Source organism: Duncaniella sp. (genome assembly GCF_029056165.1).
GTDB lineage: Bacteria > Bacteroidota > Bacteroidia > Bacteroidales > Muribaculaceae > Duncaniella.
Genome location: NZ_JAIDBW010000039.1, coordinates 57672 through 115342 on the forward strand (window position 1 = coordinate 57672; position 57671 = coordinate 115342).

Sequence of the window (57671 nt, forward strand, 5' to 3'; positions counted from 1 at the left end):
CGAGCATGGTAGGAGAGGCAATGCCCAATTTTCTGACAAGAGCTTCGATCTGACGGGTGTATTCTTCCACACCCCAGACGTCTGCCGGCTCTTCCGAATCGCCGAAGCCGGGGAAATCCACGTTGATCACGCGGTAGCCGCATGAGAGAGCCACACGCTCGACCGACGCGAGAGTGCTGTGGTTGCATCCCCAGCCGTGCATCAGGATTATGACCTTTTCGCCATTCTCCGAATCAGTATAGTGAAGTTTCAGCCCTTCAAGCTGTGTATCTTTGTCCATATATTCAATTTGACCTACAAAATTATGAAAAAGCGATGAATAATCCTCTCCGCAACTTTAAAAAGTTTGTGTCGCTCGGATTTGTTTGCTACTTTTGTACTCGGTACGGATAGGGAACTTCGGAGTTTGCAATAAGGTTGCAAGTGAAACGCCTTACCTTTGTGACACTAAATAATCTCCGGAGGCAACTCTGCGGGTTAATGACACTGTTGATCTAACCGTGTAATACCCGGTCGGTGCTTTCCACTTAAATTTAATCAGCAAATAATCTGTAATTAATTTATGTCGCGTTTATTTCCATCCTTAGTCCTCTGCACACTTCCCTTTTTCGGTTTGATGACGCTGCCGTCATGTTCCGGCAATCATGAGACCCACGAGCATCATGACCATGACCACGAGGGTCACGACCACGAACATGAGGATCATGACCATGAGCATGATTCCCATACTGAGATCAAGGATCATGGAGCTGAAGCCTCACATGATCATCATGATGATATCGTAATGTCGCCCGCTGATGCCGCCCGTTTCGGCGTGAAGGCGGAAGCTGCTGTCAAAGATCCGTTCAGCGAGGTCGTGAAAGTTTTCGGAAATGTACTTCCGGCTGCGACTGATCGCACGGTTGTCTCTGCTACGACATCAGGAATTGTCCGTCTTGCTCCCGGCATGGAAGCCGGTAAGGCCGTGAAGGCAGGAGAGGGTATAGCCTCAATATCTGCTGCAAACATCTCCGGCGGTGATGCTAACCGTACTGCAAAGGCTACTCTTGATGCTGCCAAGCGTGAGCTTGACCGTGTGACACCTTTGTTGAAGGATGGTCTTATAACAAAAAAGGAATATAATGAAGCTTTGCAGGCTTACGAGGAAGCGAAGAGTTCCTATAGTCCCGGTGCGGCTTCCGGTCGTGCTTCGAGCTCAATAGCCGGAGTCGTTTCCGAACTTCTGGTAAAAGATGGCGAATATGTTGAGGCCGGTCAGCCTATTGCATCCGTCGCCCGCAGTCAGCGACTGACCCTCCGCGCGCTTCTTCCGGCAAAGAATGTTGACTTGCTTCCACGAATTACTACTGCCAATTTCCGCCCCTCACATTCGACTGGCGCATCCATCTCTTTGGCTGAAAGGGGAGGAAAACTCCTCTCGTCATCAGCTTCGGCTTCGGATAATACTCCGGGTTACGTAGCTGTATATTTCACGTTTGATAATCATGGTGACGTTGTTCCCGGTACTCCTGCCGAGGTCTATCTCATAGGATCGGAACGTCAGGGTGTGATTTCAGTCCCCGTAACGAGTGTTTCCGAACAGCAGGGCGAAAACTTCGTCTATGTGAAGCTCGATGATCATGCCTATGCCAAACGCCCTGTGACTCTCGGACACAATGACGGCCGTCGCGTCGAGATCATCGACGGGCTTGCCGAAGGTGATTCGGTTGTTTCAGTCGGCACTACTTTCGTGCGTTTGGCCGAGACATCAACAGTGGTTCCCGAAGGTCATTCCCATTCTCATTGATAGTGTGAAATTTTATTATTTCAGAAATTATGCTCAACAGAATAATAAAGTTTTCGCTTGACAACAGGATTGCGATAATTGTCATGTCGGTGATCCTGCTGATTTATGGAATGATCGTTTTGCTTCGGACGGAGGTCGATATCTTTCCTGATCTCAACGCTCCGACAGTGGTCGTGATGACTGAAGCTCCCGGCATGGCTCCGGAGGAGATCGAGAAGGTCATAACCTATCCGGTTGAGACTGCGGTCAATGGAGCGAGCGGTGTACGCCGTGTCCGTTCTGCCTCTGCAACCGGTCTATCATCCGTATGGGTGGAATTTGACTGGGGTACGGATGTCTATCTTGCCCGTCAGATTGTATCTGAAAAACTTTCCGAGATAGAAAGCGATCTTCCTCCCGGCGTCGGAAAGCCTACTCTTGGTCCGCAATCCTCAATCCTTGGCGAGATCCTTATAATCGGTCTTACATCCGATTCGGTGACAACTCAGGAAGAACTGCGCACTATAGCTGACCGGCAGATCCGTCCCCGCCTGCTTTCGTTGTCGGGTGTGGCATCGGTAAGTGTGATCGGAGGCGATGCCAAGGAATATCAGATCCTGCTTCATCCGTCGGCCATGCAGATGTATGGAGTGAGCCTGCAGGAGGTGCGCGATGCCGTTGCGGAGATGAATGCCAATGCTTCCGGCGGTGTGATCTACGAGCACGGTAATGAATATATAATAAAAGGTGACATCTCGACCAACGATGTCGATGCGCTTGCAAATTCCCTCGTCCGGACTACGGCAGGAAATACGGTGCGTCTTGATGACATAGCAACCATAAAAGTCGGTGCGGCCGAGCCTCGTCTGGGAACGGCTTCGCTCAATGCCGTTCCAGCCGTCCTTGTCACTGTGACGAAGCAGCCTGCTGTTGGTACGATAGAACTGACGGACGAGATTCAGAAAAGTCTTGCTAAAATCAAGGCTACGTTATCCCATGACGTCAATATCAATACCGATATTTTCCGTCAGTCCGACTTCATTGCCACGTCAATCGGTAATCTTCAGGAATCACTCTTCATCGGAGCGGTATTTGTTATCGTGATTCTGTTCTTCTTCCTGATGAATCTGCGCACCACGCTTATCTCGCTTGTCGCGCTCCCGCTTTCGATAATTGTAACAGTCCTTGTATTGCATTTCCTCGGCCTTACCATCAACACCATGAGTCTCGGTGGTATAGCTATCGCGATCGGCTCACTGGTGGATGATGCGATAGTCGATGTTGAGAATGTCTATAAACGTCTGCGTGAACGTCATCGTTCGGGAGAGTCCGTCATCTCGATTGTCTATGATGCGTCCAAGGAAGTTCGACTGCCTATCTTCAATTCCTCTCTTATCATCATGGCAAGCTTCCTTCCTCTCTTCTTCCTTGACGGAATGGAAGGCAAGATGCTTAAACCCTTAGGCATATCATTTATCGTGGCCCTGATTGCTTCGACTATTGTAGCCCTCACCGTCACTCCGGTGCTCTGCTCATATCTGCTCGGAAGCAAGAAAGCCATGCAGGCTCTTGATAAGGAGCCTAAATTCGCGCGAATGCTCCGTATGGGCTACGAACATGCTCTATCAGGAGCTATGAATCATGCGCGTCCCTTGTTCATCGCTACAGCTATCCTCTTCGCAATAGCCGTCGGCATATTCTTTACTCTTGGCCGTGGTTTCCTCCCGTCGTTCAACGAAGGGTCACTGACAATCAACGTGAGCACTCTTCCCGGCATATCGCTTGAGGAGAGTGACCGACTCGGCAGGGAAGCGGAGAAGATCATCCTTTCGATGCCTGAAATCTCCCTAACCGCACGAAAGACCGGCCGCGCCGAGCTTGATGAACACTCTCTTGGGGTCAATGTCTCGGAAATCGAGGCTCCTTATAAGCTTGACAAGGGGCGTAAACGTAGCGAACTCCTTGCAGATCTCCGCAGCCGTCTCGCTCATCTCCCCGGTGTGAATGTCGAGATCGGTCAGCCCATTTCCCACCGTATCGATGCCATGCTTTCGGGAACGGAAGCTCAGATCGCTATCAAGCTTTTCGGCGATGATCTTGCACAGCTCTTCAATATAGGCAACCGAATCAAGCAGAGTATATCAGATGTACCCGGCGTGGTTGATGTGAATATCGAGCAGCAGGTGGAGCGTCCGCAACTCGACATCCGTCCCCGACGCGATATGCTTGCATATTACGGGGTAACTATGGGTGAATTTGCCGACCTTATCAACGTAGCTCTTGCCGGTGAGAAGGTATCGCAGGTCTATGAAAACGGTTTCCCTTATGACCTTACCCTCCGTATGGCACCTGATTCTCGCGGAACGATCGAGGATATATCCAATCTCACCATTGATACTGAAAAAGGGAAAGTGCCGCTGTCAGAAGTGGCCGAGATAGTTTCCACGACCGGACCGAACACGATTAATCGTGAAAACGTCAGCCGTCGCATCGTCATTTCCGCCAATGTCGCTGATCGTGATCTCCGTGGTACAGTCAACGACATTCAGGCCGCTATTGAGTCCGAGATCACACTTCCTGAGGGCTATTTCATCAACTACGGCGGTCAGTTCGAGAACGAGGCAAAGGCTTCCGCCACACTTGCTTTGGTGTCGCTTGTCGCTCTTGTGATAATCTTCCTTCTCCTTTATGGCCAGTATCACAGTGTCAGTCAATCACTCGTAATCCTCCTCAACATGCCGCTTGCCATAATCGGTGGCGTCGTGCTCCTGCGCATAACCGGTGGCGAACTCAATATTCCCGCTATCATTGGTTTCATCTCCTTGCTCGGAATCACTACCCGCAACGGAATGCTTCTCATGTCACGTTACGATCAGCTGCGTGCCGAGGGAGTAGGTCTGAAAGAACGCATCATGCATGGTTCTGCCGACCGTCTTAATCCTATCCTTATGACGGCTCTCAGCTCAGCCCTTGCCCTGATACCTCTTGCAGTCAACGGTGACAAGCCCGGCAACGAGATTCAGTCGCCGCTTGCCATTGTGATCCTTGGTGGCCTTCTGACATCGACGGTGCTTAATATCTTTATTGTGCCGCTCGTCTATCGCTATATCAATCGTCATGAAGCTGTCAAATGATCAATAGATTAATTCAGAAATAAATTAAGAAAGAAGATAATACAGTATGTTTCGAAAAATCACCATCCTTTTCCTCTCTCTTGTGCCGGGAGCTATGTTTGCCTCGGATTTTGATGATGTCCTTAACACGGTCTTGTCAAACAATCTTTCGCTTAAATACACAGAGGCTGAAAATTCAGCCTCAATAGCAGAACTGAAGGCTGAAAACACTCTTGAAGCTCCGGAAGTTTCGTTTGAAAGTCTCTGGGGCGGTACGGAAGAGGCCGGTGATAAACGAAACTTTTCCATCTCGCAGTCGTTTGACTGGCCCGGCGTCTATGCAGCACGCCGTGATGCCATAAAAAAGACATCGGCAGCAATGCAGTATCTCCGTGAGGCTTCCATGATCGAGACACGTACCGAAATCCGTGTTGCTCTTATCGACATCATAAATGTCCGTCAGCGCATAGCCACTACGGAGAAGATCTGTGAAGGCTTCAGGACTATGGTTGAATACTTCGCCAAAGCTGTTGAAACCGGACAGGAAACACGTCTTGATTATAACAAAGCTGTCATTGAGCGGATCAATTCCGAGCGCGAATTGAAATCGCTTAAGAGCGAGGAAAGCATATTGCTTGCAACCCTGCAGGCTCTCAACGGTGGTAAGCCTGTTGATGATATAGTTAATAGACTTGGTGATCGTTATCCGCGTGCCGATGTCAGTACTTTGCGGCCTGACCGTGAGACTCTCCGTATGAAAGATCCTGCTATTGCAGCTTCGCGTGCATCACTTGAGGCTCAGAAATCACTCGTAAAAGCTGAAAAGAGGGCTTTGCTGCCCGGTTTTTCTGTCGGTTATCTCCATGAATGGGAGGCAGGTGAGACATTCAATGGTTTTTCAGTGTCTGTAACTCTTCCGTTCCTCACACAGCGTCGTAAGGCTAAAGCTGCCGCTATCCGTCTGGAGGCGCAGGATCTCGAACAGGAAATGTCGCTCATAAAACTCGCTTCCGAACTTCAGGGTGAATATGAGACTGCACTCGGCTATCAGGAATTGCTCCGTGAATATCGTGGTGTCATGGATGATGACAGCAATTTCGAACTGCTGAAAAAGGCTCTCGATGCAGGACAGATCAACTTCCTGACATACATGCAGGAACTGAACTACTTCCTTGCCGCCCGCAGAGATTTCCTTGACATTCATTATCGCTATCATCTTGCATTGGCCCGACTCCAACGATATGAGTAAGAAGTATTTTGTCTATAAATCAGATTGGATAATGTCTTTTCACCATAATTTCTTCATGGCTGCTATGTGTGCGGCCATGTTTTCTATTCCGCAGTGTCTTTCGGCACAAAAATCGAGGGTGGCTGCCCCTATGGAGGATCGTAATAATGTCGTAGATAATACGCTCGATAGTCTTAACAAGGCCCGTTTCGCACGCCCCGTTCCCGGTTCATCCCGAAAGGGTGATAATCCTGTCCTGTTTCTTATAGGTAATTCGACTATGCGCACGGGCACTCTGGGCAATGGCAATAACGGTCAGTGGGGCTGGGGCTGTTTCATGCATGAATACTTTGATCCTGAAAAGATCACGGTTGAGAATCATGCTCTCGGAGGTATGAGCAGCCGTACATTCTATGATAAACTCTGGCCTGAAGTGTTGCCCGGTATCCGTAAAGGTGACTGGGTTATAATAGAGCTTGGCCACAATGACAATGGTCCGTATGATAGCGGGCGTGCTCGTGCGTCCATCCCCGGTATCGGTAAGGATACCCTTCATGTCACCATAAAGGAAACCGGTGAGAAGCAGATTGTCTATACTTACGGCGGTTACATGCGTAAATTCATCGATGATGTGAAAGCCCGCGGTGCTCATCCGGTATTGATGTCGCTTACTCCCCGTAATGCTTGGGCTGATGCTGACAGCACGGTTATCGAACGCGTAGATACGACGTTTGGCCTGTGGGCACGTCAGGTGGCACGAAAGGCTAAAGTTCCTTTCATAGATTTGAACGAAATTTCGGCACGCAAATTTGAACGTTTCGGGAAGGAAAAGGTCAAGACAATGTTTTATCTGGACAGGATTCATACGAGTGAGTTTGGTGCGCGTGTAAATGTCGAGTCTGCCGTGGAAGGTATCCGCTCTGCAAAAGGACTCCCATTGTCTTCCTGTCTTCTCCCGGAAGTACGGGATACGGTGACCGGTATTTCACGAAAGACCGGCAGACCTGTAGTATTTACTATCGGCGACAGCACAGTCAAGAACGAGGACTCAGACCCCGACGGAATGTGGGGCTGGGGTAGTGTGCTCTCTGAATTCCTTGATACCAATCGTGTGAGTGTGGAGAATCATGCCATGCCCGGACGTAGTGCCCGTACATTTCTTTACGAGGGTAGATGGAATAAGGTCTATGATGCACTTCATCCCGGCGATATAGTCCTGATTCAGTTCGGACATAATGATGCAGGACCTGTCAACACAGGAAAAGAACGTGCTGAATTACGAGGCGCGGGACCAGAAAGCAAGGTATTCAAGATGGCAAGTGATGGTCGGTATAAGGTCGTCTATACTTATGGATGGTATCTGCGTAAATTCATAATGGATGCGCGCGAGAAAGGTGCAATTCCGGTAGTTATAAGCCACAGCCCGCGTAATAAATTTGATAACGGCTTAATAGAAAGTAATGCTGACAGTTTCGGAGCGTGGACACGTGAAGTAGCCGAATCGACCGGTGTGACTTTTATAGATCTCAATGCTATTGCCGGACAGGAATTGCAGCGGATGGCTGATGACGAAGGTCTGAAAAAGGTGAATGCACATTTCAAACGCGACCACACACATTCGTCACTCCTTGGCGCGCGTCTGAATGCCTCAATAATCGCTGATGCACTTAATAGAGAAGTTTTGAAACATTAGCAGTATAATCTTCCATATACGACAATGACGGGAGCACGCCATAACGTGCTCCCGTCATTGTCGTATATGGTGTATGGAATCTACCTGTTGACTTTACAATGCGATTCCCTGATTTTTAAGAAACTCTTTATAAACGCGTGAAAACTGCTCATTTGCTGAACGTGGATACCGGACTTCGGCAAATACTTGCGCAAGATTATCTTTGCCGTTATCCTTGACAAACTGTTTCGAGCTTTCCAGTCCGTCTTTTTCTGCATAGATACCGACAAGCTCCTCATCGATCGGATTGTGGTAATGGCCATGATGTACGATTGCTCCGACAGGGAGACGTTCGGTAAGCTCCGGGGTTTCGGCAGGGTAACCGACCGTCACGGTTATGACCGGCACAACATCTGACGGCAGATGAAGAGTCTCGGCAATAGGTTCGGCATTATATGTGGTCGTTCCGAGATAACATGTTCCAAGACCGTTCATTTCTGCGATGGTGACAAACTGCTGGGCGAAAAGAGAGGTATCGATCACTCCCCACGTAAAGCCCTGAAGATTGTTCAATCCGGGATCTGCATGATTGATCCTGCACCAGCGGTTGAACCGGTTAAAATCTATGCAGAAAGTAAGCACGGCTTTCGCTCCCGTTATTGCAGGCTGATTGAAGTGTGCCGGTGCAAGCTTGGCAATCTCTTCCGGTTCGGTGGTAACTATGACCGAGTAAGTCTGCATATTACCTGTATTGGCCGCGCGTGCTGCTTCTTCCAGCATACGGTCGATCATTGCCGGATCAATTTCGCGGGATTGATCGTACTTACGGATTGTGCGGCGTGTGGAAAAATAGTCAGTTGTATTCATGGAATAAAAATTTTTAATTGATGGATATTTGTCTGTCGGAGTGTGACAGCGAAAGATGACTGCAAGTTACGATTTTATTGTCGGATGTAAATAACTTCGGGCTGAAAATTTTGCAGGATAGGAAATAATTGACCATCTTTGCACCCTCAAAAGACCAAGATTATCACTATAACCAATGGAAAGAGCCAAATACACTTTTGACGAGGCTTACGAGGCATCCGTCAAATATTTCGGTGGCGATGAACTCGCTGCAAGAGTGTGGGTGAGCAAATATGCGCTGAAGGATTCAGATGGCAACATCTATGAGCGGACTCCGGCCGATATGCATCACCGTCTTGCCTCCGAACTGTCAAGAATTGAAGCTAAATATCCTAATCCTCTCAGCGAGGATGAGATTTATGGATTGCTTGATGGTTTTGACTATATTGTCCCTCAGGGCAGTCCTATGGCCGGCATCGGTAATGATTTCCAGATTGGTTCACTCTCCAACTGTTTTGTCATAGGTCTTGACGGCCATCCAGATTCCTACGGAAGCATTATAAAGATTGACGAGGAACAGGTCCAGCTGATGAAACGTCGTGGCGGTGTAGGTCATGATATGAGTGATCTGCGTCCGAAAGGGACTCCAGTCAAGAATTCGGCACTGACCTCAACCGGTCTTGTCCCGTTTATGGAGCGTTATTCTAACTCTACACGTGAGGTCGCACAGGATGGACGACGTGGGGCATTGATGCTTACCGTAGCCATCAAACATCCCGATTCGGAACGTTTTATTGATGCCAAACTCGAACAGGGCAAGATCACCGGTGCAAACGTATCCGTGAAGATCGACGATGATTTCATGCGTAGCGTGCAGGCCGGAACTCCTTACACATGTCAATTCCCCGTCGATAGTTCAGATCCGGAAGTAAAGAAGGATATCGATGCAAAAGGTCTGTGGAACAAGATTGTCTATAACGCATGGAAGTCGGCCGAACCCGGAGTGCTTTTCTGGGATACCATAATCCGAGAGTCGCTACCTGATTGCTATGCCGATCTCGGATTCCAGACAGTATCTACCAACCCTTGCGGTGAAATACCTCTCTGTCCATACGACAGCTGCCGCCTGCTTGCCGTCAATCTCTACTCCTACGTCAAGAATCCTTTCACTCCTGAAGCGTACTTTGACTTTGATCTTTTCCGTGATCATATCGGAAAGGCTCAGCGACTGATGGATGATATCATTGATCTTGAGATGGAGAAAATTGAAGCCATCATCAAAAAGATCAAGGCCGATCCGGAAAATGATGAAGTGAAGAATACTGAGCTTAACCTGTGGGAGAAGATCCGTGCCAAGACTCTTAAGGGACGTCGTACAGGACTCGGCACGACAGGTGAGGGTGACATGATTGCTGCTCTCGGTCTGCGCTACGGCACGCCCGAAGCCACTGCTAAATCCGTCGAAGTGCATCGCGCGCTTGCTCTTGCTGCATTCGCTTCATCTGTACAGATGGCCAAGGAGCGTGGAGCGTTTGAAGTATATGATGCGGAGCGTGAACGTAATAATCCTTACATCTCACGTCTGCGTGAGGCTGATCCCGATCTCATAGCTGATATGGAAAAGCATGGTCGCCGAAACATAGCGTGTCTGACCATCGCCCCGACCGGTACCACTTCGCTCATGACTCGCACGTCGTCAGGCATCGAACCGGTATTCATGCCGGTCTATAAGCGTCGCCGTAAGGTCAACGCAAATGACGTTGAAGTCCACATTGATTTTGTGGATGAATCAGGGGACGCATTTGAGGAATTTATCGTCTATCATCCCAAATTCCTTGAATGGATGCGCATCAACGGCATCGAATCGCGACGTAATTTTACACAGGCAGAGCTTGATGAACTCGTAGCCCGATCTCCGTATCACAAAGCGACCGCCAACGATATTGACTGGCTTGAAAAGGTCAAAATGCAGGGTGCCGTTCAGAAGTGGGTTGACCATTCAATCTCGGTCACCATCAATCTTCCGGCAGATACCTCGGTTGAGCTTGTTGACAGGCTCTATATGGAAGCTTGGAAAGTCGGATGCAAGGGTTGCACAATCTATCGTGACGGCTGTCGTTCGGGAGTCCTTATCTCCGTGGATGAGAATAAGAAGAAGGATCGAGAGAAAGGTATCCAGACGGAAACTCCTGCAAAAGAGAAGTCGGCCACAGACAATGCAACCGGCACAGATAATACTCCCGCGCTTCCTCTCAAAAAACGCCCGAACGAACTTGAGGCAGATGTGGTCCGCTTCCAGAACAACAAGGAGAAATGGATTGCTTTCGTTGGCCTGAAGGATGGTCGTCCTTACGAAATCTTTACGGGTCTGGCTGATGATGAAGTCGGCATCTTCTGCCCGAAATCAGTATCGAAAGGCAAGATCATCAAGGCTACGGATGAAAAGGGAAACAAACGTTATGACTTCCAGTTCATCAATAAGCGCGGTCACAAGACTACTATCGAGGGACTTTCAGATAAATTCAACCCTGAATACTGGAACTATGCCAAACTGATCTCCGGTGTGCTCCGCTACGGTATGCCCATCGATCAGGTGATAAAGCTTGTCAATGGTCTCGAACTTGATTCGCAGTCAATCAATACGTGGAAGATGGGTGTGGAACGTGCACTGAAGAAGTATATTCCGTCAGGTACATTGGCCGGAGGTCAGAAATGTCCCAACTGCGGTCAGGAGACACTCATTTATCAGGAAGGATGCCTGATCTGTACTTCCTGCGGATCTTCGCGCTGCGGTTAAGAACTGTCAATAGTCTTTACAGGATAAAAGAAAGACCTGTAGGTCAGCAATGTTAACGTTGCACCTACAGGTTCTTCTTTTTTGCGTATGATGTCGTGACGGAATTGTTTTTCAGAAAGCTTCGTTAATGCCGAAAAGGAAACCCGATGAGTGCTTTCCAAAGCCGAAGTCAATCCTTATATTTGAATTCTTTTTGAATTCCCACCTATAGCCGATTCCGGCTTCTGGAAGGATACGTTTGATTGAGATGTCAGAGAGTTTATGATATATGGTGCTTGCGCCACCCCATACAGCCATCCCCGACCGGCCGTATATATGCTGTCGAAGTTCAAAATAGATATCCGTCTCACATTTGTCGCGGTAACGGCCTCTGTAATATGCCCGGATTGCTTCACCATCGATACTTGGCAGATCGCCCCACGGTGTGTGTCCGATAGTCCATTCTCCATGTACGCGCGATGCGAGGGTTGCCCCGCGCCAGAGTGGAGTGTAACGGTTGTAGCAGAGTTCGGTGCTTGAAAACGCATGATTTCCATTCCCGAAAAATCGCGGAGAGAAAAGCTGAGTAAATTCAAAGAAATGTCCTCGCTTAGGCGCAGTGAGATTATCGCGTGTATCGGACTGGAGCAGGAGTCCTGCCGAGACAGTCCAGTATCTCAGATCTTCACCGCTCCAAGGTATATAATTCTTGATACCGTGTGCATTCGTATATCCAACCTCCATTGCAGGGCCTAAAAAGAGATTGTTTCCCAGTCTCCATACATAATCGGCTTCCATGATGAGATTGAATAATTGATATTTGGTCTTGTTTGCATTGTCGTTGCCTGAACCATATCCTATGCCCCAAAAGTATGTGCCGAACGAAACGAAATCAATCATGTAGTTGATACGGCGCGTATCCTTTGGAAATACGTGCGTTCCGGTAAGACCTACGGAAAAGTATTTGTTCGTCGCAAGGCTGCCGGCAAGAGATATGTTTGAGGTAGGTAGTAACGTGTCTTCCGGACAAGTGGAATAATCGCCGGCAACAACGATCCCTAAACCGAAACCTTTCTCGCTTGTGTAATACGGACCACCGAGAAGAGAGAAGTTAGGCCGGGTTGTCAGCCTGTTTTTATTAGATTGATTGATGTAATCAACGACGCGCGACACGATCTCATTGTTCAGCACGCCAGTAGGATCAGCATTGGATGTTCCTTCCGCCGGTTTTTCCCCTGCATTCACATTCAGGGAAAAAACCGCGAGAAGCGTTATGATAAATAAATAGTTGATGTGATGACGCATACTTGAAAGATATGTATTTTCTGTAAAACAATGCTAACCGCAAATATGTTTCAGGCGAGTTGCGTGATTGCAAGCGAATAAAGGCTGATACGTGTGGAGGGACAAGATTTCTTGACGGCTTCAATACAGCTCAGGAGGGTAGCTCCGGTGGTGATCACATCATCTACAAGCAGGATATGGAGACCGTCAATCGCTGAGGGATCGGCGACATGATAGGCATTCCGGGCGTTGAGCAGACGTTGGTGTGCCGACATACGTGTCTGTGTGCGGTGATAAGAGGCCGATAGGGCATTTATGACGGGAAGAGATGTTGCCGAGCTAAGTCCGCGGGCTATTTCTTCCGCTTGATTATAGCCCCTGCGGAATCTTTTGAAGAAATGGAGTGGTACGGGCACGATAGCATCTATACCGTCGAAAAATCCGGTTTGAAGTAACTCCGTTGCATGTTCGAGAGCAAGTGTTCTGCCGACGATCGGCCGTCCGCGATATTTTGTATCATGGATGAGACGTGCATAGTTATTTTCACGAAAATAATGAAAGAGTGAGGTCGCACGTTCTATGGGGTGGCCTATTGAGAATAGCCTTTCATGGATGGCATTTGGTTGTAGCCGATGTAGGTTTGTGCGCGGAAGCCCCATTCGGCACTCGAGACATATTATGTGCTCTCCGGTGACAAGTCTGTTTCGGCAGACAGTACATAGGTCAGGGAATATGAGGTCAACCAGACTCTTGCCCCATAGCCTTATGGTTTTTACAGTGTCCTTTTGTCCCATGACCTTCAGGCATCAGGATCATCATGGAGAAGATCCGTCTGATTTCGCATAATGCTGACAATGAGAGGATATTCAAACCCTCGTGACATGGCGAATTTGATCACCTTCAGTTTGGCCTCACGACTCATGGGCCATTCTTTCAATTGACGAACCTTCGCTTTCATGACACGCAAAGCTATCGCACGGTAGGCTTCGGATTCGTCTTCATTATCGAAATCCTCACATGCTTGCTCAATAATGGAGGTTGAAAGACGTTTCACCCACAAACCTTGCTGGATCTTGCGCCGCCCCCAACCGCTGAAGTGAAGTTTATCGTGAGCGTATGCCTTTGCAAAACGCAGATCATCGAGAAATTTAAGCTCTTCCAGCCGTTTTATGACCCTTTGTGACTCTGAATGCGACACTCCCCAAGCTGCAAGTTTTTTCAATATGTCGGGAGAGCACTGTTCGCATTTGGCGCAGAGTCCGGCCGCACGCGAGAGTGCGTTTTCATAAGTCAATGGGGCGCGTCGTTTAAGCATATTCGATTTAATAAAAAGGTGGGGGTGTGGCTATTTTCGTGCTGTCAGAAAGCGGATACGTGTGTGCATGTCGGGTAGGAGTTGCACGTCATTCCAACCTTGTTTGCGCATATTGTCAGCAAGGGTATCAGCCGTCAGAGGATTCAATTCAAAATAGATCCGGCCGTTATCCTTCAGCGCATTTATAGCGAAGTCAGCGATGGCAGTATAAAATTTCAAAGGATCTGAATCAGGAACGAAGAGCGCGATATGAGGTTCGTGGTCAAGCACATTCTTATCCATGCCTTTCTTCTCACTTTCCATGACGTATGGCGGATTTGAAACGATAATGTCATACTCATCCTTTAAATCAGGAAGAGCAAGGGCATCTGTTTTACGGAGGTCAATCTTCACCTTCTGTATGGACGCATTTTCTGAAGCTATTTTCAGGGCTGCCTCCGAAATATCTATTGCACTTACTTCCGGAAATTTAAGCGTTTTGGCAAGAGCTACAGCAATGCATCCGCTCCCCGTGCAGACATCGAGCACATGGAGATCGCTCTGTGGATTGTCCTTGACGATAAGATCTACGAGTTCTTCAGTTTCAGGTCGCGGTATAAGTACGTTGGGAGTGACTTTGAGTTGCATACCATACCAGTAGGTATCACCGTAGATATACTGAACCGGTTCACCGGCTACAAGGCGATCGACGGCTTCGTTTACACGCTCAATGGTAAAATCAGATACCTCCTTATCAGCTCTGAGAACGAGTTCGACACGATCCCAGCCCTTGACGTGTTCCATCACTGTCCGCAACAGCCATTCAGTTTCACCAGCTCCATAGATGGATGTGAGGCGTTCGCGGGAATTATTTAGTAGTTGTCGAAGAGTGGTCATATCGGTTAGTTTTTAGTTTGGCTTATGGCTTCCTATTAATTTAACGATTAATATGGTGTATTTGCTCATGCATCGTGCTTCTCTGCAAGTGGAAGTTCGATTGCAAAAGTCGTTCCTACGCCGATTTCCGATTTTTTTACATAGATCAGACCTCCGTGATATTCTTCGATAATACGTTTTGTGAGTGTGAGTCCAAGTCCCCATCCACGGCTCTTTGTGGTAAAGCCGGGATTAAAGATCGCCTTCTGATTCTTACGGGCAATGCCTTTTCCGGTATCCGAGACTTCGATCATGGCCTTGTTCTTTTCAGGGCGTATGGTGATGGTGATAGATCCGCTTCCTTCCATTGCATCGACGGCATTTTTTATAAGATTTTCCATAACCCATTCCGTCAGAGGTGGTGAGAGTGTGGCGATTAACGGTGATTCCCATGGATTGACCGTCAGTGAGATCCGGCGCGATATGCGTGTAGCCATATAATCTGCAGCATGTTCAACAATGTCATTGACATTGTAAAGTTCCATCGACGGACGTGAACCGATTTTTGAAAAGCGGGAAGCTATGGTGGATAGACGCTTCACATCCTTATTCATTTCAGCAACCGTTTCAGGGCTGACTCCTGACTCTTCAAGCAGTTCCATCCATGCCATAAGCGATGAGATGGGTGTGCCGAGTTGATGGGCCGTCTCTTTTGAAAGACCTACCCATACCTTGTTCTGTTCCGCGCGTTTTGTGGATGATACGGCGTAATAGACTATCAACACGAAAGCCAGCAGCAGAAGGACTTGAACATAAGGATAGAAGCTGAGACTTTTAAGCACTTTCGAGTCCTCATAGTAAAGCCACTGTTTTCCGGCATCGCCCATGTCGATCTCGATTACATTAGGGCTATTGCGCAAGGCTTCGAGTTTTCCTGTAAGGAAGCTGATATTGGCATCGCTGAGGGTGAAAAGCGAGAGTGAGTCAGAGGGATCAGGCAACGAGAAATTTCGCTGCATGATTATCTGACCGGCATCATCTGTGAGCAGGACAGGAATAGTGCGGTTACGTTCGATGATCGAAAGCAGGAAATCGACATTTCCGCTCCCGTGGCTGTCGGGGTTGGTGGGATTGACAAGTTCACGTGTGGCATCTGCCCAGATCTGCATTCTTGCCCGCTCCTGTTCCGACAGGTCTTTGACAAGGTAGTCCGAGTAGAGCAGAAATAGGCTTACTACTACTATAGAAAGCAGTAGGAAACCGATGACGCCACGGCGGCGTATGTCATAGATATTTATGCTCAATGTGAAAAGGCTGCGTTTGAAAAAGGACTAACGGACAGGAAGACTAAATATCTTCGGGCCGTTAGTCCTATGAATTGTATTCAGCAAATTTGTAGTGTCACACTATCAGGAAATCAGATATTCACGGATAGATAGCTGCCATATAAATTTTGCCGGATAAGCGGGATCAATGTTTGTCGTCAACGATCGGACATCCGGAGCAACGGTTGGAGATCTCAGTAAAGAAATCGTTGCCCTTATCATCTACGAGGATGAATGCGGGGAAATCCTCGACCTCGATCTTCCAGATTGCTTCCATGCCGAGTTCAGGATATTCGAGGAGCTCGACTTTCTTGATGCTGTTCTGTGCGAGGATAGCGGCAGGACCACCGATAGATCCGAGGTAGAAACCGCCATGTTTCTGACATGCGTCGGTCACCTGCTTGCTGCGGTTACCCTTGGCGATCATCACCATTGAGCCGCCTGCGTCTTGGAACTGATCGACGTACGAGTCCATACGTCCGGCTGTCGTGGGGCCGAATGAGCCTGAGGGCATTCCTTCGGGAGTTTTGGCAGGACCGGCGTAATAAATGGGGTGATCTTTAAGGTACTGGGGCATAGGTTCACCCTTGTCAAGACGCTCTTTGATCTTGGCATGTGCGATATCGCGACCGACGATAATCGTTCCGTTGAGAGAGAGACGGGTAGCGACAGGGTATTTTGTTAGCTCGGCAAGGATTTCGGACATGGGACGGTTAAGATCGATCTTAACTACGTTGCCTTCGCCCTGCTTGCGGTATTCCTCCGGGATGAGTTCGCCGGGATTGTTGTCAAGTTTCTCAATCCAAAGACCTTCACGGTTGATCTTGGCCTTGATGTTTCGGTCAGCTGAGCATGAAACACCGAGACCTACGGGACATGATGCACCGTGACGGGGGAGACGGATCACACGGATATCGTGAGCGAAATATTTGCCACCGAACTGCGCACCGAGACCGAGACGTTCGGCTTCTTTCTTCAGGACTGCTTCAAGTTCGCGGTCACGGAATGCATGACCATATTCGTTACCGTGGTCGGGAAGATTATCGTAGTATTTTACAGATGCTTTCTTGACTGTCTCAAGATTCTTTTCAGCAGATGTGCCACCGATGACAAATGCGATGTGGTAGGGAGGACATGCAGCAGTGCCGAGGCTCTTCATTTTCTCCACGAGGAAGGGTACGAGAGTCTTGGGATTAAGAATTGCTTTGGTCTCCTGATAGAGATATGTCTTGTTGGCAGAACCACCACCTTTAGCTACGAAGAGGAATTTATATTCATCGCCTTCACCTGCATGAATGTCGATCTGCGCGGGGAGGTTACAGCCGGTGTTCACCTCGTCATACATGGTGAGAGGTGCGTTCTGCGAGTAGCGGAGGTTGTCTGTTGTATAAGTCAGATATACGCCTTTGCTCAACATTTCCTCGTCATCGCAACCGGTATAGACGTTCTGGCCTTTTTCACCGTGAACGATGGCTGTACCGGTGTCCTGACAGAAGGGGAGAGCTCCCTTGGCTGCCACTTCAGCATTGCGGAGCATGGTGAGGGCTACGAACTTGTCGTTCTCAGAAGCTTCGGGATCTGAAAGGATCTTTGCCACCATCTCGTTGTGTTCGCGGCGGAGCATGAAAGCGTTGTCATGCGTGCAGGCACGTGCGAGTACAGTGAGGGCTTCGGGATCAATTACAAGAAATTCGTGACCGCCCCAATTCTCAACCTTCACATAATCGGAAGTGAGCTTATAGTATTCGGTCGTATCCGGCCCAAGGGGAAACATGGGCTGATAGTGGAAAGGTTTGGTTGCCATTATCAATTGAAATTTGATGATTTTAACTTGGATGTTTTCTTTGAGGACAAATTTACAAACTAAATTTCAAACGGCAAGCGAATTTTTAAAAGTTTAGTGTTTAAGGTGTGTGGAGGCAGCCACTATACGACTTATTTTAAATTCACGACCGTTATGCCTGCGCCGCCGAAACGGACATCCTCATCGTGGAATGACTCAATGCCGGGGGTTGTGGCGAGAAGGGAGCGGACTGCCTGACGCAAAGCTCCGGTACCCGTCCCGTGCAGGATACGCACACGTGATATGCTGAAACGGATGGCATCGTCAATAAAATATGTGACAGCCTGTATGGCCTCATCCGCACGCATTCCACGGAGGTCTATTTCCTGCTTGAAGTTGAGTTGACGTTCGTAGCCGGAATCAATGGTCTGCATAGAGACGGTGGATTTTGCGGCAGATTTTGGCTGGGCGTTGGTTACGGTCAAGCGGTCGATCTTTACATTGGTCTTGAGATGGCCGAAAGCCACGATCGCGTTCTTGCCCGACACCTCAAGCACTGTGCCGACCGTACCTGCACCGTCGAGACGCACGTTGACACCCGGAGTTATCTCTACTTTCGGCTGAGCTGGTTGTGTAGCCTGTGTGCCACCCTTATTCTTTTTCTTTTTGGGAGCTTTTGAAAGGATGGCATTGTTGTCGTGGTGGTTGCGCGCATCTTTCTCCAGAGCAAGTCGTTCTTCCTTGAGGCGGCGACGTGCTTCAAGTGTGCGTTCGCGTTCGGCATTCGCTTCCTTTATATCGGCAATAGTGCGCTCGATCACCGCATTGGATGAGTCGAGAATCTTACGTGCCTCTGTGCGAGCCTCCTCAATGATGTCGCGGCGTTTGCTGCGAAGCTGATCGGCATCCTCGGAATACTGCGCAATCATCTGTTCGAGTTTCTTTTCCTTCTGGCGTATAGAAGTACGCTTATTTTCCCAATACCGCTTGTCGCGGGTGATGTCAAGGAGATAATTGTCGAGATTCATATATTCCTTGCCGACGATCTCCTCAGCGGCCGAAATGATCTCGGACGGCAGTCCGATCTTGCGCGCGATCTCGACGGCAAACGAAGAGCCGGGGTTGCCGAGCGAAAGCTTGAACATCGGCTGCATCAGATGACGGTCATAGAGCATAGAGCCGTTGATCAGTCCGGGGGTATCCTCGGCGAACTGTTTCAGGATCTGATAGTGGGTGGTCACTATACCCCACATCTCTTTGGAATTCATCTGTTCGAGGATCGCACGGGCCAACGCACCACCTATCTGCGGCTCAGTGCCCGAACCCATCTCGTCGATCAGGAAGAGCGAGCCTTTACGTCCGCGCTGGAGCATGAATTTCATACTGCGCAGGTGGCTGCTATAGGTCGATAGGTCATCCTCGAACGATTGGTCGTCACCGATATCCACAAACATATCCTTGAACACTCCGAAGTGAGAATTGTCATAAACCGGGGGAAGGATACCGCACTGAAGCATGTACTGGAGCGTGCCGACGGTTTTAAGGCAGACGGATTTTCCGCCCGCGTTCGGACCGGAGATCACGAGTATCCTCTGCGATTTGTCGAGACGGATGTCGATCGGGACTATCTCGCGGTGCTGACGTTCGAGTGAGAGTTTAAGCACGGGATGACATGCGTGATACCATTCCATTTCCTCACCGTCGTGCAGATTGGGCATCATGCCGCCGACAGCATCAGCGTAGAGGGCTTTTGCATGAATGAAATCGAGATGATAGATGATGGCCGCTCCGGTAAGCATTTCCGGTATATGCGGGCGGAGTTGGTCAGCTATCGAGGTGAGAATGCGGATGATCTCGCGGTGTTCTTCCAACTGAAGCTCACGTGTGAGATTATTGGCCTCGACAACCTCAGCGGGCTCGATGAACAGTGTCTTTCCTGAAGCTGATTCGTCGTGGACTATACCTTGGATTTTACGCTTGTTCATCGGAGGGACGGGGATGACGAGACGACCGTCGCGCACGGCAGGTGTAGTGTCAGGTTCGAGCCATCCCTGCGATATGGCTGAACTCAGCACACGGCGCAGAATGGAATTGACACGTCCTGACATACCTCTCAAGCGTGAGCGTATCTCGGCCAGTGCGGGCGATGCATTATCCTTGATGAGTCCGGAGGTAGAATCAACGGCATGATCTATGAGCATTCCGAGCGAAGGAGGGATGTAGGCCAGCTCCTCGGCTATTTCCGATAGCACGGGGTAGGGAGTGTGGCCGGTACTTCTGTAGCGTTGGAAGAAAGAGGCCACCGCACCGAAACAGTCGAGCATACGGCGCACCTTCACGAGATCTTTGATCTCAAGGAATGTTCCGGGTATCTTGATGAGCGAGAGATTACTGTCTATATCGTTAACCCCTTCGAGGGGGACGGTTTCATCGCTGTGGTTGGCAGCTGACATTTCGCTGACAGCCAGCAGGGATTCACGAATGGCTTTGAAATCAGTGAGAAAAGCCATGTCGGTGCAACGTTGGCGAGAGCCGTCGCAGTGACAGCGCGATGCAATCTCGGCTCGCACACCGCTGAAACCGATTTTTTCTTCAATTCTTTCAGGATAAATCATGATGCAAAATTACACAAAATATTCTGCAATTCAATGCAAGGTGATGATATCGTCCCAGCGTGTGGTGGGACAAGGCGAACGGTGTTCGTGGCGCATTATGTCCGAAGCGGATTTGCACGAAGTGGGCGCCGGATAGATCTGTGCTCCAAGGGTCACTGTCCCGCGACCGTTCACGCGGTTAAGTTTGTCAAGAGCCTCGTCGAGACGTCGCCTGCGTTCAGCCTTTTCGGGATCATAGTCGAATAGGTCATGCTGTGTCCCTTCCGGCTCGGATATTCCCATGAGTATGACGCCTGCTTTCTTGTAGGCATAACCTTCGCGGAATATGTGGTCAAGAGCCCTGACCGCCCCCTCGACAATATCAATGGTGGCGGCGGACGGATTGGCCAGACGGAAGTCAATCATCTGGCCGTACTGCGGGAGATCCTCCCGGTGACGGTTTGTCACGATAAAGACACCAACAGTAGAGGCTACGGAATTCTGACGGCGTAACTTTTCAGCACACTTAGCTGCAAAATTGGCGACGTGGGTGCGGAGCGTCGGCAAGTCGCTCACCATCGAGGCAAAGCTACGGCTGCGGGTGATGGATTTTCTCGGTGCCATCTCCTCATCAGGGATACAATCCTCGCCACGCAGTTCACGCCACGTCCGTTCAGCGCTTATATTTACCTGAGCCTTGATCCACTCGGCTGGACGCGATGCGAAGTCAAGGGCTGAGATTACATTCTGACGAGAGAGTCGCGCGCCAAGTTTGCGCCCTATTCCCCAGATGTCGCCAATGTCTGTCAGGGCGAGAGCCTTGAGTCGCTTTTCATCCGAATCTATTACGCAGCAGTGACGGTAGCCGGGATAATTTTTTGCAAAGTGGACCGCCATTTTTGCAAGCGTCTTGTTGCGAGCTATCCCTATGCTCAACGGCATCCCTGTCGCTCTCCCTATCCATGCTGACAGCCGTTCACCCCAAGCTTTTACCTCCTCATAGTCCATTTCCGGAAGTATGCAGAAAGCTTCGTCTATGGAGTAGCGGAAAAATGAGGGTGCGAATTTTCTGATAAGGCTCATGACGCGGGCTGTCATGTCGGTGTAGAGTTCATGGTTGGATGAAAAAGCCATGACCTGACTTTCCGAGAATTGACGGCGCATCTGATAGAACGGCATTCCCATCTTCACTCCGAGAGCCTTGGCCTCACGACTGCGGGCAACGACACAGCCGTCGTTGTTGGAAAGCACGACCACAGCTCGTCCTTCGAGATCGGGACGAAACACACGCTCGCAGCTTACAAAACAGTTGTCACAGTCACAGATGGCGTAGAACATAGATGGAATTTAAACACTGATATGATTCCGTTCAGGATTTCCATTTCTTGATGGTCCACACCACCACACCCCACACACGGAAATCATCTGTACGCGATATCCTTATGGGGCTGAATGCCGGATTGGCAGGACGCAGTTCGATGTAGCCCTGATGGCGATGGGAGAGGTCAAGGTATTTTATGGTAAATTCATTGTTGACGTATGCGACTATTATGTCGCCGTCATTGGCTTCGACCGAACGGTCAATCACTGCGATATCGCCGTCGCAGATTCCGGCATCAATCATGGAGTCGCCATAGACGCGGCCATAGAACGTGGCTTCGGGATGACGGATAAGATCACGGTTAAAATCAATGGAATCCTGTTCGCAGCCGTCGGCAGTGCTCGGAAAACCGGCCTTTATCGCACTTGCAAATGGAAGTGCGCACGTGTCCTCAAATGATGAATCTATTATCTTGATATATGACATTAGATTAGTCCAGAATTTGATGTGGTCAAGTGGGTCTTACTACCCGTTTCGTGTGAAATGTGAATAGGAGTTAACTCCTTGATGTACAATTAAACTTTTGTTGTAAAAGGGCTGTTGTTTATAATATAAATGCAAAGATAACAAAAAATTTAGAGTTATGAAATTAAAAAGTCTCATATCCGGTGTAGCCTCCTTGGCCATACTTTTCGGAACGGCTAATGCTGTTGCGCAAGTCCCTGTTATCGGTGGTGGTGCACCCGGTATTGCTGTTGCTGGATCATCTGATTATTCACAATTGCCAGATAAGGCCAAGAAGTTTATTGACAAGCATTTCAAAAATACAGGTGTGCAGAAGTGCGAGAAATATTTCGCTAAAGGTAAGTATGAAGTGGAACTCCGCAACGGTGTCGATCTTGAATTCAATACCAAAGGTGAACTCGTGGAGATCGATGCCCCCGGCAATACTGTTCTTCCCGCTACGGTTGTGAAGGATTTCCTTCCGCACAAGGCATACGAACGCCTTGAAAAGGATGGTTATGCAGGTTCTGTCGAATCGATCGAACTTAACCGTGGCAAGGCTTATGAGGTGGAGCTGAATATAGCTGGCCCTGACACATACGTCTTTGATCTCGGCGGTGTGTTTCTCGCAATAGAGGACTGATAACCGTCTGACAATATTTTATGATACTCCGATGAGTCCCGTCCGTAAGCGATGGGACTCGTTGTGTTTATGGGCTCATTTATGTTCCGTTTTATTATGTATTAACTTTTCTACATGTCTTTTACATATAAATAGCCGTTTATTGTAGCTGTTTTGTCGTACATTTGCCGTGTCTAACCATCAATGATGTCTATGCTTCGGTGTCTCTTTTTGATCATAGTAATGCTCCTCTCCTGCGAAACGATGGAGGGACACATAATTGTGGTGGATTCGCTGACCCGACTACCGTTGCCGGGTGCATCTATATTTGATCAAAAGGGGAAAGCTATCGGTATCACCGACGGAAAAGGGAGACTTCCACATCTTTCTGCAGACAAATTTCCCGTCACTATCAGTTATCTCGGTTTTGAGGACAAAAGACTTATGTCCATCACATCCGATACAATTTTTCTTCAGGAAAATATTTCCGAATTGCCTGAGGTGGTGTTTGAATCACGTAACCGCAAGGTGTTACACATACTTGCATATGTCCGTGAATACTCCACTTTGACAACATTTAGGGATACTGTATATCTTTTCAGGGAAAAGATGGTGGATTATATGCTGACTCCGGATCAGAAATCTAAATTCAGGGGATGGTCAATACCGAGGGTGCTTACGAGTAAATCATATTACAGGTTTACGGATAACATGGGGCGCGACAGTGTGAGCGATAGAAGCATTCATCATTTCTCATGGTCTGATTGGATCGGTGTCGGCCCGGTGATGGATTTACCTGAGGCGTTGAGCTCCGACAAGGACGCTTCGGTAAAATCAGGAGGTAAATATGATCCTGCCGAGGTCTGGAATAAAAAGGGAAACCGGATCACTGTCAATGTGGATGTATTGGCTGATACGACAAGTCGAAAGTGGGTCTCGGATTTATCCGTTTTCTTTCGGAAAAATATTGAATTCGAGCAGTTCAAAATGCGGTTTGATTATGAGGATGTCACGAATAATCTGATTTCGCCAATTGATCTGAACGGCTATTCGTTTACTATCAGTTCCAAGGGAAGGGGACACGATATGTTCAGGTTCAATAAACGTGACGAACCATTTTTCGTCGATACGTCTGCGGAGGTTTACATATTGGATAAGGAATATATTACTGTTAAGGAAGCTAAGAAATGGGCCGATCATAAATTTGATCCCTCCGTAATCGGTATGCTCAGACCATCGGATGCTCCGGAATTACAACCGGAAATCCTGACGTTGATAGAGCGTGTCAATACTCTTGACCGAGACAGTATCCGGCTTGATGTGGAGCCGGATGTAAGGCTTGTCAGCCCTCATTTCGGAAAACACAATAATCACATAGGCAGACGTGCGTTGACCTTACTTAAACAGGTCACAGGAATCACTTATTATAAATCGCATCGTAATTTCAATGATCGTTGGAATAAATTCAAGAAGACTCAGATACTTGAAAACAGTAGGACAGATAAAAAAGAATGATTAGCTGCTGAAAAGAGAGCGAGAATGAGTTTTGACGTTTTTTGGGAATTTGTTCTGCCAGTTTTTAGAGAAATTAACCGGAGGAGGCCATCAATCAACCCTGTCTCAAGTGTTTTAATAGCAGACACCTCTCTTAGTCAATACTCACTAAACGCTATTCATTATGAAAAACCACAAAGACTATCAGGAAAGGTTGCCGGAGCATCCGGAACCTCTTGAACTGACCGCTCACGAAGAGGAGACTGTAGCAGCCGCACCTCTCGCGGATGAGACTGAGCCGGTAGCCGCTACTGCCGCCGTTTCAGGGGGACATGGTTACGGATCATTGGGATGGGCCGGACTTGCCGCGCTTGTTATAGCCGTCCTTATCGGTTCGATATATTTCTTTTCCTATCGTGCACAGCATGATCCAACTGAGATCGGACCATTGCGGGCAGATAATGTACCGACAGCCCAACTTAAATACAAACGCCCCGGTACATTAAAGGCCATGGCCGCTACTCCTGTTGTAAAAGTAGTCAGAGTTGCTGAATCAGCCGACGCTCTTCCCGCTGATCTGGTCTATCTTTTCCCGCTTAACGGATCTGAGATAATTGATGATGCCGCACTGGACGAATTCGCGGATAAGGCAGCGGATAGCGGAGCTTATGTCGCAGTCGTTGCATACACCGACGAAAGTGGTAATGCCGCCTATAATCAGCGATTGAGTGAACGCCGCGCGAAGAAGGTCGGTGATTATCTCGTGGCTCACGGTGTACCTGCCAGTCATGTCAAGACCACCGGTAAGGGTCAGACGCACGCATATCCCACGGCTGCGCAGGATCGACGCGCCGAGCTTCATGCTACACTACAGAATTAACGACCTCTGTTATTCTGATTTCAATATTCATATCGCCCGATTGCCGAATGACGGTCTCATCCGTCGGAAGCAGTCGGGCGACATCATATATATAATAGTTGATGAGAATATTATTATTTTCACCTGTCTTCATTGTGCATTCTTAATGTAAAGAGCGGGACAGGGAGTGCGGGGAATTTGATTGATGCGTCATTTCCTTTTGACGACCGGATAGTTTTCAAGCAGAGCTGTATAGGCTATTGATGCAGCAGCGGCTGCTGCTTCAGGGTCGATATTGCGTTTACGCTCTACGTGTAGCAATGCAGCTGCATAGTCTCTGCGATGTTCGGCATTGAGCTTTGTCCAGTTGATATCGGAAAACTCGCTGGCTATCTCTTCTGCGTAGGGGAGACGTCCGAGTTTCATCATAACGGCAATGACGGGATAGCCCGGATAACCCTGCCAGAAAGTGGCGTTGTCGGTTGATGTGAATATCTTTCCGCCGTCACGCCAAGTGACGGCGTAGATCTTTGCATGATCCGATGATTCTACTTCCGCACATCCTGAATCCTCGGTGCTGTCGGTCATGATCTTCACACGTCCGTCGGCAACGGCTGTCCAAGCTTCATATATCTTCTCGATAGGAGTCTGTTTTTTCATTTGAATAGGTTTTTGATTAAAGTTTAAACCCTTACAGAGTTATTATTGTTTATTTTCTGTAAAATATAATCATCACATAACTATCATAAATTATGAAAGTACTCATCATAAACGGCAGTCCACATCTCCACGGATGTAGCTCTCGTGCGCTCAGCGAAGTTGAATCCACTCTGCAAGATGCAGGTATTGAGACTGTAAGAATGGATATCGGTAATAAGGACATTCGTGGCTGCATATCCTGCCAGTTTTGCCGTAAACATGGCGAATGTGTGTTTCATGACGAGGTTAATGAGGCGGCAGCCATTTTTGCTGAAGCCGATGGTATAGTTGTCGGATCTCCGACATATTATGCAGGTTCCAACGGTCAAGTCCTCGCGTTCCTTGACAGACTTTATTACTCGACCTCAGGAACGTTTGACAAGACGATGAAGGTCGGTGCGGCTGTCATCTCTTCACGCAGAGGCGGTTCGACATCGGCATTCGATGAGATCAACAAGTACTTCACCATGACTTCCATGCCCGTGGTTTCAAGCACTTACTGGAATGAGGTTCACGGTTTCACGGCAGAAGATGTCGAAAAGGATCTTGAAGGACTTCAGACCATGCGCAATCTTGGTCGCAATATGGCATTCCTCATCAAAGCTATTGCAGCTCAAAAACAGGTTTCCGGTATTCCAGAACAGGAACGCCGTTATTTCACAAGCTTCCCGGACGGTAAATAAGTAAGGCTTATAGCACAATCTGTTTAATCCTAATAAATATCGAGTACCCGATGTAATCATAATTGTATCATCATCGGGTACTCGATATTCTGTTTCGGAGAATAAATTTTTAGACAATATCAATTCTCAAAGTGCAAAAATGACATTTTGAGGTTATTTTTGTTGGTTTTGGCGAAATTTGAAAATAAAATCATAACTTTGCAATTCAATTTCCAAGAAAAGACAAAAATATGTTAAGAATTGCCATACAGGCCAAGGGGCGATTGAATGAAAAGACTGTAGCCCTGCTTGCTGATGCCGGAATTTCGGCTTCAATAGGTAGCCGTTCACTGATAGCCCATGCCAAGGGTTTTCCGGTAGATCTGCTTCTCCTTCGTGATGATGATATCCCTCAGGCGGTTGCCATGGGTACTGCAGACATCGGTATTGTCGGGCTCAACGAGGTTATGGAGAAGGATGCAGATGTGGTTCGTGTGCTTGATCTTGGTTTCGGTGGGTGCAGGCTTAGTCTTGCAGTCCCGCGTGAGGCTGATTACAAGGATCTCGGATGGTTTGAAGGTAAGCGCATCGCAACTTCCTATCCTGCCATACTCTCACGTTTCCTTAAAGAGAAAAATATAAACGCCAAGATCCATACCATTACAGGTTCCGTAGAGATTGCTCCTGCTGTCGGTATGGCTGATTCGATCTTCGATATTGTATCTTCCGGAGGTACGTTGATCCAGAACGGTCTTGTGGAGGTTGCATCCGTTGTTGAATCTCAGGCAGTACTTATTGCCACTCCCGGACTGCCGACTGATAAGCAGGAGGAACTTGATAAGCTCTGTTTCCGTTTCCGCTCCATAATTGAGAGTCGTGGAATGAAATATGTGCTCATGAATCTACCGAAGGTGTCGCTTGACGAGGCTATCAAGGTGCTCCCCGGCATGAAAAGTCCGACTATTCTTCCCCTCGCTGATTCTGACTGGGTCTCAGTACATGCTGTGATTCCTGAATCACAGTTGTGGGAACGCATTGAGAAACTTAAAGCTATCGGAGCGGAGGACATTCTGGTTCTTGTCCTCGAAAATATCGTAAAATAAAACTGAATTAACAAGAACAGGTAATGCAGACATTCATTGAACCTCCTGTTGCCGAATGGGACGCTCTCACCGAACGCAATATTCCAGATGATCCTGCCGTAGAGCGGGCTGTCAAAGCTATCATTGAAGATGTTCGTGACAGGGGAGACGTGGCTTTGCGCGAGATGGCTCTGAAATTCGACGGCATGACCGTGACAGCTCTTGAAGTGTCCGAAGCAGAAATTGCGGAGGCATGCGCAAAGGTGAGCGACGAAGTTAAGGCTGCTATAGCTATCGCTAAGGAAAACATATCGAAATTCCATGAGGCGCAGCGTCCTGCTTCAGTTGATGTCCAGACTGTGCCCGGTGTCAGATGTGTTCAGCGTGCTGTCCCGATTGATAAGGTAGGTCTTTATATACCCGGCGGGCAAGCTCCGCTATTTTCTACCGTGCTTATGCTCGCCTGTCCGGCAAGGATAGCCGGTTGTCGGGAAATAGTGTTATGTACTCCGCAGGGTCACGGTCAGCCAATTGCAGCTGAGATACTTTATGCCGCATCGGTCTGCGGTATAGACCGTATATATCGTATCGGTGGCGCACAAGCTATAGCTGCAATGGCCTTGAGGACAGAGAGCATACCTCGTGTCGATAAGATATTCGGACCGGGCAACCGCTACGTCACCAAAGCTAAGCAGCAGTTAAGCTCTGTAGTAGCTATAGACATGCCTGCCGGTCCAAGCGAAGTGCTCGTAATGGCTGATTCGAGTGCTGACCCTACATTCATCGCGGCTGATCTTCTTTCGCAGGCCGAACATGGGCCTGACAGTCAGGCGATCCTTGTATGTGATTCTCAAGATATAGCTACGGCCGTTGATGCGGAAGTGAAACGTCTCACCATGCAGTTGAGCCGTGTAAATTCAGTGGAAGCTTCTCTATCCCATAGTCGTATGATTGTATTCGGTAATCATGATACTATGCTTGATTTTGTCAATGCTTATGCTCCGGAACACCTGATCATTTCTATGCGTGATCCATGGACGATTGCATCAAAAGTACGTGCAGCCGGCAGTGTGTTCATTGGCAATTATTCTCCTGAGAGTGCCGGAGACTATGCATCGGGAACAAATCATACGCTTCCCACAGGTGCATGGGCACGCTCGTACAGCGGAGTAAATCTCGACAGCTTTATGCGTAAGATAACCTATCAGGAACTTACTTCCGCCGGGCTCACAGCGATCGCTCCTGCAATAATCACCATGGCCGGTGCAGAAGGTCTCGATGCCCATGCACTTGCAGTCAAGGTCAGAATGATGAATAAAGATCTTTGATCATTCCTGTCATAAACCGAATATCACCAACTACTACCGCTTTTGAAACGATGGACAAAAAGATAAATCCACTCGACTTCGTACGTCCCAACATTCTTGCACTCGAACCATATTCGACTGCACGCGATGAATTCAAGGGGGGCGACATTTCAGTGTGGCTCGATGCGAATGAAAATCCTTATCCTAACGGACTGAACCGTTACCCCGATCCTCATCAGAAGAAGCTTAAACATGCCATTGCTGCCCTGAAAGGAGTTCGGGAGGAGCAGATCTTTATCGGAGGGGCAGGAAGCGACGAGGCAATTGATCTGGTCTATCGTATATTCTGCCGACCGGGTATAGATAATGTCATATCCATTGCTCCGACCTATGGTGTCTATGAAGTGAGTGCCGAGATTAATGATATCGCGCTCCGTAAGGTACCTCTTGGCGATGACTACTCTCTTCCTGTTGATGCTCTTCTGGATGCTGCTGACTCCAACAGTAAGATTATGTGGATCTGTTCGCCTAATAACCCTACCGGAAATGCCTTCCATCCGGAAGAAATAATCCGTCTGCTGGAAAGCTTCAACGGTATGGTCGTGGTCGATGAGGCATATATTGATTTCTCTCCCTATCCATCGCTGCTCGGAGTTCTCGACAAGTATCCCAACCTGATTGTGATGCAGACATTCTCAAAGGCATGGGGTATGGCTTCACTCCGGATGGGCATGGCGTTTGCTTCGCCTGAAATAGCTGAACTTTTCGCCCGCGTGAAATATCCATATAATGTCAACGGACCTACGCAGGAGGAACTTTTACGCAGAATTGAATCAACGGACATCCGTAACGCGGTAAATGAAATCATCAGTGAGCGCAGTAGGCTGGCTGACACATTACAGCAGCTGGCTATGGTTCATAAAGTCCATCATTCCGATGCAAATTTCCTACTTGTCGAGGTTGATGATCCCGACGGTGTTTATGACGGACTTATAGCCGACGGTGTGATAGTCCGTAATCGAAACCGTGTCACCGGATGTAAGGGTTGTCTGCGGTTTACGGTCGGTACTCCTGCCGAAAATGACCGTGTGATCACGCTTATGAAAGAAATGGATCGGAAATAATTAATCCTCATTCCCAATGCTAAAGAAAGCAATATTTATTGACCGTGACGGAACAATCATAAAAGAACCGGCTGACGAACAGATCGATTCTCTTGAAAAGCTTGAATTTCTCCCCGGTGCCATTTCAGGACTCCGTGCCCTTATGAACCGAGGATATGAACTTGTGATGGTGTCCAATCAGGATGGCCTCGGAACAGACTCTTTCCCTGAAGATACATTCTGGCCGGCTCACAACCGCATGCTCTCCACTCTTGAAGGTGAAGGCGTGAAGTTTGATGCGGCCTATATAGACCGTTCGTTTCCTGCGGACAATGCTCCGACCCGTAAACCGCGGACAGGTATGCTGACCTCCTATATGGACGGCGGTTATGATCTCGCGGAATCGTTTGTTATAGGCGACAGACTCACCGATGTGCAGCTTGCTAAGAATCTTGGCGCAAAGGGTATATTGATTGCTCCCGCCGGTGGTGAAATTCCTGAAGGCTGTGTACTTATGACTGATGACTGGCAGGAGATCGCACGCCATATTTTATCGTCAGACAGAAAAGTAACCGTCGAGCGCAACACGTCGGAGACACGTATCTCCATCACGCTTGACCTTGATGGAAAAGGTGAGTCGGCAATTGACAGCGGACTGAAATTTTTTGACCACATGCTCTGGCAGATTCCTCATCATGCCGGAATATCCCTGCAACTGAAATGTGAGGGAGATCTGGAAGTGGATGAGCACCACAGCATGGAGGATGTAGCCATAGCCCTTGGTCAGGCAATCGATATGGCTCTCGGCTCAAAGCGTGGAATTGACCGTTACGGTTTCGTACTTCCGATGGATGAGTGTCAGGCAATGGTGCTGATTGATTTCGGCGGTAGGGCTGATTTTGTCTGGGATGTCGAATTTACACGTGAATACGTCGGTGATACACCGACCGAGATGTATCGCCACTTCTTTAAATCACTCTGTGTGGCTATGCGCTGCAACCTTCATATTTCAGCCAAGGGTGAAAATAACCATCATCTCATCGAGGGTGTGTTCAAGGCTTTTGCTCGTGCGCTTCGGATGGCTGTCCGCCGCGATGTGTTCAGTTATTCACTTCCATCAAGTAAAGGAGTATTATGATCGCTATCATAGATTATGAAATGGGCAATCTGCGTTCCGTGGGTAATGCCCTTGACCGCCTCGGTGCGGAATGGAAACTCACTTCCGATCCTGAAGAGATCCGCCGTGCCTCGCGGGTTCTGCTTCCCGGAGTAGGCAACGATGCAGAGGCAATGATGCGTCTGCGTGAACGCGGGTTGTGTGAGGTCATTCGTGATCTCCGTCGGCCTGTCCTTGGTATTTGCGTCGGTATGCAGGTAATGTGTCGTCATTCTGAAGAAGGAGATGTGGATTGTCTTGGAATTTTTGATGCCAAGGTGCGCCATTTTCCTGATGAAGAGGGGCTGAAGATTCCTCATGTCGGCTGGAACTCCATAAATAATCTTGAATCAAAACTTTTCAAAGGTATAGAACGTGGGGCATACGTCTATTACGTGCATTCATATTATGCCCCTCTATGCCCCGACACGATTGCAACTACGCATTACGGTTCGACAATGTTCAGCGCGGCTCTGAAATATGAGAATTTCTATGGCACGCAGTTTCATCCTGAAAAGAGTGGTGACGTTGGCGAACAGATCCTCAAACGTTTCCTTGAGCTGTAATCACGACTTTTTGTAAATTTTCAATCTACTTATCCATTCCATTTCCTCTATTATGATAGAAGTAATTCCTGCGATCGATCTAATTGACGGTAAGTGTGTGCGTCTGAGTCAGGGCGACTATGACCGTTGTACGGACTATGGCGCATCGCCTGTCGATATGGCAAAAATGTTTCTTGACAATGGTCTCCGTCGGATTCATCTCGTGGATCTTGATGGAGCAAAAGCGAGTGAACCGCGCAATCTCAGGACTCTCGAACAGATAGCCCGGCTTAACGGAGTGGAAGTCGAGTGGGGCGGTGGCATAAAGACTGACCGCAGTCTTAAAGATGTGTTCAATGCCGGTGGAATGTATGCGATCATCGGAAGTGTGGCCGCACGCAATCCGGAACTTATGGCAGGATGGCTCGACACTTATGGTGGCGACCGGTTGGTGCTCGGTGCGGATGTGCGTGACGGAAAAGTCGCTGTAAGCGGATGGATGGAGGAGACATCGGATACGATTGATGATCTGATAAACCGTTTTACTCCTCACGGTCTTTCGCAAGCCATCTGTACGGATATTTCAAAGGATGGAATGCTTACAGGACCGGCCTACGGACTATATGAAAAATTATCGGAGACGTTTCCCGACATAATTTTTACCGTCTCAGGTGGGATCAGCTCTTTGAATGACATCCTTCGTCTTAACGATATGGGAATGAAACGTGTTATAACCGGTAAAGCTCTTTATGAAAACCGTATTTCTCTTGCAGATCTCAGACAGTTTGCAAGATAATTGAAATAATATCCCTGAATTTTTAATTCTGCCATCTCCTCAAAATAGAAGTAGATTGATTATTTTACCGGTCAAAGCATCCGGACGAATTTTTTGTTTTTAATAGGTTTATAGTCGGAGATCGAAAGATTATTACTACTTTTGTAATAGTCATTAATTCTGATCCGGATATGTTCCGGAAGTATAAATTTCCGATAAGGTATGGAATTCAGAACAGTAGTCCCGGCTGTCGAGGGAAGAAGAGGGCTTGTCAGACATGGCGAGCCACTTCTGCTTGTCGGTTCATGTTTTTCAGACAATATCGGGGCATGTCTGAGTTCTGATCTTTTCGAAGCTGACGTGAATCCATTCGGACCTCTCTACAATCCGGCTTCTATCATAAATGCTTTCAGAATACTGAAAGATGAACGAAAGGTTGCCTCCGAGACAATGCTTGAAAGAGATGGAATGTGGGTAAGCACACTTTTTCACTCAAGGATTTCCGCCGGTGACAGGCAGACTGCTGAGGAGAGGATGAACAACCATATCCATGCAAGTGCATCGACACTGCGTGATGCATCCGTAATAATAATCACATTAGGAACGACCCGGATTTTTTCTCTCCGGGAGAGCGGTCAGGTAGTGGCCAACTGTCATAAGCTTCCGGGGACAGCTTTTGACGTTCGCTATCTATCGCTTAATGAGACCATCGTGGCATTGCGTGATACCGTATCCCTGATCCATGAGGTCAATAAGAATGCCCATATTATTTTTACGGTAAGTCCTCTCCGTTATAATGAGCAGGGTGCCCACGGAAATCAGGTCGCAAAATCGACTCTTATGCTCGCTGTCGATCAGATAATCAGAGAAAGTGAAGATGAGACAGTCAGCTATTTCCCTGCCTACGAAATAATGATGGATGATCTGCGTGATTACCGTTTCTATGCAGAGGATATGAAACATCCGAGTGCGCAGGCCGTCAGATATATCTATGACATTTTCCGGAAATCATACTTTGATGATGATACAATCCGACTTGCAGAAGAGGCCATGAAATTTACACGTCGTATGGCTCACCGGCCACTCGACGGAGCATCTTCCGCATCACGGGAATCAACTATTGAAAAATTAAAGCTTACAGAATGTTTTACGACACGTTTCCCAAAACTCAAACGTGCCTGTGAGCGTTATTTAGATAACATACCAACGTAAATGAAATATAGCATTTCCGATATATCCCGCATAATCGGTACGGACAATCTGTTGAAACAGCCCGAATCGAAAATAGAGCGACTGCTCACCGACAGTCGTTCGCTCACATATCCTGACGAGACTCTTTTCTTTGCCATCAAGACCCCATCAGGCGACGGACATAAGTATGTCCGCGAGTTGTACGATGCCGGAGTCAGGAATTTTGTCGTCAGTCATATTCCTGCTGAAATGAAGGATGTCGATGATGCAAACTTTATTCAGGTGGCCTCTGTAATTGATGCTCTCCATCGGCTTGCAAGTCACCATAGGGCTAAATTTTCAATCCCTGTGATAGCCATTACGGGCAGTTACGGTAAAACGACTGTAAAAGAGTGGTTGAATCAGCTCTTACAGGATGATTTGGTCATCACACGCAGTCCGCGCAGTTACAATTCGCAGATTGGCGTACCACTCTCCGTTTGGAATCTCGATCCTTCCACGCAACTCGGAATTTTCGAGGCCGGTATCTCCCTGCCGGGTGAGATGAAAAGGCTCAAGGATATATTGAAACCGGAAATCGGAATATTCACCAATATAGGAACAGCTCACAGTTCTGGATTTGAATCCGTAGAGGAGAAATGCCGTGAAAAAGCATCGTTGCTTGACGGTTGCCGCTGTGTGATTTTCAATGCCGACAATGAGATGATAAGATCGGCTGTCCCGTCAGCTCCTGACACTTTGGGATGGTCATTTACGGATTCCAATGCGCCACTTTTCATAAGCGATATGACTGTTGGGGAGACTGAGACATCGATTAGCTATGTCTATAAAGGTGGAGTCAGGCAGGCTCTGCGCATTCCCATGACGGCTCGATATGATGTTGAGAATGTGATCCACTGTCTTGCGGTGATGCTTTATCTTGGGTTTGCCCCCGAAGTTATCAGCAGCAGGATAGAAAAGCTTACCCCCGTTGGAACTCGTCTGGAAGTTATTGAAGGCGTGAACGGATGTCTGCTTGTCCATGACAGTTACACGAGTGATTTCAACTCGTTGCTTCCGGCTCTCGATTTTATGCGTCGTCGGGCCACGGATGAACGTTCATCGACAGCGATTGTAAGTGATCTGATGGACGGAAGCATTGATCCGGAAAAGACTTACCGTATGATGGCCGATCTGCTTGTCCGTGCAGGTGTGAAGCGCATGATCGGCATAGGACCGGAACTGAAACGTCATGCCGGGTGCTTTACAATCGACACCCAGTTTTACGACTCTACGGATGACTTTCTCGCCAAAGCGTCACCACGTGATTTCAACAAGGAGCTAATACTCGTGAAAGGTGCTCCGTCGTTTGGATTCGGACGTATATGCGAAATGCTTGAGGCACGTCAGCACGAAACAGTCCTTGAAATAAATCTGAGTGCCGTGGTTGACAATTTCAACGCTATCCGCTCACGCATCCGTCCTACGACCGGCATTGCCTGCATGATCAAGGCTTCAGGCTATGGTGCGGGTTCACATGAACTTGCCCGCACACTTCAGGCTCAGGGTGCTACTTATCTTGCCGTAGCCGTGCACGATGAAGGTGCCGAACTACGTCGTGCGGGAATAACAATGCCGATATTGGTACTCAATCCAATAGTCGAGAATTTTCATGCCATATTCGCTGATAATCTTGAACCGGAGATCAACAATATAGATTTTCTCCGCACACTCATAGCCGAGGCCGAGAGATATGATGTCCGTGAATTTCCCGTCCACATCAAAATTGATTCAGGGATGCATCGCCTCGGTTTCCGTAAGGAGGATCTTCCGGAAGTGATTGAAGTGCTGAAGAGTACGGACCGTGTCGTGCCGCGCTCGATATTCTCACATCTCTGTGCGGCTGACGATCCGATGGAGGATGATTATACACAGATGCAGTTTGACTACTTCGACTCCTGTTGCCGAGAACTCCTTGCAGCCTTTCCGGAGAGAAAGATTCTGCGCCATATACTGAACTCAACCGGTATCACCCGCTTTCCGGAACATCAGCTTGACATGGTGCGCCTCGGAATCGGGCTTTACGGTATAAAGACTATGCATGACGGATCGCAGGACGATCTGCGTCCGGTGTCCTCACTCCATACCGTCATCATTTCACTCAAAAAGTGGCCGGCAGGGACAACGATCGGTTACAATCGACGAGGAGTCCTTAAACGCGATTCCGTGATAGCCACTATTCCCGTTGGATATGCCGACGGTATAAACCGTCATCTCGGTTATGGTAACGCATGTATGATTGTCAGAGGTTCTAAATGTCCGACAGTCGGAACGATATGTATGGATGCATGCATGATCGATGTGACGGATGTCCCTGATGTAAGGGTCGGTGACAGGGTAGAGGTCTTCGGGGAGACTATCCCGGTAGAGACTCTTGCCGAAACGCTCGAAACAATCCCATACGAGGTTCTTACCTCCATTTCGCAGCGTGTCAAGCGCGTCTATTACAGAGAATAGGGGACTTAACCGGAAACTTAGCCTCGATATTATAAGAATACACACCGTCAGCTTGCTGACAAAAAACACTTTTTAATTATGAAATCGCCCAATTTATACATCATCGCAGGTTGTAACGGAGCAGGCAAAACGACTGCATCGTTCACTATATTGCCTGACGTCCTCGAATGTCAGCAGTTTGTCAATGCCGATGAAATTGCCAAGGGCCTTTCACCTTTCCATCCGGAAAGTGTGTCGATGGAAGCAGGACGAATAATGCTTCACCGTATTGAGGAGCTTCTGCACAAGGGTATGACTTTCGCTATCGAGACGACCCTTGCCACCAGAAGCTACCATGCTCTCGTGGCCAAGGCCCACAGTCTGGGTTACTTGGTGCATCTCTTGTATATATGGCTTTCGTCGCCACAGCTCGCTATCAAGCGTGTGGCACAACGTGTCAGCGAAGGCGGCCATAATATTCCGACTGACGTGATCATCCGCCGATACCACCATGGTATCAGTAACCTCTTTAATCTTTTTATGCCGATTGTCGATAGCTGGACTATTATCGACAATACGCGCTGCCATCCGAAGGTGGTAGCAAACGACTCTTTGACTTTAGCCCCAGAATTGTATGACCGAATTAAAAAAGATGGAGAAACTCAAATTGACTGACAATATATCTGACAAATTAGCAAGAGGCATGGAGATTGCCGTTGAGAAATGTCTGCTTGACAAGATGGTCAAGGGGCAGACGGTGGTCTATGCCCACGACGATGGTTCGATTTACACCATGTCCGCCAAGGAAGCTCTTGACCATTTTCTTGCCGAAGCGGCTCAAGAGGCCATATTGTAGGCTCAATAGGATGATTGGTAACAATCCTCTATCCTCGATCAGGCTGATCAGAAGATGTCCTGCATGTATTCCCGAATAAATAAAACGATATCCGGACCGGAGAACCCACTTCTCGGTTCGGATATCGTTTTATCGTTGGGAAAGTGTTACACGTTGATCCCCAACTTGATAATTTACGGTGTGGTAATAGACTTCAACTTATCATTTTATACATGTCCATGGGATATGCTACCTCAAGCTTAGCTTATTAATCAGACCATTAATAGGAGAGGGCATATCAGAATTTAATTCTGATATGCCCTCCTTAACGGTTGTGTATAGATTGATAGTAGTAAGATCAATAGTTATCGGCCTTACGTTCGAAGTAGCCTTGCTCTTTGCCACATACGGGGCAACGTTTAGGTGCTGACTTGCCCTTGTGAACGTAGCCACAGTGCATACACTGCCACTCTTCTTCTTCCTCGCCTGAGAATTCCTGATCGTTTGTGAGACGGTCGAGCAGACGGAGATAACGCTGTTCGTGTTCGGTCTCGACCTTGGCTACCATCTTGAACATAGCAGCAATATCCTTGAATCCTTCTTCCTCAGCGGTGCTTGCAAATGAAGAGTAGAGATCGCTCCATTCCTCGCGTTCACCGGCGGCTGCTTCGCGGAGATTTGTAATGGTATCGGCAACCACGCCTGCGGGATAACCTGCATGGATTTCGACCACACCGCCTTCAAGACGTGAGAAGAAGAGCTCTGCATGGCTGAGTTCCTGCTCGGCAGTGATAAGGAATACTTTGGCGATCTGCTCGTAACCCTCTTCACGTGCTTTCTTTGCAAACAGAGTGTAGCGTGAACGTGCCTGACTTTCACCGGCGAATGCTGCGAGGAGATTATGTTCGGTCTTTGTACCTTTGATCGATTTCTTATCCATAAGATTTTCTGGGGGGGATTAAAGTTGCTTAAAATAGTTTTCATTATTTAAACACTTCCACATCGCGAATGGTTCAGCGATGTTTCAAAAAATTTATTGACTCCCCGAAATAATTATCTTGATGGATAATTTCGATATGGACTATTGCTGCTATAGAGTAGCCTCTCAAAGATAAGGATTGAAATACTGACCTTTGTTGCGGGTGACTTTGCCATACATGACGGCATGACGAGGACAGATATGGTAGCAGGCAAGACAGCCTGCGCAAGCCGATCCCCATACGGGATGGCGACGTGAACGTCCGGATGAATCCGCACTTGAATCAGACTTCATCGTGATATTGTCAACCGGACAGGCAGTGGCACATTTACCGCAGGATATGCAGTCCGGAGTCCAATGGAATGGCTTCGGCGACATGGCATGACGCACGAACCACGGATAGATAACCTTGGTCTTTATCCATGCGAAGCTACCGCGGACAACATCATCTTTCACAGCATCACCCTCCGAAAAATTCCGCAGTTCGTCAGCAATAGTCTCTATCCGCGAGGGGGCGGCCGCCAGTTTCTCACCTTCGAGCTTTTTGGAATCTACATCGAAGCCCGACATACAGACATAGTTGTTGGGCATGATGACGGAATAGGTATTTCCTGCCGACCATCCCCTCTGTCCAATCTCCTTACGCCACATTTCAGGAGCGAGTCCGCAGTCATCGCCACAGGTCACTACAAGATGGTGTGTGAGTGGAGCAGTAAGGGCAGCGGACTGAAACGAGATCTGACGGATGATTGAACGGACGTAGGGCGGTACTCCCCACGAGTATATGGGGAAGACCCAGATAACCGATGTATCCCCATCCGGAATGGAGATCGGCATAGAGGTGACACCGGGACGTAACTCGACCATGCTCCGGCCGAGGAGTTCGGCTAAGCGTCCCGCCACATAGCGGGAATTTCCTGTGCCTGAAAACCAAAGAATCATATAGTCACCTGTGTTGCACCGAATCCAAATTCACGGAAGGACGCATCCTGCACGTCGTGTCCCTTGTAACGATGATTGAGTTCCTTCATGAGCGCGGCACGGAGCACACCTTCTCCCTTGCCGTGGATGAACACGATTTTCTGTCCCTTATTCTTGAGATTGGCATCCATTACCTTACGGAATTCATCAATCTGCAGGTTCAGTATATCGGCCGGCGACATTCCGGCCGTCGTATCTACGAGTTCGTTTATGTGCAGATCCACTTCAATGCGATCACCACGGCGCGACTGCGTCTGCTTTTTGACAGGACGCTTGAGCGGACGGTCGATCGCTTTCTTGGCCTTGATACCCTTCTCAAGTTGAGAAGAATCGAGCACCATACGCTGACGGGGAACATCGTTAGTCACGATGTCAATTGCGATTACTTCCTTGTCGAAATAAGGATTGGACCGGAAACAATGCAGTTTGAAAAATTTAGTGGTGTCGAGAGCTGTCTCAATCGCTATAGGTGATTTCAGCTTAAATTCGCGGTCAGACTTGAAGGCGATCATCTGGAGGGCGATACGGTCCATCGAAGGAAGGTCCGCCCCGGCGATTTCTTCAAGGAACACCTGTATGTTTGGCTCGACAACGCCTGCATAGCGGGTGGTCCAGCCATTGGCTTCGTCAGAACGCGAAAGATAAGTGAAATAGAGGTAGTAATTGGAATCGTTTACCAGATATGTGTCGAAGGTTGATGTGTTGAGATGCTTAATATCATTTGGCTCATAGGCCAATACCACGTTCAATTTCTCTCCTTCGGGCGTTTCTTCAATGGGCAGGTCGGAAGTAGCTGCTGCAGGAGAAGGTTTTGAGGATACCGACGGCGTTTTGACCGTCGGTTTGATATCGTCCTGAGTCAGGGCAACTTTCTTTTCTGTGACTTCAGGGGAAGCCACGACCACACATTCACGCAACAGTGTGGGTGTTTCGAAACCGTCGTCATCGACGTAAGCTATATTTCCTTCGATTCTTCTGATTATACCGCCGCCGACAGAGTTGAGGAAGCGGACGCGGTCACCTATTTTTGCCATGATGATTATTTTTTCCTGAATGAATTACTGTTAAAGTTTCTCTTTAAGGAAATGACCTGTGTAGGATTCCTTGCAGGCCACTATTTCCTCCGGTGTGCCGGTTGCAACAAGACGGCCTCCGGCATCGCCTCCCTCCGGGCCGATATCGATGACGTGATCAGCACATTTGATCACATCCATATTGTGCTCGATGATGAGTACCGTATGGCCGAGTGAAATTAATCGATCAAACGATTTCATGAGAGTGGCTATGTCGTGGAAGTGCAGACCGGTCGTTGGTTCGTCGAATATATATAAGGTGGGGTCGGCTTTTTCATCAGCGAAAAATGACGCGAGTTTCACGCGCTGATTCTCACCGCCTGAAAGAGATGAAGAATTCTGTCCGACCTTGATGTATCCGAGACCGACGTCGCTCAGCGGTTGCAGACGCTTGACGATACGCTTCTCCTGTGTTCCTCCTGCCTCGCTGAAAAATTCGATGGCCTGATCAATGGTCATTTCAAGAATGTCATAGATATTCTTGCCACGGTATTCTATCTCAAGTATCTCTTTCTGATAACGCTTTCCGTGACAGGATTCGCATGGGACGGTGATATCGGCCATGAATTGCATTTCGATGGTGATGTAGCCATCGCCCTTACACTCTTCACAACGGCCGCCGTCAGAGTTGAATGAGAAATCTGAGGCAGAGTAGCCCATCTGTTTCGCTCCTTGAGTCGAGGCGAAAAGCTTACGGATTTCATCGAAAGCTTTCAGATAGGTTGCAGGATTGGAACGCGTGGATTTGCCGATAGGGTTCTGATCCACAAATTCGACGTTGCTTATGCGGCTGAGATCACCACCGAGACTGCGGAACGAGCCGGGTGCATCGCCGGGATTGCCGAGATGACGCGTAAGCGCACGATAGAGAATATCACGCACGAGTGTGGATTTACCTGAACCACTGACACCAGTGACGACTGTCATGACACCGAGGGGGAATTCCACATCAATATCTTTCAGATTGTGTTCCATCGCACCTTTTACCTTGATGGAATCACGCCATTTGCGTCTCTGCTTCGGAACGGGAATGGAAAGTTCGCCGGTCAGGTAACGGGCCGTGTAACTTCCGCCGGTCTCCACTTCGGACTGCGAAGGGATGAGTTGAGCAGGTTCGCCCTGAAAGATAATCTTACCGCCGAGGCGTCCGGCATCCGGACCGACATCTATCAGATAATCTGACGCACGCATGATCTCCTCGTCGTGCTCCACGACAACAACAGTGTTGCCGAGATCACGAAGCTTTTTCAGAACGGATATCAGACGGTCAGTGTCACGAGAGTGCAGTCCGATAGAGGGTTCGTCAAGTATATACAGTGAACCGACGAGACTACTGCCGAGCGATGTCGCAAGATTGATGCGCTGACTCTCACCACCCGAAAGTGAAGAGGATAGACGGTCGAGCGTCAGATAGCCGAGACCTACTTCTTCAAGATAGGAGATTCGGTTGTTGATTTCACGCAGGAGGCGTCCGGCAATCTTTGCATCGTTTTCATCAAGCTGAAGCGAACGGAAAAATTCGAGTAGGTTGCTGACAGGCATGCTGACAAGCTCACCGATGGTCTTTCCTCCGACTTTCACGTAGGACGCTGTCTTTTTCAGACGTGATCCGTGACATTCAGGGCAGATAGTCTTTCCCTGATAACGTGCCTTCATGACGCGATACTGTATCTTGTACTGATTCTCGTCGAGCATCTTGAAAAAGTTGTCGATCGAAGGAAATTCGCCATACGTCATCTTAACGCCGGCGAGATTTTTCGGACCATGCCAAAGAAGATCCTTTTCCTCGCGTGTGAGGTCAAGATAGGGCTTATGGATCGGGAAATTGAATTGAGCTGCATCGGCAATGAACACCCTTTTCCACTCGCTCATTTTGTCGCCACGCCAACAGGCAACGGCATTATCATAAATGGAGAGAGTATTATTAGGGACAACAAGACGTTCGTCCACACCAAGGACTTTTCCGAATCCGCCACATGTCGGACAAGCTCCTACGGGATTGTTGAAATTGAACATCATATCCGTCGGAGGTTCGAAACGGATACCGTCAGCTTCGAAAATCCTTGAAAATTCCTTTTCGGCCGGTCCATCCTCACCCCAGACAACGACTGTGAGTCTGTCATGCCCCTCAAAGAATGCAGTTTCAACCGAATCATGCAGACGGCTGATCTCATCAGCGTCAGCAGAGACGGCAAGACGGTCAACAAGCAGTTTGTAGTCATCCGGATTATAGCTTTCGGGAGTCTTTGACTCCCTTACTTCGGTCAGAAGCTCCTCGATGTCGATAAAACTGCCCTCACGCATCAGGCGTGAGTAACCGGCTTTGAGATATACATCGAGTTGCGAAACGAATTTACGTCCTTCGGGGAGGGTGATGGGAGAGATTATTGCCGTGCGCGATCCTTCGGGGAAAGAAGTGACGTATGCCACTACATCCTCGATGGTATGTTTGCGTACTTCTTCACCTGTGACGGGGGAGAACGTATGTCCGACACGCCCGAAAAGCAAACGCAGATAGTCATAGATTTCGGTTGATGTCCCGACGGTGCTTCGGGGATTTCGCGTGTTGACTTTCTGTTCGATCGCTATAGCCGGCGGGAGGCCGAGAATGGCCTTGCATTCCGGCTTCGGCATCTTGCCCATGAACTGGCGGGCATAGCTGCTGAGGCTTTCCACATAACGACGCTGCCCTTCCGCATAGAGGGTATCGAACGCAAGGGATGACTTGCCGGATCCGGACACGCCCGTAATCACTACGAGCTTGCCGCGCGGGATTTCAACGTCAACATCCTTGAGATTGTTGACCTTCGCTCCCAACACGGTTATATTCGGTTCCTGAATGATAGCAGGTACGGATTGAGAAGATATTTGGTTGTTATTTTGCATTTCTATTGGATTCCTTCTATTGTAACATACAAAGTTACGAAAAATTATCTACTAATGCAAACAAGAATAAATCAAGCTGAAACAACTATTTTTGTCTAATGAGCCCACGCTGTTCGGCGAGGGGATAAGGGTGGGATACTCGCTGACTGATACCGGCTGTTCGCTCGTGCCTGTCATGACCAAACTTACGGAATTGGCATAGGTCAATATGAAAACGGTTATTGATCACAGGGATAAAAAGTGTAAAATAGTGAGACTGCCTCAAGTTTATTTTAATGTGATACGGGATACGGTGGCCCATTTCTTTTCATTGACAAGATTGACATAGATCTGAGTGGTCACGACATTCTTGTGAGTAAGCATTTTGCTGACGGTGTAGATGTCTGTTCCTGCTGCAATCTGAAGTGTGGCGTAGGTGTGGCGGAAACTGTGGAAAGTTATATGTTTTGTAATACCCGCCTGTCTGATCCATTTTTTCAAGGGATGGTTGCTCATACTGCGTTTTAGACCTTTGAAAACAATGCCGAAGGACGTATTTGAACCGCAAAGTTCGACGGCTTCGTCGCTTAGAGGTAATATGGCTATCGAACGTGTCTTTTGTGTGCGGATACGGATGCAATATCCTTGATCCGGTGAAAAATGAATATCTTCCCAGCGAAGGTTGAGAATGTCGCTTATGCGGAGACCCGTAAGGCACGAGAACAGTGATGCTCGTTTAAGCACATCAATCTCACAAGGTGTCGAAGCAAGGCGTTTAAGTTCAGATGACGTAAGATATTGTTTCCTGACTTCTTCGGGGTAGATTTTTTCAAGAAATTCATTGATATTTTCCTTTAGGAGTTTATCACGATAAGCCATTTTAAGCACACTGCGGAAGGTGGAGTAATAGACAGCGGCTGAATTGCGCCGGATGGCGTAATGGGTCCTCCGGAGTTGTACAGCCGAAAGAAGATAATTCCTGAAATTTCTGCACAGATCGACTGTGAGCTGTCCGAATGTGCAGTGATATCTTACGAATTTAGAAAAATGGGAATATGCCGCCGGCCATTTGGTTGACTTTCTGCGACACATCTTCTTGAAATAGGCCAGAAAATCACCGTTCATCCTATCGTGGTCAAGGAAATCGAATTTTTCATTTATCAGTGATGCTACGCGCAGGCAGCGGATTGCTTCTGCTTTTTCAAGCATCTGACAATTGAAGTCTTGCTGCGTTTCATTGCAGGGTTTAGCATAGATGTAGATGCCGAGATACTCACGACGGGTCATTTTCATCGTCTCAGGGTTACGGATGGCAGGATAGAAATCAAGATAGAGTGAAAGCCGTCCGTTTTTAATGGGACGCCGTAATAGGGATACGGTATGACATGTGTGTCTGGTTGACATAATAGATGAATTTTAGTGGATTGATAATGGTGATGTTGCCTTTTAATAAATGGCGTTAAAGTTAACGATTATGTAATGTAGCGTACTCCTATTCTATACACCCATGATTGCTGTAACCGGAATTTAGAAGCACATCAATATAATCAGTACGAGTAAAATGATTAAATTTGCAATTGACTTGCCCGAAAGTGTCGGAAGAGGGCAGAAATAATAAATTGAACTTAATCATGGAAGGCATTTTAAACAGAAAGGTCAGAAATTTCATCACTGCTAATCATCTCTTAGGTGCGGATGACAGGATATTGGTGGGATTGAGTGGCGGAGCCGATTCCGTATGTCTGCTCCTTATTCTTAGTGAGCTTGGCTACAACTGTCTGGCTGCACATTGCAATTTCCATCTGAGAGGAGAGGAAAGTATGCGTGATGAAGATTTCTGCCGTGAACTGTGTGAGCGGGTAGGAGTAGAGTTCAGAAAGAAGGATTTCGATGTGGAGGGATGCTGCCATGACCACAAGGAATCGGTTGAGATGGCTTGCCGCCGTTTGCGTTATGACTGGTGGGAGGAAATGCTGCGCGATGGTGACGCTTCAGTGATTGCGGTCGGTCACCACCGTGAGGATAACGTCGAGACATTTTTCCTGAACCTTATGCGTGGAAGCGGCATCGGAGGTCTTAAAGGGATGCTTCCGAGGACAGTCAACATCGTCCGTCCGCTACTTGACTGTACCAAACAGGAGATTGTGGATTATGTCAGCCTTGCAGGCGAAAGTTTCGTTACCGATTCAAGTAATCTTTCAAATGATTATAAACGCAATCGCTTGCGCAATGTGCTACTGCCTGAATTTGAAAAGGTATTTCCGGGCGCGATTGATGCTGTGGCCAAGAGTATGGATTATCTTCGTGATAATTATGATCTTTACACTGACTACTCGGATAAACTACGCAAAAAATATATAGGCAACGATGGGGAAATTGATCTTGCCAGACTTGTTTCAGAAGAGAAAAATTCACGGATGATCCTTTTTGAACTCCTGTCAAAAGCCGGTATGAACATGACACAGATTGATAACATCCTTTCATCGTTCACTAATGGGGACTCATGCCCGGCATCCGGTAAAATCTTTAGGACATCAGCTATCACCTATCTGCTTGATCGCGGGATATTGCGGCCAATGTCTTCTACTGCGAGTTATGATTCAGATCCTGAAACTGAAATAGTGGATCTGAATAGATTTCCATTCTCTTGCCGGAAAATGACTGCTAATAGCTTCCGCGAAGCTAAAATGAACGGCAGACTACGCATCGACGCACTTTATATGGATAGTAGTGTGCTTGATGGCATGCCTGTGTTCGAACTCCGGGGTTGGCGTAAAGGTGACCGCATGATACCATTCGGGATGAAAGGCAGTCGCTTGGTCAGTGATATGTTCACGGATGCGAAATATTCGCTTGATAAAAAAGAAAAAGCCCGTCTGCTCACGCGCGACGGGCAAATATTATGGGTGATCGGACTTAGGACATCGGATGCATTCCGGGTCACGGATCGTTCGCCACAAGTCCTTGAGGTGACTTTTAACGGTTAAGTGTGCAAATAAGAAAGGTCATGCCTTATCATCATCAGATGCCTCTTTAGCCACTGAGGCTGCAAGTTGCTTTGAGGCCTTGACTCCAAGTTTTTGCAGATTCAAGGCGCGATTCATAAGGTTGCCCGTTCCGGTAGTAAGCTTTGTCATGGCATCGTCGTAGGCCTTGCGGGTTGATCCGAGTGCTTTTTCAATGCGCTCCATATCCTTTGTAAAATCCGCGAACTTATCATACATCTTACCGGCTTCCTCAGCTATGGTAATAGCATTTTTCGTGTGGCGGTCACGGCTCCAAAGCTGTGCTATGAGTTTGAGTCCCGAAACGAGATGTGTAGGTGACACGATGAGCACCTGACGATCGTAGGCTTCCTGCCATAATCCCGGATCAAGGCGCATGGCGGCAATGTAGGCAGGTTCATTGGGGATGAACATCATCACGAAATCAAGTTTGGCCTCACCTACATATTCCTGATAACGTTTGCGTGCCAGCTCATCAACATGTTTTTTGACAGAACGGACATGACGCATGGCCGCTCCTTCGCGCACCTCATCGTTATCTGCATTCGCATAATCGACAAAGGCCGTAAGCGACACCTTTGAGTCAATGACCACAAAACGACCGTCGGGATACTTCACGACAACATCGGGGCGCAGAAGTGATCCATCCTCATTTCGCAACGCATTGCCTGCGGAGTCCGTAGTCACCTGTGTGATGTATTCCACTCCTTTCTGAAGGCCGGATCTTTCGAGGATTGATTCAAGTACCATTTCACCCCAGTCGCCCTGAACTTTACTGTCGCCTCGGAGGGCCTCGGAAAGTTCACGAGCCTGTCGGGATATGGACTGGTTCAGATCGACAAGTTCCTTAATGCGCTCTGAAAGAGAAAAGCGTTCACGAGCCTCATTGTTGTATGTGTCCGTTACAGCTTTGCGAAAATCATCGATATTGTTGCGGAGCGGAGCGAGAATCTCAAGCAAGCGTTCCTCATTCTGGGACTTGAGATCGGCGGTGTTCTGGCGCAGGATATCGTTGGCAAGATTTCTGAAACGGCTTTCAAGAAGTTGTTCCTGCTCTTTGCGCTTCTCTTCTTGCTCGGTTTTTTGACTCTCCCGACGTTCCATTTCATCATTGAGAAGTTCAAGGCGTGTGTGAAGAGCTGAATTTTCCTCGCGTGCGGCAGCAAGATGTTCGGACATTGCACCCAAGCGGGTGTCAAGTTCATCTCTGGATCGGCGCAAATCAGCAAGCGAGGTATTCAGCGCGGCTATCGTACTGCGTGATTCCGTCGTCATGCGTTCGGATTCTATACTTAGTTGCCGATTTTCTTTTTCGAGTGCTTCGTTGCGTCTGTTGGCATTAAGCAGAAAGTACAGAAGCAATACCACCGCGATCCCAAGGATCAAGGCGAAAATTAGTGACACAGACATGTTTGTTGTGTATGTGTAAAATACGTGGTGTGAAATATATGATTGAGTAGTGGAGAGAGGAAGATCGGAATGTAATTCCTGCAAGCTCTGATCAGTTTGCCATGAGACCGCCTAATGCCGTGATCTTTACAGGCACAAACGTATATGCTCTCGCAAACTGACGGATTTTGGCAAGTGTAAGTTTTCCGGGTCCCGGATTTTCAGGAGTACGATCGGGATTAATAGTGGGAATAGAAGTAGAATTTTTTGTCATAGGCGAACCTTTAAAATATTAAATCAGGACTTTGACTATATGTCCCGCGAATAATGTGATGCGTGATGTCTTTTATCATCTTTTTAACGTATGATCGCCGGACTTTATTGTGTGTGCCTAACGACATTTTGACCATCCGGACAAGAGAAAGGGAAGAAACAAAATTTATCCAGTCCGAAGATAGATCTTTCGGAATAAAAATAGTAATTTTGACATCCAAAACTCTAATAATTCAAATAATCATGGTCAAACATATTGTATCTTTCAAATTAAAGGGTAGTCCTGAACTTCGTAGGGAAGTTGCCGAACGTTTCAAACATGCGCTGCTGGAGCTTCCTTCGGTAATTGATGTGCTCCAGTCAATGGAGGTTGGAATCAATGAGAATCCTGTGGAGGACTGGGATGTGGTCCTAACTGCAGTTGTTCCTGAAATGAAGGACGTGGAAACCTACGCCAAGCATCCCGCTCATGTGGCAGCCGCATCAATAGTCGGTCCTCACAAGGAAGCGCGCGCCTGTGTTGACTACTATTTCTCATGATCAATCACTAATACCATCGTTTCATGGTCATTGTCTTTGATCTTGACGATACTCTATTTGCTGAAATGGATTTCGTGCGGTCAGCCTATAGGCGGATCGCACGCATTTATGGTCATGAGCTGCTCGATCCAATGTTAAACGCAGCAACTCCACGGGAGGCTTTTGATTCCACAGGCTTGCCGATAGAGGAATTGCTGATGATCTACCGATCACACGAGCCGGATATACTGCTGCCTTGGCAGTCACTCTTTACCCTCGCCGCGCTTAAAAACCGCGGTCATACCCTCGGTCTTATAACCGACGGCCGCAGTCTTACTCAACGAAACAAGTTCCGTGCGCTCGGACTTGAACGCTTTATCTCCCCGGATATGATATTCATCTCTGAAGAGATCGGTGCTGACAAACTTTCCGGAGAAGCATTTCGTCGAATAATTGACACCTGTGGGGTGGGTGTGACGTATATGTACGTCGGAGATAATCCAAAGAAGGATTTCATAGTTGCCAACCGCCTCGGATGGCAGACTGTATGTCTGTTGAATGGGGCAAGAGGTGAAAATATTTTCAGTCAGGATTTTAAGCAGTCCCCTGAAGAATATTGGCCAAAAATATTAATCTCACAATTGACTGACTTGCTCGGTTTTGACAATTTGAAATAGTTACAAATGTCATAAAGTTATCCAAAACCAAATAATAAGTGTTTGATTTTTAATATAATATAAAATATTAATCTTTAAAAAGTTTTCCAAAAAGAAAACATGATTGAATGAAAAATCCAACAAAAGTGTTGGATTTTTATTTTTATTCCGTAACTTTGTCACCGCTTTCGCACTTGAAAAAGTGGTCTCAAAAAGCAGTTTCAACTCTAACAGATTAATATTCAAGCTAACCCCTCAAAAATACTTTAAAATGATACTCACAGTGGTAAAACGCGACGGTAGAATCGTCGGTTACAACGAAGAGAAAATCAAAGCCGCAATTCGCAAAGCAATGCTCACTACAGAAATGGGTGAGGACGAAGCTCTCATTTCGCGTATTACCGATCGCATCGGGATGTCAGGCAACGAACAGATGTCTGTCGAAGAAATTCAGGATCATGTTGAGTTTGAACTCATGAACTCTCCCCGTAAGGAAGTGGCCAAACGCTACATCGCTTATCGTGACAAGCGTTCGATAGCACGCCGAGCAAAGACGCGCGATATGTTCCTTGAGATCATCGAGGCCAAGAACAATGATATCACCCGCGAGAATGCCAACATGAACACCGATTCGCCTGCGGGTATGATGATGAAATTTGCAAGCGAGACTACCAAGCCGTTTGTCGATGACTATCTTCTTTCCGCAGAAGCCCGTGAAGCTGTGCAGAACGGTTATCTCCACATTCATGACAAGGACTATTATCCAACGAAGAGTCTTACCTGTGTCCAGCATCCGCTTGACCGTATCCTGAAATATGGCTTCATCGCAGGACATGGAGAGTCACGTCCGGCAAAACGCATAGAGACTGCGAGCATCATAGGTTGTATTTCACTGGAAACCGCGCAGAATGAGATGCACGGAGGTCAGGCCATCCCTGCATTTGACTTCTATCTTGCACCTTTCGTGCGCTCGTCATTTATTGAGGAGGTAAAACAGCTTGAAGATCTTAACGGTGTAGATCTGTCACACATATATAATAAAGAACTTGATGACTATGTGAAACGTCCCCTTGACGGACTCTCCGGAGAGGAACGTTGGGTTCAGCACGCCATGAATCAGACTGTGAGCCGTGTCCATCAGGCAATGGAGGCTTTCATCCATAATATGAATACCATACACTCGCGTGGTGGCAATCAGGTTGTGTTCAGTTCGATCAACTATGGCACGGATACATCCGCTGAAGGCCGCTGCATCATCCGCGAACTTCTCAACTCAACTTATGAGGGTGTGGGCAACGGAGCTACCGCTATTTTCCCCATTCAGATATGGAAAAAGAAAAGGGGTGTCAGCTATCTGCCTGAGGATCGTAACTACGATCTCTATCAGCTTGCATGCAGAGTTACCGCACGCCGTTTCTTCCCTAACTTCGTCAATCTTGATGCCACTTTCAATCAGCACGAGAAATGGGATGCCAACGATCCTCTGCGTTATAACTATGAAGTGGCTACAATGGGTTGCCGCACACGTGTATTCGAGAATCGCTTCGGCGAAAAGACCTCTATCGGTCGTGGCAATCTAAGCTTCTCCACAATTAATATTGTCCGTCTTGCCATTGAGTGCATGAACATTAAGGATGAAGAAGAGCGCGTAAGTAAGTTTTTCCGTAAATTTGATGAAATTCTTGACATAACGGCCCGTCAGCTATGTGACCGCTATAATTTCCAGAAGACTGCTATGGTGAAGCAATTCCCGCTTCTCATGTCGCGTCTTTGGAACGGAGCGGAAAAACTCGGTCCGAACGACACTATTGAAAGTGTGATCAATCAGGGTACCCTTGGTATCGGTTTCATTGGCCTTGCCGAATGTCTGATCGCACTTGTCGGCAAGCATCACGGCGAAAGCGAGAAAGCTCAGGAACTCGGTCTGAAAATCGTGAATCACATGCTCAAACGTGCCAACGAATACAGCGAACGCTATCAACACAACTTCTCCGTGCTTGCCACTCCGGCTGAAGGTCTTTCCGGTAAGTTTACCTCACGCGACCGTAAGGCTTTCGGAGTGATACCTGGTATTACAGACAAGGCTTATTATACCAATTCAAACCATGTGCCTGTCTATTATCACTGCTCACCCGCTCACAAAGCTAAGATCGAAGCTCCTTATCACGATCTGACCCGCGGTGGCCACATCTTCTATGTCGAAATTGACGGTGATGCGACACATAATCCCAAGGCTATTTCGGATATCGTGGATCTGATGGATAAGCACAACATCGGTTACTGTTCAGTGAATCACAACAGAAACCGATGCATGGATTGCGGCTACGAAGATGCACAGGAGAATCTTGAGGAATGTCCTCACTGCCATAGTCACAACATTGACTGTCTCCAGCGTATCACAGGCTATCTTGTAGGCACTACAGACCGCTGGAATAATGCGAAACTTGCGGAACTTAAAGACCGTATCGTCCACAAGTAAGATTGACAAAAAGACATGAGAATACTTGATATAGTTCCGGGGACATCTGTTGATGGCCCCGGACTTCGTACAGCCATTTACTTTGCAGGATGTGAACACAAATGCCCCGGTTGCCATAATCCGCAATCATGGGACTTTGATGGCGGTCAGGATATGAGCATTGACGAGGTAATGGCGGTGGTGATTGAAAATGATTTTGACGTCACATTTACAGGGGGTGATCCTCTATACAGTGTCGAGACGATTTTGCCGCTTGCACGCGAGATCCGGCGTATTGGGAAAAGTATCTGGTGTTATACCGGCTTCCGTTACGAGGAGATAGTCTCTCATCCTCGCATGAGAGAGCTAATGGAATACATCGATGTGCTTGTCGATGGTCCGTTTGTAGAATCTCTCCGCGATGTTCATCTGTTGTTCCGTGGATCATCAAACCAACGTCTTATAGATCTCCATAAAAGCACGCCGGACTCTATAGTCGAATGGGAATAGTGAACTCGGCTCAATCTGATAATAACGGACTATCAATTGCCATACAATAAAATCGGCCATTCAGTGTCAAATCTGAATGGTCGATTCTGTATCTGGAAGTTATCCGTGGTAAATTAACAGATGTGTTGATTAGCCAAGGATCGCGATTACTTCAATTTCGACAAGCACCTGCTTGGGAAGCTCACGCACAGCTACAGCGGAACGAGCAGGGAAGGGCTCTGCAAAATTCTGGGCATAGACCTCGTTCATCTCACCGAAGAGACTCATGTCTGCGAGGAATACAGTGGTCTTTACTACATTTTCGATGCTCGCACCGGCAGCAGCAAGAATAGCCTTTACATTTGCAAGGGACTGTGCGGTCTGAGCCTTGATACCTTCGGGAACGGTTCCTGTAGCGGGATCAACGGGGATCTGACCTGAGCAATAGAGCATGTTGCCAACCTTGATAGCTTGGCTATAAGGACCGATTGCGCCGGGGGCTGCTGTAGTGGATATTACTTCTTTCATGATTTGAATTATGGTTAATAATTATTTGAATTGAATTGTCGTGCAAATTTACACAATATCTCTGATACTATCGAGGCATTGATACGTCAGACTTCAGATTTTTATTCAGAGGGAGATGAATTTCGGAGAGCAGAACGCTTGAAGCATTCTGACGGAATTCGGTATCAAGTTTGTCGCAAAGGTCAAGCAGAGGTTTGAACTCATTGTCGAAAACTGAGAGAAACTGAGCTTCGCCATGGTTTGACAATACGTCGAGAACATGTCCTAATGTATAATGTTCGGGGCTTGTTGTAGGTATAAGCGGCGTATCGACTTCAATTTCATTTTCAGTAGGAGCTAGGCGGGCAATCAATTTACAATCAAGGAGGAAATTGACTACGATTGCCGTCAAACGTGGAGGGATAATGAAATTTGCTGACAATTCCGCGACATTAAGCGGTTTTTCACCTTCCTTGAAACGCTTGATAATCACGGTAAGGACTGCCAGACAGACCTTGCGCCTGTAAGCTCCGGAAATATTGTCGGTCTGATGCTCGTATGAGAAAAGGTAGATTTCCTGAGATGATCTGCATAGGAGTGCGCCTGTGAGAGTGATGAGCCAAGATAGCTGCATCCATATCAACATCAATGGTAGGAACGAGAAACTACCGTAGATAGCGTTGTACTTTGCCACATAGATCTGTCCGGATATGAATAGCCATTGTAATAACTGGAAGGCAAGTCCGGAAATCAGGCCGGTGAAAATCGCATTTCTAAACTTGACCTTTGTATTAGGAATCAACATGTAGGCCCCCGTAAAGAACAGACAGCCAAACAAAATGGAAACTATATCAAGAATATCACCGAGAACCGGACCGACAAAATCAAAAGGCAGTAACTTCTGTATGGCAGTTGACATGAAGATACGGAGACCTCCCGAACATATCATCAATACCGGAAGAATGATGCATATTGCAAGATAATCCGTCACTTTTCGTGTAAAAGGCCGATCAATCCTGATACCCCAGATGTTATTGAATGTTGTCTCAACGGAATCAAGAAGCGAAATCAAAGTCCAGAGGAGGAACACGATACCTACTCCTACGAAAATTCCTTCCGATGCCTGTTCCAGACATGAATCTACGAATGTAAACGCTACTTCCAGTGCTTTTCTCTGCGATGGAAAATATTGATACAACTGTGACTGCAGAATATTTTGGAATCCGAAACCACGTCCGATTGCAAAAAGTAGGGCAAGAGCCGGAACTACAGCAAGAAGTGTCCGGTAAGTCAGCGCACAAGCCGATGACTGAAGATCGGAACTCATGAATGAACGGACAGTCAGATTCAGGGTCTTGACAGTATTGACTTTAAAATTGTTCTGCTGATCCGTCCATACTCCTTCAGAGCAGTAGGCCCATTGTTTCATGATGCTTGACTTGGTACGCTCAAGCCATTGGGCAAATTTGCCCGGATTCTTTTCCTCGGTCATTTCTGGGTGATATATATCAGGGAAAAATTACTTTTCGCTATTCTTATCAATAAACGTACGTGCAGCCTGACTGCGCGAAATCTCTACAGCACGACCGAGACGTTCTTTCTCAAGTGACGCTACCTTGAATCGACGCAATGTCGTAGCATAATCGTAAAGCAATGCAATCTCTTGTGCCTGTGACTCCGGGAGCGGAATGGAATAAGATGACGCACCGACAAACGTAAGTGTCATAGGTTCACCAGCATGACGGCTGACAAAATGGCCGAGGCTGTCACACTCCACACCCATGAATGTGATAACCTCTCCACCCATCGAACGGTCATTGCGCTCACCGTCATGATTAACCGTAGCGGTCGTTGCCGACTCTCCACCGGCACTTACCTCTACAGATGTACTTTTTACACTCTTACCTTTGAGCGACGACATGAGATAGAAATCACCGTTAGGGCTGACACGAGCCTGCAGGCCTGTGGTGTTGAAAAACTTTGCAGGATCGGCAGTAGCAGCCACGTAGTAGCCTTCGATCGGGTTTTTGACGAATTTCAGCTGGCGTTGCAGTGAATCACCGCGCACGGCAAGCACTGCGGAAATTGAATCAGCTTGCTCAAGATTGCGCAATGTCAACCCTTCAGTGGCTTTAGTCGCAAGATGGAGTGCCTCACGACGCACATCTATCTCTTTAGGATATGCATTCTTGATGGAATCAGTGAGGGCAAGAGCCATGCTATAGTTTTGCGCCTCGTACGCGTCTTCAGCCTGTTGGAGAAGTGCGGTAGCTTTTTCAGTGTCGCTATTTCCGCCACATGCTGCCACACAGAAGGCACATCCGGCTATAGCCAGATTTTTAAAGAGGGATGTTTTGTCAGTTGCTACGTTCGACATCTTTTACTCCTTTTACAGTTTTAATTTTCTTGATAAGATTGTTAAGTGCGGAAGTGTCACTGATACCGACCACGAGAAATCCTGAGAAAATACCGTCGGATGAATCAATGGTGATATTGCGGAGCGTGACATCCTTTTCCTTATTGATAATGGATGTGATATTGGTGACAATCTCTATATCGTCATTACCGACTATTCTCAGAGTCGCGGCAAAACGACTGCCGACTTTTCCTGACCAACGAGTACGGATGACACGGTACGGATACTTATATCTTATATGGGCTGCATTCGGACAGTCGAGACGATGGATCTTTATCACACCTTCGGCGGATACGAATCCGAATACATCGTCACCGAATATAGGATTACAGCATTTGGATAGTTTATAGTTGATTCCCTTGATGTTGTCGCCGATAATAAGGATATCGTCCGACACATTTCCGGTATTTCGCTCCTGCCCATCCATCAGCTCAAACTCTTCCGCACTCCTGCGTTCGGTTTCTGCGTGCTTGTCCGCATTGTCAAGAAGCTCATATTGCGTTATCACATCATTGACATCCAACTCCTCGTCACCGATAGCCTTATAGAAATCGGTAACGGTTTTGTAAGACATTTTTTTGATGGTACGCATCAACATTCCTTCTTCAAGCTCGATCTTCCGGTTTTTGCATCGTCGCTGAAGGAGTTCCTTGCCGAGTTCAGCCGAGCGGTTAGCACGTTCGTTGATTGTCTGGCGGATCTTGTTGCGGGCTTTTGAAGTGACAACGAATGAAAGCCAGTCCTGTTTCGGCGTCTGACCGGGGGCGGTAGTTACTTCCACCGTGTCGCCGGAGTGAAGTTTATAATTGAGCTTCCGGTTGCGGCCATTGACCTTACCGCCGACACAGGTGCATCCGAGTTTGGAATGAATATTGAAAGCGAAATCAAGTACAGTCGCACCGAGAGGCAGACGGTAAAGATCGCCACGCGGAGTAAACACGAAGACCTCCTTGTCATAAAGATCCATCTTGAAGTTCTTCATTAGCTCCATCGGACCGTCCGCTGTCTCAAGGATGTCACGTATATTGTTCATCCAGCTGTCAAGATCACCTTCACTCTTTATGCCTTTATATTTCCAGTGAGCCGCAAGACCTTTTTCAGCCACGAGATCCATGCGTTTCGTACGTATCTGTACCTCCACCCATTTGTTGTCCGGCCCCTTCACTGTAGTGTGGAGGGATTCGTAGCCGTTACTCTTGGGTATGGATAGCCAGTCCTTCATTCGTGCCGGATTAGGCGTGTACATATCCGCAACGATTGAATAGACATTCCAGCAATCGGCCTTTTCGCGTTCGAGGGGAACATCGAGGATGACACGTATGGCGAAAAGATCATATATGCCTGAAAGTTCCACCTGCTGTTTGCGGAGTTTATTCCATATAGAATAGATGGACTTCGTGCGGCCCTTGATCTCATATTTCAGGCCGGTGGCATCGAGTTTCTCCTTTAACGGGGCGATGAAGTCGGCTATATATGCGTCCCGCGCAACTTTCGTCTCGTTAAGTTCCCGCGCAATCTTCGTATATGTCTCTCTGGCAGTATATTTCAGTGACATATCCTCCAGCTCGCTCTTGATCTTATAAAGACCGAGACGATGGGCAAGCGGTGCATAAAGATAATTGGCTTCAAACGCGGTGTCAGTGACAAACTTCTCGTCGGGGTGATGATTTATGGCGCGCATCAGCGTCAGACGTTCCACAATCATTATGATTATCACACGGATATCCTCCGCGAAAGTCATCAGAAGCCTACGGAAATTATCGGTCTTTACTACTCCCTGTTTTCCATAGAGGGTCGATACTTTCATAAGCCCGTTGACCATCCGCTCAACATCCTCATCCCATGTCTCACGCACAGTCTCGACCGAAATAAGCTCATCGACACAAAGTCCGTAGAGCAGTGTGGCTATGATCATGTTTCTGTCGGGTGAGACCATGTCGCATAGGGTAATGGCCGTTTCAAGAGCATGACTGATCTTGTTGAGACCATGACGATCGTTGACAGGATGTCCACCGGCGTATGCCTTCTTGATCATCCCTCTGAGGGTAGCGAAATCGGACGGCTGTGCGACCTCCCTGCTTTCTGCAAGGAGGTTCAGGACAAGATTTTTTATTTCGGCCCTCTCTTCAGAGGGAACAGTCGTTTTTTCCATTGTGTATAATTGACAAGAGAGATTGAATGGTGACCGTGTGGCACACCGTGCTATTTAGTCAGATGCTCTGGATGATTCTGACTAATCTCTACGATAGATGCATGCACCGATAGAATTCAGACGGGTATCGATGTCCTGATAGCCACGGTCGATCTGATCGATGTTGTCGATCGTGGAGACACCTTTCGCACTCATGGCGGCGATCAGCATGGCTATACCTGCACGGATATCAGGAGAATGCATATTGTTTGCCCGAAGGGGAACCTTATGGTCAAGGCCGATAACCACCGCACGGTGAGGATCGCAAAGCATTATCTGCGCTCCCATGTCGATCAGGCGGTCAACAAAGAAGAGTCGGCTTTCAAACATTTTCTGATGGATAAGCACGCTCCCTTTGCATTGCGTGGCCGTCACGAGCATTACTGAAAGAAGATCGGGAGTCAAACCGGGCCAAGGGGCATCGGCTATCGTCGGGATTGAACCATCAAGATTGGTTTCGATCTCGTAATGATCCTGTGAGGGGATATAAATATCGTCACCGCGACGTTCAAGATTGATGCCAAGACGACGGAATGAATCGGGTATGATACCGAGATTGTCGTAGCTGACATCCTTTATGGTTAGTTCACTGTTCGTAATGGCGGCCATGCCGATAAAACTGCCTACCTCGATCATGTCCGGAAGGATCGTATGATCAGCACCATATAGTTTTTCTACTCCAGT

At 47.8% G+C, this 57671-nt stretch carries 47 protein-coding genes and 1 pseudogene (2 of these 48 cut by a window edge); 24 read left to right on the plus strand and 24 right to left on the minus strand.

Annotation, left to right across the window (positions count from 1 at the left end; genetic code table 11):
* Positions 1-280: the beginning of an alpha/beta hydrolase gene (locus K2G41_RS09570; protein WP_300117635.1), read on the minus strand. Its footprint begins 491 nt before the window's first position; the window shows 280 of its 771 coding nt (coding positions 1-280); its start codon is at positions 278-280; its stop codon lies off the left edge, out of view.
* Positions 281-562: 282 nt separating this feature from the next.
* Here K2G41_RS09570 and K2G41_RS09575 point away from each other — a divergent pair, with 282 nt between their 5' ends.
* From K2G41_RS09575 to K2G41_RS09590, 4 genes are all read left to right on the plus strand, one after another.
* Positions 563-1786, plus strand: a complete 1224-nt coding sequence (locus tag K2G41_RS09575) for an efflux RND transporter periplasmic adaptor subunit (protein WP_300117636.1) — start codon at positions 563-565, stop codon at positions 1784-1786.
* Between the two features lie 29 nt (positions 1787-1815).
* Positions 1816-4899, plus strand: a complete 3084-nt coding sequence (locus tag K2G41_RS09580) for an efflux RND transporter permease subunit (RefSeq protein WP_300117637.1) — start codon at positions 1816-1818, stop codon at positions 4897-4899.
* A gap of 46 nt (positions 4900-4945) precedes the next feature.
* A complete protein-coding gene (locus K2G41_RS09585; RefSeq protein ID WP_300117638.1) occupies positions 4946-6127 on the plus strand; it encodes a TolC family protein in 1182 nt (393 codons plus the stop codon).
* A gap of 76 nt (positions 6128-6203) precedes the next feature.
* The gene (locus tag K2G41_RS09590; protein WP_300117722.1) at positions 6204-7799 is read left to right on the plus strand and encodes a rhamnogalacturonan acetylesterase; all 1596 of its coding nucleotides are present in this window, start codon (positions 6204-6206) and stop codon (positions 7797-7799) included.
* A 93-nt stretch (positions 7800-7892) separates the two neighbouring features.
* Here K2G41_RS09590 and K2G41_RS09595 read toward each other — a convergent pair whose 3' ends face one another.
* Positions 7893-8645, minus strand: a complete 753-nt coding sequence (locus K2G41_RS09595) for a nitroreductase family protein (protein ID WP_300117639.1) — start codon at positions 8643-8645, stop codon at positions 7893-7895.
* A 175-nt stretch (positions 8646-8820) separates the two neighbouring features.
* Here K2G41_RS09595 and K2G41_RS09600 point away from each other — a divergent pair, with 175 nt between their 5' ends.
* Positions 8821-11421, plus strand: a complete 2601-nt coding sequence (locus tag K2G41_RS09600; RefSeq protein WP_300117640.1) for an adenosylcobalamin-dependent ribonucleoside-diphosphate reductase — start codon at positions 8821-8823, stop codon at positions 11419-11421.
* Positions 11422-11532: 111 nt separating this feature from the next.
* On the opposite strand, the gene K2G41_RS09605 is transcribed toward K2G41_RS09600, so the two are convergent.
* From K2G41_RS09605 to umuD, 9 genes are all read right to left on the minus strand, one after another.
* Positions 11533-12645, minus strand: a complete 1113-nt coding sequence (locus K2G41_RS09605) for a BamA/TamA family outer membrane protein (protein ID WP_300117641.1) — start codon at positions 12643-12645, stop codon at positions 11533-11535.
* Between the two features lie 110 nt (positions 12646-12755).
* Positions 12756-13478 (minus strand): phosphoribosyltransferase family protein, encoded by a 723-nt coding sequence (locus K2G41_RS09610; RefSeq protein WP_300117642.1) that lies wholly within the window; start codon positions 13476-13478, stop codon positions 12756-12758.
* Between the two features lie 5 nt (positions 13479-13483).
* A complete protein-coding gene (locus tag K2G41_RS09615; protein WP_300117643.1) occupies positions 13484-13999 on the minus strand; it encodes a regulatory protein RecX in 516 nt (171 codons plus the stop codon).
* Between the two features lie 30 nt (positions 14000-14029).
* Positions 14030-14875, minus strand: a complete 846-nt coding sequence (gene prmC, locus K2G41_RS09620; RefSeq protein WP_300117644.1) for a peptide chain release factor N(5)-glutamine methyltransferase — start codon at positions 14873-14875, stop codon at positions 14030-14032.
* 65 nt (positions 14876-14940) lie between these two features.
* Complete coding sequence (locus K2G41_RS09625; RefSeq protein ID WP_300117645.1) at positions 14941-16158, minus strand: ATP-binding protein; 1218 nt, start codon at positions 16156-16158, stop codon at positions 14941-14943.
* A gap of 166 nt (positions 16159-16324) precedes the next feature.
* Positions 16325-17983, minus strand: coding sequence for a fumarate hydratase (locus K2G41_RS09630; protein WP_300117646.1), 1659 nt, complete (start codon positions 17981-17983; stop codon positions 16325-16327).
* 131 nt (positions 17984-18114) lie between these two features.
* A complete protein-coding gene (locus K2G41_RS09635; RefSeq protein WP_300117647.1) occupies positions 18115-20577 on the minus strand; it encodes a Smr/MutS family protein in 2463 nt (820 codons plus the stop codon).
* A gap of 30 nt (positions 20578-20607) precedes the next feature.
* Positions 20608-21894 carry a Y-family DNA polymerase gene (locus tag K2G41_RS09640; protein ID WP_300117648.1) on the minus strand — a complete coding sequence of 429 codons (1287 nt, stop codon included), beginning with the start codon at positions 21892-21894 and terminating at the stop codon, positions 20608-20610.
* Positions 21895-21925: 31 nt separating this feature from the next.
* Entirely contained in the window at positions 21926-22363 is a 438-nt protein-coding gene (gene umuD / locus K2G41_RS09645; protein WP_300117649.1) for a translesion error-prone DNA polymerase V autoproteolytic subunit, read from the minus strand.
* 157 nt (positions 22364-22520) lie between these two features.
* Here umuD and K2G41_RS09650 point away from each other — a divergent pair, with 157 nt between their 5' ends.
* The 3 genes from K2G41_RS09650 (at position 22521) to K2G41_RS09660 (ending at position 25377) form a co-directional block, all read left to right on the plus strand.
* Positions 22521-23024, plus strand: a complete 504-nt coding sequence (locus K2G41_RS09650) for a PepSY-like domain-containing protein (RefSeq protein ID WP_300117650.1) — start codon at positions 22521-22523, stop codon at positions 23022-23024.
* 261 nt (positions 23025-23285) lie between these two features.
* Complete coding sequence (locus K2G41_RS09655) at positions 23286-24518, plus strand: hypothetical protein (RefSeq protein ID WP_300117651.1); 1233 nt, start codon at positions 23286-23288, stop codon at positions 24516-24518.
* Between the two features lie 163 nt (positions 24519-24681).
* On the plus strand, positions 24682-25377 hold the full coding sequence (locus tag K2G41_RS09660; protein ID WP_300117652.1) for an OmpA family protein: 696 nt from the start codon (positions 24682-24684) through the stop codon (positions 25375-25377).
* 189 nt (positions 25378-25566) lie between these two features.
* On the opposite strand, the gene K2G41_RS09665 is transcribed toward K2G41_RS09660, so the two are convergent.
* Positions 25567-26016, minus strand: coding sequence for a hypothetical protein (locus K2G41_RS09665; RefSeq protein ID WP_300117653.1), 450 nt, complete (start codon positions 26014-26016; stop codon positions 25567-25569).
* A 92-nt stretch (positions 26017-26108) separates the two neighbouring features.
* Between K2G41_RS09665 and K2G41_RS09670 the strand changes: the two genes are divergently transcribed.
* The 11 genes and pseudogenes from K2G41_RS09670 (at position 26109) to K2G41_RS09720 (ending at position 37207) form a co-directional block, all read left to right on the plus strand.
* Complete coding sequence (locus K2G41_RS09670) at positions 26109-26738, plus strand: flavodoxin family protein (protein ID WP_300117654.1); 630 nt, start codon at positions 26109-26111, stop codon at positions 26736-26738.
* A gap of 230 nt (positions 26739-26968) precedes the next feature.
* Positions 26969-27820 carry an ATP phosphoribosyltransferase gene (hisG, locus tag K2G41_RS09675; protein WP_300117655.1) on the plus strand — a complete coding sequence of 284 codons (852 nt, stop codon included), beginning with the start codon at positions 26969-26971 and terminating at the stop codon, positions 27818-27820.
* A gap of 23 nt (positions 27821-27843) precedes the next feature.
* On the plus strand, positions 27844-29127 hold the full coding sequence (gene hisD / locus K2G41_RS09680; RefSeq protein ID WP_300117656.1) for a histidinol dehydrogenase: 1284 nt from the start codon (positions 27844-27846) through the stop codon (positions 29125-29127).
* A 50-nt stretch (positions 29128-29177) separates the two neighbouring features.
* Positions 29178-30230, plus strand: coding sequence for a histidinol-phosphate transaminase (gene hisC, locus K2G41_RS09685; protein WP_300117657.1), 1053 nt, complete (start codon positions 29178-29180; stop codon positions 30228-30230).
* Between the two features lie 16 nt (positions 30231-30246).
* The gene (hisB, locus tag K2G41_RS09690; RefSeq protein WP_300117658.1) at positions 30247-31347 is read left to right on the plus strand and encodes a bifunctional histidinol-phosphatase/imidazoleglycerol-phosphate dehydratase HisB; all 1101 of its coding nucleotides are present in this window, start codon (positions 30247-30249) and stop codon (positions 31345-31347) included.
* Positions 31341-31931 (plus strand): imidazole glycerol phosphate synthase subunit HisH, encoded by a 591-nt coding sequence (gene hisH / locus K2G41_RS09695; protein WP_300117724.1) that lies wholly within the window; start codon positions 31341-31343, stop codon positions 31929-31931. Before hisB ends, hisH begins: the two co-directional genes overlap by 7 nt.
* A 52-nt stretch (positions 31932-31983) precedes the next feature.
* Positions 31984-32706 (plus strand): 1-(5-phosphoribosyl)-5-[(5-phosphoribosylamino)methylideneamino]imidazole-4-carboxamide isomerase, encoded by a 723-nt coding sequence (gene hisA / locus K2G41_RS09700; protein ID WP_300117659.1) that lies wholly within the window; start codon positions 31984-31986, stop codon positions 32704-32706.
* 201 nt (positions 32707-32907) lie between these two features.
* Complete coding sequence (locus K2G41_RS09705) at positions 32908-33897, plus strand: GSCFA domain-containing protein (protein ID WP_300117660.1); 990 nt, start codon at positions 32908-32910, stop codon at positions 33895-33897.
* Entirely contained in the window at positions 33898-36372 is a 2475-nt protein-coding gene (locus K2G41_RS09710; protein ID WP_300117661.1) for a bifunctional UDP-N-acetylmuramoyl-tripeptide:D-alanyl-D-alanine ligase/alanine racemase, read from the plus strand.
* A 66-nt stretch (positions 36373-36438) separates the two neighbouring features.
* Positions 36439-37026 (plus strand): annotated as a pseudogene (locus tag K2G41_RS09715) (zeta toxin family protein); the annotation flags it as partial.
* Positions 37004-37207 carry a hypothetical protein gene (locus K2G41_RS09720; RefSeq protein ID WP_300117662.1) on the plus strand — a complete coding sequence of 68 codons (204 nt, stop codon included), beginning with the start codon at positions 37004-37006 and terminating at the stop codon, positions 37205-37207. The pseudogene K2G41_RS09715 and the gene K2G41_RS09720, both read left to right, overlap by 23 nt.
* A 337-nt stretch (positions 37208-37544) precedes the next feature.
* Here the strand turns inward: K2G41_RS09720 and rbr are convergent, their stop codons facing one another.
* From rbr to K2G41_RS09745, 5 genes are all read right to left on the minus strand, one after another.
* Positions 37545-38126, minus strand: coding sequence for a rubrerythrin (rbr, locus tag K2G41_RS09725; protein WP_300117663.1), 582 nt, complete (start codon positions 38124-38126; stop codon positions 37545-37547).
* A gap of 165 nt (positions 38127-38291) precedes the next feature.
* Entirely contained in the window at positions 38292-39107 is an 816-nt protein-coding gene (locus K2G41_RS09730) for an EFR1 family ferrodoxin (RefSeq protein WP_300117664.1), read from the minus strand.
* Entirely contained in the window at positions 39104-40180 is a 1077-nt protein-coding gene (locus tag K2G41_RS09735) for a DUF2027 domain-containing protein (protein WP_300117665.1), read from the minus strand. Before K2G41_RS09735 ends, K2G41_RS09730 begins: the two co-directional genes overlap by 4 nt.
* A 30-nt stretch (positions 40181-40210) precedes the next feature.
* Positions 40211-43063: an excinuclease ABC subunit UvrA gene (gene uvrA, locus K2G41_RS09740; protein WP_300117726.1), complete on the minus strand. Its 2853-nt coding sequence runs from the start codon at positions 43061-43063 to the stop codon at positions 40211-40213.
* Positions 43064-43372: 309 nt separating this feature from the next.
* Complete coding sequence (locus K2G41_RS09745) at positions 43373-44488, minus strand: site-specific integrase (protein WP_300117666.1); 1116 nt, start codon at positions 44486-44488, stop codon at positions 43373-43375.
* Positions 44489-44715: 227 nt separating this feature from the next.
* On the opposite strand from K2G41_RS09745, the gene tilS reads away from it, so the two are divergent.
* Positions 44716-46071 (plus strand): tRNA lysidine(34) synthetase TilS, encoded by a 1356-nt coding sequence (gene tilS / locus K2G41_RS09750; protein WP_300117668.1) that lies wholly within the window; start codon positions 44716-44718, stop codon positions 46069-46071.
* A gap of 18 nt (positions 46072-46089) precedes the next feature.
* On the opposite strand, the gene rmuC is transcribed toward tilS, so the two are convergent.
* Both rmuC and K2G41_RS09760 read right to left on the minus strand, forming a co-directional pair.
* The gene (gene rmuC, locus K2G41_RS09755; RefSeq protein ID WP_300117671.1) at positions 46090-47499 is read right to left on the minus strand and encodes a DNA recombination protein RmuC; all 1410 of its coding nucleotides are present in this window, start codon (positions 47497-47499) and stop codon (positions 46090-46092) included.
* A gap of 91 nt (positions 47500-47590) precedes the next feature.
* Positions 47591-47752 carry a hypothetical protein gene (locus K2G41_RS09760; RefSeq protein ID WP_300117673.1) on the minus strand — a complete coding sequence of 54 codons (162 nt, stop codon included), beginning with the start codon at positions 47750-47752 and terminating at the stop codon, positions 47591-47593.
* A 242-nt stretch (positions 47753-47994) separates the two neighbouring features.
* Here K2G41_RS09760 and K2G41_RS09765 point away from each other — a divergent pair, with 242 nt between their 5' ends.
* From K2G41_RS09765 to nrdG, 4 genes are all read left to right on the plus strand, one after another.
* A complete protein-coding gene (locus K2G41_RS09765; protein WP_300117675.1) occupies positions 47995-48291 on the plus strand; it encodes a Dabb family protein in 297 nt (98 codons plus the stop codon).
* A 23-nt stretch (positions 48292-48314) separates the two neighbouring features.
* A complete protein-coding gene (locus K2G41_RS09770) occupies positions 48315-48947 on the plus strand; it encodes an HAD family hydrolase (RefSeq protein WP_300117677.1) in 633 nt (210 codons plus the stop codon).
* Positions 48948-49197: 250 nt separating this feature from the next.
* Complete coding sequence (locus K2G41_RS09775) at positions 49198-51405, plus strand: anaerobic ribonucleoside triphosphate reductase (RefSeq protein ID WP_300117679.1); 2208 nt, start codon at positions 49198-49200, stop codon at positions 51403-51405.
* 15 nt (positions 51406-51420) lie between these two features.
* Positions 51421-51894 carry an anaerobic ribonucleoside-triphosphate reductase activating protein gene (gene nrdG / locus K2G41_RS09780; protein ID WP_300117681.1) on the plus strand — a complete coding sequence of 158 codons (474 nt, stop codon included), beginning with the start codon at positions 51421-51423 and terminating at the stop codon, positions 51892-51894.
* A 129-nt stretch (positions 51895-52023) separates the two neighbouring features.
* Here nrdG and K2G41_RS09785 read toward each other — a convergent pair whose 3' ends face one another.
* The 5 genes from K2G41_RS09785 to murA form a co-directional block, all read right to left on the minus strand.
* On the minus strand, positions 52024-52401 hold the full coding sequence (locus K2G41_RS09785; RefSeq protein WP_300117683.1) for a RidA family protein: 378 nt from the start codon (positions 52399-52401) through the stop codon (positions 52024-52026).
* A 67-nt stretch (positions 52402-52468) separates the two neighbouring features.
* Positions 52469-53872: a YihY/virulence factor BrkB family protein gene (locus tag K2G41_RS09790; protein WP_300117685.1), complete on the minus strand. Its 1404-nt coding sequence runs from the start codon at positions 53870-53872 to the stop codon at positions 52469-52471.
* Positions 53873-53899: 27 nt separating this feature from the next.
* The gene (locus K2G41_RS09795; RefSeq protein ID WP_300117687.1) at positions 53900-54757 is read right to left on the minus strand and encodes a hypothetical protein; all 858 of its coding nucleotides are present in this window, start codon (positions 54755-54757) and stop codon (positions 53900-53902) included.
* Entirely contained in the window at positions 54738-56948 is a 2211-nt protein-coding gene (locus K2G41_RS09800; protein WP_300117689.1) for a RelA/SpoT family protein, read from the minus strand. Before K2G41_RS09800 ends, K2G41_RS09795 begins: the two co-directional genes overlap by 20 nt.
* Before the next feature lie 81 nt (positions 56949-57029).
* On the minus strand, positions 57030-57671 hold the 3' end of the coding sequence (murA, locus tag K2G41_RS09805) for a UDP-N-acetylglucosamine 1-carboxyvinyltransferase (protein ID WP_300117691.1). 669 nt of this gene lie beyond the right edge of the window; only the last 642 of its 1311 coding nucleotides appear in the window; the start codon falls outside the window, past its right edge; its stop codon occupies positions 57030-57032.

Excerpts from the sequence above, each read along its gene's own strand:
- K2G41_RS09785 (WP_300117683.1), bottom strand. The coding sequence starts at position 52,401 with ATGAAAGAAGTAATATCCACTACAGCAGCCCCCGGCGCAATCGGTCCT.
- K2G41_RS09640 (WP_300117648.1), bottom strand. The coding sequence starts at position 21,894 with ATGTTCTACGCCATCTGTGACTGTGACAACTGTTTTGTAAGCTGCGAG.
- K2G41_RS09630 (WP_300117646.1), bottom strand. The coding sequence starts at position 17,983 with ATGGCAACCAAACCTTTCCACTATCAGCCCATGTTTCCCCTTGGGCCG.
- K2G41_RS09775 (WP_300117679.1), top strand. The coding sequence starts at position 49,198 with ATGATACTCACAGTGGTAAAACGCGACGGTAGAATCGTCGGTTACAAC.
- K2G41_RS09610 (WP_300117642.1), bottom strand. The coding sequence starts at position 13,478 with ATGGGACAAAAGGACACTGTAAAAACCATAAGGCTATGGGGCAAGAGT.
- K2G41_RS09615 (WP_300117643.1), bottom strand. The coding sequence starts at position 13,999 with ATGCTTAAACGACGCGCCCCATTGACTTATGAAAACGCACTCTCGCGT.
- K2G41_RS09705 (WP_300117660.1), top strand. The coding sequence starts at position 32,908 with ATGGAATTCAGAACAGTAGTCCCGGCTGTCGAGGGAAGAAGAGGGCTT.
- K2G41_RS09575 (WP_300117636.1), top strand. The coding sequence starts at position 563 with ATGTCGCGTTTATTTCCATCCTTAGTCCTCTGCACACTTCCCTTTTTC.
- K2G41_RS09650 (WP_300117650.1), top strand. The coding sequence starts at position 22,521 with ATGAAATTAAAAAGTCTCATATCCGGTGTAGCCTCCTTGGCCATACTT.
- hisG (WP_300117655.1), top strand. The coding sequence starts at position 26,969 with ATGTTAAGAATTGCCATACAGGCCAAGGGGCGATTGAATGAAAAGACT.
- K2G41_RS09795 (WP_300117687.1), bottom strand. The coding sequence starts at position 54,757 with ATGTCGAACGTAGCAACTGACAAAACATCCCTCTTTAAAAATCTGGCT.
- K2G41_RS09670 (WP_300117654.1), top strand. The coding sequence starts at position 26,109 with ATGAAAGTACTCATCATAAACGGCAGTCCACATCTCCACGGATGTAGC.
- K2G41_RS09790 (WP_300117685.1), bottom strand. The coding sequence starts at position 53,872 with ATGACCGAGGAAAAGAATCCGGGCAAATTTGCCCAATGGCTTGAGCGT.
- K2G41_RS09710 (WP_300117661.1), top strand. The coding sequence starts at position 33,898 with ATGAAATATAGCATTTCCGATATATCCCGCATAATCGGTACGGACAAT.
- K2G41_RS09665 (WP_300117653.1), bottom strand. The coding sequence starts at position 26,016 with ATGAAAAAACAGACTCCTATCGAGAAGATATATGAAGCTTGGACAGCC.
- K2G41_RS09745 (WP_300117666.1), bottom strand. The coding sequence starts at position 44,488 with ATGTCAACCAGACACACATGTCATACCGTATCCCTATTACGGCGTCCC.
- K2G41_RS09660 (WP_300117652.1), top strand. The coding sequence starts at position 24,682 with ATGAAAAACCACAAAGACTATCAGGAAAGGTTGCCGGAGCATCCGGAA.
- K2G41_RS09770 (WP_300117677.1), top strand. The coding sequence starts at position 48,315 with ATGGTCATTGTCTTTGATCTTGACGATACTCTATTTGCTGAAATGGAT.
- K2G41_RS09635 (WP_300117647.1), bottom strand. The coding sequence starts at position 20,577 with ATGATTTATCCTGAAAGAATTGAAGAAAAAATCGGTTTCAGCGGTGTG.
- tilS (WP_300117668.1), top strand. The coding sequence starts at position 44,716 with ATGGAAGGCATTTTAAACAGAAAGGTCAGAAATTTCATCACTGCTAAT.
- K2G41_RS09800 (WP_300117689.1), bottom strand. The coding sequence starts at position 56,948 with ATGGAAAAAACGACTGTTCCCTCTGAAGAGAGGGCCGAAATAAAAAAT.
- K2G41_RS09765 (WP_300117675.1), top strand. The coding sequence starts at position 47,995 with ATGGTCAAACATATTGTATCTTTCAAATTAAAGGGTAGTCCTGAACTT.
- K2G41_RS09585 (WP_300117638.1), top strand. The coding sequence starts at position 4,946 with ATGTTTCGAAAAATCACCATCCTTTTCCTCTCTCTTGTGCCGGGAGCT.
- K2G41_RS09720 (WP_300117662.1), top strand. The coding sequence starts at position 37,004 with ATGGAGAAACTCAAATTGACTGACAATATATCTGACAAATTAGCAAGA.
- hisC (WP_300117657.1), top strand. The coding sequence starts at position 29,178 with ATGGACAAAAAGATAAATCCACTCGACTTCGTACGTCCCAACATTCTT.
- rmuC (WP_300117671.1), bottom strand. The coding sequence starts at position 47,499 with ATGTCTGTGTCACTAATTTTCGCCTTGATCCTTGGGATCGCGGTGGTA.
- K2G41_RS09580 (WP_300117637.1), top strand. The coding sequence starts at position 1,816 with ATGCTCAACAGAATAATAAAGTTTTCGCTTGACAACAGGATTGCGATA.
- K2G41_RS09735 (WP_300117665.1), bottom strand. The coding sequence starts at position 40,180 with ATGGCAAAAATAGGTGACCGCGTCCGCTTCCTCAACTCTGTCGGCGGC.
- K2G41_RS09760 (WP_300117673.1), bottom strand. The coding sequence starts at position 47,752 with ATGACAAAAAATTCTACTTCTATTCCCACTATTAATCCCGATCGTACT.
- rbr (WP_300117663.1), bottom strand. The coding sequence starts at position 38,126 with ATGGATAAGAAATCGATCAAAGGTACAAAGACCGAACATAATCTCCTC.
- hisB (WP_300117658.1), top strand. The coding sequence starts at position 30,247 with ATGCTAAAGAAAGCAATATTTATTGACCGTGACGGAACAATCATAAAA.
- K2G41_RS09600 (WP_300117640.1), top strand. The coding sequence starts at position 8,821 with ATGGAAAGAGCCAAATACACTTTTGACGAGGCTTACGAGGCATCCGTC.
- K2G41_RS09730 (WP_300117664.1), bottom strand. The coding sequence starts at position 39,107 with ATGATTCTTTGGTTTTCAGGCACAGGAAATTCCCGCTATGTGGCGGGA.
- prmC (WP_300117644.1), bottom strand. The coding sequence starts at position 14,875 with ATGACCACTCTTCGACAACTACTAAATAATTCCCGCGAACGCCTCACA.
- hisD (WP_300117656.1), top strand. The coding sequence starts at position 27,844 with ATGCAGACATTCATTGAACCTCCTGTTGCCGAATGGGACGCTCTCACC.
- hisA (WP_300117659.1), top strand. The coding sequence starts at position 31,984 with ATGATAGAAGTAATTCCTGCGATCGATCTAATTGACGGTAAGTGTGTG.
- nrdG (WP_300117681.1), top strand. The coding sequence starts at position 51,421 with ATGAGAATACTTGATATAGTTCCGGGGACATCTGTTGATGGCCCCGGA.
- K2G41_RS09595 (WP_300117639.1), bottom strand. The coding sequence starts at position 8,645 with ATGAATACAACTGACTATTTTTCCACACGCCGCACAATCCGTAAGTAC.
- umuD (WP_300117649.1), bottom strand. The coding sequence starts at position 22,363 with ATGTCATATATCAAGATAATAGATTCATCATTTGAGGACACGTGCGCA.
- K2G41_RS09590 (WP_300117722.1), top strand. The coding sequence starts at position 6,204 with ATGTTTTCTATTCCGCAGTGTCTTTCGGCACAAAAATCGAGGGTGGCT.